A 57,671-nucleotide genomic window follows, 5' to 3' on the forward strand; every position below is an offset into this window, starting at 1 on the left:
CTGATAACGACCTTCGGCCTGTTGCTTGTTCAGCATGCTTCCACCTCTATAAAGCGTTGAATGTCATGTTTATTCGACAAAAAAGCGTGTAGACCTTGTACCTTCGGTACTTTGTCTACACGCTGAGAGGCGAATCTATCGCCTCTTTCTGTTTGTAGGCAAAATGGCCGTTGCGAGGAGAACAGGCTTCCGTCATCCACTCCGTTCTTTACCCACTGAACACAAGCTAATGCTCGCGTCCGGCGGGGCCCAGTCAATGCCCAGCAGGGAAGCACAAACTACACGCTCCGCATCGATTTGCGGGGGATCGCCAAAGCCGCATCGCTACGCAACCGATGCAAAGGTGACGCTCCTTTTTCCCGCAAATCGCTGCTTTGCTCGGTAGGGCTCTCAAGTCGCTCTGCCTGGAAACGTGATTCTCCTTCGGTACAATCAGTTTGTCTTCATTCTGAAAGAGTCAAATTCATCGCCTCTCAGACTGAAGACAAACTGTTTTTTATTGAGTGTCCGCAAGGAAACGATCTTCCATCGTTTCCAGGCCGGAAGGCCTGCACATTCATCAACCGAAGGTGGAGACAAAGTATATGGCATGGTGTGATGGGCCAAGCGAGCTCCTTTGACGACCTGCTCAGCGGAAAAACGAAAGACGCGGGAAAAAACAGGGGGCACAAGTCTCACTTCATCGAACTACCCAGATGTTTGCCCCCTGCCCGCGTCGCGTTTTGAAGCGGACATCATTCACTTCTTTGCTGGTCGTCAAGAGAGCGAGCGAGCCCGATCACCCATGCGCCACGGACTTTGTCTACACACTGAGAGGTTCATGCCTCATTTTCATTGTCCGACCAGTTCGTTCATCAATTCAGCCAGTTGGCGGGCCTGCTCACGCCGTTCGTACGGCTTGACCCTTTCAGCAAAGTCGTCGTCACGTTCCGCCGCGCCGGCCGCTCCCCGCTCCTTCCACTCGCGGTACAGCTTCAGAAACGCCTGCTTGACGGCTTCCTTGTCTTCCGGGTCGGCCACTTGGCCCAGGCGGAATGCCTCAATAATCTGCGTCGCCTCCCCCGCTTTGTTCAGGGCGAGGATCGGCTTGCCAATGCCCATGTACTCGTACAGCTTGCCGGGGATGTACGCTCCGGCGTCTGGCGAAACGTCCCCGATCAGCAGAAGCGCGTCCGCTCCTTTCATCAGGCCGAGCGCCTGTTTGTGCGGCAGGTTGCCGAGCACGCGGACGACGTCGCCCAATTGCAACGCCTCCACACAGTCCCGGTTTTCCGAATAACCCGGATAGTCAAACACGCCGGCAAAACTGAGCTGCAGGTCCTCGCGCGCTACCTCTCCCGCGTCGATCAGTTCGCGGATCGCCCGCAGCAGCAGGCGCGGGTTGCGCTTCTGATACAAAATGCCGGCGTAAACGGCGTGAAACTTGCCGGGCGCGGTATACTCAGGCGTGAGGCCGACGAAATCTGCCTGGTCAAAGCCGTTGTAGATCAGCTCCAGACGGCGAATGCGGCTGCCGTGTTTTTTGCGGAAGTTCTCGGCAAATGTGGCCGTCACCGTGGTGATGGCGTCAGCCTCTGCCATCACACCCGCTTCCATGCGCTCCTCCAGCCGCTCCCGCCAGGCGATCCCCGACGAATGCATGTTTTGCGTCCAGGGATCGCGGAAATCAGCCACCCATTTTACCCCGAACTCGCGGGCGAGTCGGCGGGCGACGAGGTGATTGGTCACGGGGCCGGAGGTGGAAAAGATTACATCGATTTTTTCCCGGCGGATGATCTCCCGTCCCAGCTTCAAAGCGTTGGGCAGCCAAAGGATCTGGTCGTCGGGGATCAGCAGGTACGGTTTCACTTTTTTCAACAAACCGACCGCCTGCTGCTTGAGCGTCGCTGTCAGGGAACGTCGGGCCAAAGCAGCCTCTCCTCCGGCAGCAGGGGCAGCACCCCCGCCCCGTCGCGGCAGCAAGGGCCACTCCTTGGCGCGGTGTATCGTCACGTCGGCCGGCACCTGCGCTAAAAGGGACGGGTCCAATGTAGCGTGGTAGACAGGGTCAACAGTCAGTACGTGCACCTTCCACCCAAACTCGCCCAGGTATTTGGCCATTTTTAACGGCCGCGGCACGCCTCCTCCGCCGATCGGCGGGAATATGTAACAGATGATCAATACACTGCGGGTCTTCATTGGGATACCTTCCTCGTTTTTGTCCATTCTCGTAATGCTCCTTCACCAAGATACCACAAGTCCAGTCTTATTGCGAATCCACCAGTCATCTGCTATAGTGAGAATGGCTTTGTTTTCAAATCAGGAAGAGATGATCTTTCACGTCGCGACGGCAGTGTTGCACGATTGGTTGGAGAGCCCCGCCCGGCGAAGCAAGGGACCCTGCTCGACACAGCGTCAACCATTGAGTGGGGGAAGCGTATGCTATGGCCGGGTGGGTTTTCTTACAGGATCAGCATGCAGGTAACTTCCCGGTGCTGCTGGCTGATCCGGCAGAAATCTACCTCTACCGAAGAACGGACTGATGTGAATGCTTTCGATAGAGGGTTTGTCATAAAGGTTTGGGTGGATTGTCATGAGCAAATTACGAGTCCTCCACGTCATTGGCGGGGGGGAATTTGGCGGAGCGGAACAGCATATTCTCAACCTGGTCACCTCCCTGCCGCAGGAAGCAGTGGACGTGGCGGTCGTTTGCTTTTACAACTCCCTGTTCGCCGACGAGCTGCGCAAGGCCGGCGTCTCCGTCATCCCGCTGGACAGGTTCGGCCGCTTCGACGTGCGCCTGCTGCAGGCGCTGCGCGACACGTTTCGCCGCTATCAACCGGACATTGTACATACCCACGGCGTAAAAGCAAACTTTTTTTCCCGGTTGGCCGTGCGCGGAACCGGCCCTGTACTGGTCACGACCGTACACAGCCACCTCCGCTACGACTACGTCCATCCGCTGGCGTACGCCGCCGTCACGATGATGGAACGGTCCACCCGCCGATGGAACCGACACTTTGTGGCAATCAGCGGCGCACTTGCAGACATTTTGCGGCAAGAGGGAGTGCCTAAAGACCGCATCAGCATCATCTACAACGGCATGGACCTGGCCCCCTACCGGCAGACGCATCGGCGTGTTGAGGACCGGAAGCGGCTGCGCGCGGAGTGGAACATCCCCGAAGAGGCGTTTTTGTTCTCCACAGTCGCCCGGTTCGTCCCGGTAAAAGGGCTTCCACACCTGATCGACGCGTTTGCCCAGCTGACGCGGAATCCCGGCACAGAGGACGTCCGCCTCGTCATGGTGGGGGACGGTCCGGAGCGAGCGCTGCTGGAAACGAAGGTGCGCGAACACCGCCTGGAGGACAAGGTCCGGTTCGCCGGTTTCCGCCAGGACATCCCCGCCTGCCTGCATGCTTGTGACGCGTTTGTCCACTCTTCTCTCTACGAGGGACTGGGTTACACGCTCATCGAAGCGATGGCCTCGGAAGTGCCGGTCATCGCCAGCAACGTCGGGGGCGTCAAGGAGTTTGTCAAGGACAGGGTAACCGGTCTGACGGTGGAACCGGGCGACGTCGAGCGGCTGAGCCGGGCCATGCAGGAGCTGCATCAATCGCCCGAGCTGCGCGAAACACTCGTCGAAAACGCCCTGCGAACGGCAGAAGACACCTTTACCATCGAGCGCATGGCGGAATGCACCCTGGCGCTGTACCAGCGGCTGGTGTAAAGAAACTGGAAACACGGCAACAAACGCCCGAATGCAGACGTTCGGGCGTTTGTTATACTTATTACCGGGACTTGCTGAATTGACTCTATCAAAAGAATCTCCTCTCGTCTCGAAGACTCGGAGGTCTGCTGGCATACTTTGTTGCCTTTGGCAAGACAATCTGCTTTCATAGAAGTGAAATAATTCGGAATCATGCGAGAAAGGATGGGCCCGATGAAACTGTTTCTCTCCGTCGACATGGAAGGCATCTCCGGCATTGTCGACACCAGCTACATCAATCCGAACGCCGGAGTCAACTACCAGCGCGGCCGCCAGTTCATGACGGACGACGCCAATGCTGTCATCGAAGCCGCTCTGGAGTGGGGCGCAACGGAAATCGTGGTGGCGGACAGCCACAATACCATGAACAACATCCTGTGGGAGTCGCTGCATCCCCAGGCGAGACTGTTGGCCGGCTCCCCCCGCAACTTTTCGATGATGCAGGGGTTGGACGATAGCTATGACGCCGCCTTCTTCATCGGCTATCACACGCGGCAGGGGGTACCCGGCGTCCTCAGCCACACGATGTCAGGCTGTGTTCGCAACATGTACATCAACGGCATGGTGGTGGGAGAATTCGGCTTCAACGCCGTCTACGCCGGCTTGTACGGCGTGCCTGTCTGTCTCGTATCGGGGGACAACCTGATCGCAGAAGAGGCGAAGGCGCTCATCCCCGACATCTGTACCGCCGTGGTCAAACAGGCGGTATCCCGCACAGCCGCCCTTTGCCTGTCCCGCGAGGAGGCGACTGCCGAACTGAAGCGGCAGACCAGGCTGGCCCTGTCCAAAGTCGAGCAGATTGCGCCGCTCACCGTCACGACGCCGCTGGAACTGGCCATCGAGTTCACCCATGCCGGTCAGGCAGAGATGGCCGCGATCGTTCCCGGCACCCGGTACGAAATGGAAAGCTGCACGGTATATTACACTGCCGCCGATCAGCACGACCTGTACAAAACCATGCGGGCGATGATCAATCTGGCGGGAACCGCGGAATTTTTCTAAAGGCCGCTGCCCTATTCCCCCAACAGCAAGGCAGGCACGCTTCCTCAGCGCGCCTGCCTGTTTGCCGTTTCACACAATCCGCGCCGTTTCAGAAACCAGCGGATGGAAAACGAGAAGACGGTGACGATAAACAATACGCGAAAGAGCTGAAAGGCCGTCACCAGCAGCGGGTCGGCACCGATCGCCAGGGCAGTCAGACTCATTTCTGCTGCGCCGCCGGCCGCTGTCGCCAGCATGCCGGTAAGCAGGTCGATGCTCGTGGCATACGACAGCAGGAAGGCCAGCGCGAACGTCAGGGTGGTCAGCAGCAAAGACGCGGCCAGCGAAGGCACCAGCAGCCTGCGGTAGGTGCGAATCTCCTCCCGCCTGAATTCAATGCCGATCCCCGCCCCGATCAAAAGCTGGGCGCCTTTCACGACGAGGCCGGACAGGGCCGGCGTGCCCGCACCGGCAGTGCCGCCTGTCATCGAAAGCGCAAAGGACACCAATGACGCCGTCAAAAGCGGACCCAGGAAATACGGCGCCGGGAACTTCAAACGGGCGGCTGCCACCGCTCCCAGCGCTCCGGCGGCCAAAAACACCGCCGCCTGCATCCAGCCGACCGTCTGACTTGCGGGTTGTACCGGCAGCAGGTTGGCCTTGTGGGACAGCGTCATCACGACGAACGGCGTCACGAACACAACCGTGACGATGCGAATGGAGTGGAACAGGGAAATAATCTGCAGGTTACCGCCCTGCTCCCTGCCGATCGTGGACATTTCCGAGAGCCCGCCGGGGATGTTGCTGAAAATGGACGTGATCACGTCCACCTGGTACAGTTTGTGGATCGCCCAGGCCTGCATCAGGCCGAACAGGATCGTCACGAGCGTGGCTGCCAGCATCATCCCGATGTGATCCGCCATGGTCCCCCAAATGTCCCGGGTTATCCGCATGCCCAGCGCGACGCCGACGATCACGAGGCCGATCCGGCGAAACCAGGAAGGCAGCCACAGTCTGTCACACCCCAGCATGACCGAAACGACTGTTGCTGCCAGCGGTCCCAGCAGCCAGGGCAGCGGCAGACGAAGCAGGGTGAAAACGGCGCCACCTGCCGCCGCGATCAGGATGGTGAGAACCGGCCGCAGCGCGATCATCGTTCCGCCATTCCTTTCGCCTTTTTCACGCTTTTGTAGACCCTCTCCGGCCGTCCCACCGCCCCGTAGGAGAGGTCTGCGACCGCCTCCCCAGTGACGACCAGGTATTCCAGGTAGCGGCGTGCCGTCGAACGGCTCGTCCCCGTTGCCCTTCGCACCTGTTCGGTGGTGACTTCCCCCGCCTCGCTGAGACAGGCAGCCACTTTCTCCAGCGTGATCCTGTCGATTCCCTTGACCAGACCGCTATCCCTTCCGCCGTTGGGTCCCGCCGCGCGTATGAGCTCGTCAATTTCTTCCTGATTGATGTGCCCCCGCTCTGTTTTCAAGGCGCGCACCCTCTGCCGGAACTCCCGGTAGTTGGCAAGCGTTTGCTGCAAGCGCTCGAAAATCAACGGCTTTGTGATGAAATCAAACACGCCGCAGCGGATCGCCTCCACCACCGTGTCCACTTCCTTGGAGGCGGTCAGCATGATCACATCCGTCTCCGAACGCCGCTCCTTGATGACCGACAAAAAGTCCAAACCGTTCATGTCGGGAAAGTAGATGTCCAACAGCACCAGATCGGGCTGGAGAATGTCCAGTTGGTCCACGGCCTCCTGCTGGTTCGTGGCAATGCCGATGACCTGATACCCGCTCACCTTTTCCACGAAGCGCCGGTTCACTTCGGCAATCCGCACGTCGTCCTCGATGATCAACACCTGAATCATGGGCTCATCACTCCTCGCTTTCATGGCGTTCCCTTCACCCTCTTTGCTGTGTCGGCTTCTTTTGGAATGACGACGGTAAAAATCGTTCCCCCGTCCGGATTGGGCGTGTGACTGACGTGTCCGTTCAACTGCTCGACAGCCTGTTTGACCAGGGCGAGGCCAAATCCGTGATTTTTCTGCGCTTTTGTGGAAAACCCCAATTCGAACAAGCGGTCTGCGTGTTCGTCGGGAATGCCCGGTCCCCGGTCTTCCACCTCGAACAGCAGCACTTCCCCGATGTCGGTCAGAAAGACGTTGACTTCCCTGGCGAAAGCCCCCGGTGCCAAAACCGCCTCCAGGGCGTTATCGACAAGGTTTCCCATGATGGTAATCAGATGGTGGCGGTCAATCCACGCCGGAATGTCGTGGAAGCTGCTTTCCCGGTCAATCTCCAGCTTCACCTTCAGTTCGTTGGCCCGATTCAGCTTGCCGAGCAGCAGACCGCCGATGATCGGGTCCGGGATCTCCCGCATGATAAACCGGGTGTGATTCACATGGACATCGGTTTCCCGGGTAATAAACTCAATCGCTTCCCGGTACGACTCCAACTGGATCAGGCCGGAAATCAGGTATAGCTTGTTGGAATACTCATGGGTTTGCGCACGGAGCGCTTCCGCGTATTCCTTGACGCGGGACAGCTCTTCGATAACCCGGTACAGTTCTGATTTGTCGCGAAAACTGGCCACAGCGCCGACAATCTGGTCGTGCGTGTCCAAAATGGGCACGCAGTTGACGACCAACACATGACCGGCCATCCAGGTCTCCTGGTCGACGACCGCCCGGCCTGCCTTCAGGACTTCCAGCAGCCGGAAGCTGTCCAGAATCTCGTCCGCCGGTTTGCCCGTGATTTCCTTCGAGCTGTCCAGTCCCAACAGCTGCAGCGCCGTCTGGTTCGCCATGGTAATCGTCCCGTTTGCGTTGACAGCCACGATCCCTTCCCGGATGGATTCCAGGATGGCCTGCTTCTCCTGGTAGAGCTGACCGATCTGGGACGGCTCCAGGCCGAAAATCGCCTGTTTCACGCTGCGGGCGATCCAAAAGGTGCCGATCACGCCCAACGCGAGGGCAATCAACCCGATCGCAACGATCTTATCCCGATAGGAATGGATGGTTTTTTGAACATCTTCCAGCAAAAATCCGACCGAGACTACCCCGATGACCTGTCCTGCCTCGTTGAAAATGGGCGCCTTGCCTCGCAGAGCGGGCCCCAGGGAACCGGTCGTCTCCGAAACGATCGACTGGCCTGCAAAGACGGGCTGATTGTCGCCGCCCTGCATTTTCTGTCCGATCCGCTCCGGGATGGGGTGAGAGTAGCGAATTCCTTCCCGGTTTCCCACTGTCACAAAATCGGCATGGGTTTCCCGGCGAACTTTCTCCGCCAACGGGGCGATCGTCCTGGACGGATCAGAGTCGGAAAAAGCCCGTTTGATCTCCGGCATCGCTGCGACGGTTTCCGCGACATGGAGGGCGCGTGTGCCGATCTCCTTTTTCAGCGCGTTCGCCAGCATGTACTCATAGGAACATCCCAGGATCGCGATCACGCACAACAGCAGCGTGCAGATCACCAGGATCAGTTTGCTTTGAAACCGCACGAAACCACCTCTCCCCTCAGTGTAGCAGATTCCGGCGCAATCTCAGCCGCAAAAACAGTGAAAATAGAGGCCAAGGGGGCCTCTATCCGTTCGTGCGATTCTGTTTTCCCCAAGGGATGAGCTAGAACGACATCACTCCCGTAAGAACAGCGGTCACTATCATCACAAGCGATGTGCCGCAGGCCCACTTCAGGATAAACCGGTGATTTTCTCCGTAATCGACCCCCACCATTCCGAGGAGCAGATACTGGGCCGCATACAGCGGGCTCAAGACGTGCAGCGGCTGGCCCAGGATGGAGGCCCGGCCGATCTCTACAGGATCGACGCCATAGCTGGCTGCCGCTTCGGCCAGGATCGGCACCACGCCGAAGTAGTAGGCATCGTTTGACATGAAATAGGTAAAGGGCAGACTGGTAATTGCTACCAAAAGCGGCATGTGTGTTCCCAGCGACTCGGGAATCAGGGAAACCAGCGTGTTGGACATTGCATCCACCATCTTGGTGCCGGTCAGGATGCCGGTAAAAATTCCGGCGGCAAAGACCATGGAAACGACGGTCAGCGCATTTCCGGCATGGGCGGTGATCCGTTCCTTCTGCTCCTGCAGGTTGGGGTAGTTGATCAGAAGAGCGGCTGCGGTCGCGATCATGAACAGGACCGGAAGCGGCATCCAGTTCATCACCAGGCCGGTCATCAGGGCGCAGGTCAGCAGCAGGTTGATCCACAGCCGTTTTGGACGATTGAGCTGGTCAGCGGCCGCCGCCTGTTCGGACATCGCCATCCGTTCGTCAGCGGTGTACTGAATCTCCGCCACACCCAAACGCTTGCGTTCCCGCATGCCCAGTATACAGGCCACCGCGATCACCCAGATCAGCCCGCCGACCATCGTGGGAATGAGCGGCGTAAACAGTTCCGACGCATCCAGGTGCAGCACGCTCATCGCCCGTGCCGTCGGTCCTCCCCACGGCGTCATGTTCATGACCCCCATCGAGAGCATGGGCGTGACCGCCAGAATCAGCGGGTTCATGCCCAACCGTTTGTACAGCGGCAGCATCGCGGATACCGTAATCATGTAGGTTGTGGTCCCGTCACCGTCCAGTGCCACCAGCATCGACAGGACGGCGGTACCCACTACAATCTTCAGCGGGTCTCCTTTGGCCAGTTTCAGAATTTTCGCGATCAAAGGATCAAACAGACCCGCATCCATCATGATCCCGAAGTACAGGATGGCAAACAGCAGCATGATCCCCGTGGGAGCGATCTTGGCAATGCCCTCCAGCATCATCGCTCCCATCTCCGCCCCGAATCCTCCGATCAGGGCAAAGAATATGGGCACGACGATCAGGGCAACGAGCGCGGACAAGCGCTTTGTCATGATCAGGTACAGGAAGACGGCCATCATCAGGAAGCCGAGCAAAGACAGCATGTTTGTTTCCCCCCAAAAAGAATGCGCTTTCAAGAAAGTGTTTTCATTATAACAACAATATTTTGACGAGAATAGAAAACGGAAATAAACGATATAAGCCGCATAATCCTCATTTTGTTCATTAAATTTACTGACGCGAAACCCGCGTGATCATGCGGTTCACTACAGCAAGAAGGCTCCCGGACCAAACACGTCCCGGGAGCCTCCTTCACTAAGGATCGCCAGCCCAAAACAAAAGTCCCCAGGTTTGGGGACTTTGTCGTTCGTCAGATGCGCACCACGGTCAGCCGGCTGTCCGTGTCCAGTGTGCGCGGAATGCGGTTTTTCGTGTCAAACAGGATCGGCGTCGGCGCCATCAGTTCGGCGGCGTGCTGCCAATCCAATTCGGCAAACTCCTTCTGAACGGCGGTCAACAACAGCGCGTCCGCGCCGCGCAGCGCCTCTTCCAGGCTGTCCGTCTTGTGCCCGTAGCGGCTGGGCACTGCCGGGTCGTAGGAGCGTACCTCTGCGCCTTTGGCCTGCAGCAGCGCGATCAGGTCGTGTACCGGGCTCACCCGGTCGTCGTTGGAGAAGTCCTTCATCGCCAGACCCAGCACGGCGACGCGGCTGCCTGCCAGCGTCTTGCCTTTTTGCCGCAGGGCCTGTTCCAGCATCCCGACCAGGACGGCCGGCACGCCGTCATTCGTGTTGCGGGCCAACTGCAGCAAGGGCAGCGAGACGCCCAGCTCCTTGGCCTTGGGCTGCAGGTAGTACAGCGCGTTGGGCAGACAGAAGCCGCCTACACCCGGCCCCGGAGTCAACAGGTTGACGCGCTTGTGGGTGTTTGCCACTTTGATCAGCTCAAAGGTATCGATCCCGAATGCCTCGGCGAAACGGGCAAATTCCTGCACCATCGCGATGTTCACGTCGCGCTGGATGTTTTCGATCACTTTGGCGGTCTCAATCACGCGAATGTCGGAGACGATGATCTCCGTTTCACTGATGAAGGAGAGCAGTTCCTTGCCTTTGGCGGCGCTCTCCGCGTCAATACCGCCGAGCACGAGCGGCATGTGGATGAACTCTTCAAACGCCCGCCCTTCGGCAATTCGCTCGGAGCAGTAGGTCAGGTAAAAGTCGCTGCCCGCCTTCAACCCGCTGGCTTCCTCCAGGATCGGCAGAATCACTTCTTCCGTCGTGCCGGGAATCACGGTGCTGCGAATCATCACCATGTCTCCCTTTTTCAGCACGCGTCCCAAGGTGTGGGCACAGCTTTTCAGCGGTCCCAGGTCCGGGTCCCCGTTGTGGACAGGCAGACCGACCGTCACGATGTAGTTGTTCACTTCCGCTGCTGCTTCTTCGTAGGATGTCGTCGCCCGGAAGCGGCCCCCAGCGATTTGCTCGCGCAGGATTTCCGGCAGCGTCTTGCCTTGATAGGATTCAAGATGGTGGGAGATGCCGGCGTTGATCTCCTCGACGACGTTCGGCATGACGTCCACACCGACCACGCGGGCTCCTTTCATGGCGTACGTGAGTGCCAGCGGCAATCCGACGAATCCTAATCCGACAACAGCAACGCGTACAGGCTGAGTCATTGCAGATCTCCTCTTTCCCATTATCTGGTAAAGGTCCGCGCGGTCAGCGTGGCCTTTTTGCGTCAATTCGACAGGTACCATACTCCTGCCGCAAGAAACACTACACATAAGACGATGAGGACCTTGTACAAGGTTTCCAAGGTGAAGCCTCCTCATGCAGTGGCACCGTATGCCAAAGCCTTATTATACTCCTCAATGGGCAATGGTTCAACGAACGTTCACGGCCGGGCAGGGGCGGACGCATCCAAATAAACGGTCAAAGGACCGGTCACGTACACCTGACAGCTCAACCGCATCCCTGCCGCCACCGCCGCCTCTCCCAGGCGGTACCGCTCCGTGGAAGAAGGGGGTGCAGCCGAGCCGACCGGAATGTCCATGCGGAGACGACAGGTGGTACATTTTCCCGTCGTGCAGAAAAAGTCAATCGGCAGCCCTGCCTCAACCAGCGCCATGAGCAGGTTCGCTCCCTGCTTCAGGAACAGCTGCTTGCTTTCCCCATCGTGCAGCACCGTCACGACAACAACATCCGTCTGGCTCATCCTGCATCCCCCATATCCTTTAACTTCACATACGCTGGCGGACTACCGGTACGCTGTCAGACCACCGGTCCCATTACCGCATGCCCCCGGGCGATGATGAGCGTGCCGCCCTTCACTGCCCCGGCTTCGTCCGGCAGGGAGCCTGCTCTGTTCACCTGATCAGGCTGGCCCCGATCACGTAGGAAAACCCGACCGACAGCACCATGGCAATAAAGCCGATCGCCCGGTTGTCCGCGGCGATTTCCTCATCAATTTTATAGCTGGGCGTCATGAATTCAAAGATGAAATAGCTGGACAGCAGCAGGAAAAATCCCAGCGTTCCCCAGATCAACGCCTGTCCGATTGAGTCGTGATGCTGGATGGAGTAGCGAAAAATGTTGGCAATGCCAAAGATTTTTCCGCCCGTTGCCATCGCGACGGAGACGTTTCCCCGCTTCAGCTCCTGCCACACACGGTAGCGCGTGACCAGTTCAAACACGGATAAAAACACGATCATCGCCAATCCGGTGACAGTAAAGTATGCAACGGCGGCAAAGTATTTGTTGTGAAGCAAGTGTTCCATGCGGCACCTCCCGCTCTCCTACTTGAGCTCGACGATAGTGGCGCCCACGCCGCCTTCACCCTGGCCGCCCAACCGAAACGACTTGACGTTCCGGTGCTGGCGCAGATACTCGTGAACGCCTTTGCGGAGCACGCCGGTGCCGTGGCCGTGAATAATCGAGACGGAATGCAGGCCGGCCAACAGCGCCTCGTCCAGGTACCGGTCGATCTCCCTGATGCCTTCTTCCACGTTGTAGCCGCGCAGGTCCAACTCCATCTTGACCGTGTTTTTGGCCCGTTTGACCGACGTGTATGCGGCGATGGTCTGCTCCTGTTTGGAAGGCTTCACCACGTGCATGTCGTTTCGCTTTACCTTCATCTTCATGATGCCGATCTGGACCAGGAATTCGTCATCGCCTGCTTTTTCCAGGACGGTTCCCTTTTGGCCGAAGCTGGTTACCATTACTTCGTCACCCGGCTTGACCTGGGTGGCGCGCACGGCTTTGGCCGGCTTTTTCACCTTTTCCTTCTCCAGCTCCAGCACAGCGTCACCCAGGCGCTTCTTGGCCTCAATCAGCCGATGTTCCTTGATTTCCGCGCCTTCCGCCATCATGCGCCTGAGCTCGCGAATGACCGCGTCCGCCTCTTCCTTGGCAAGCTGCACAGCGATCCGCGCTTCTTCTTCTGCCCGTTCCAGCAGCTTGTTTTTCTCTTCGGCGAAGCGGGTCCGCTCTTCTTCAAGCTGCGCTCGCAGCGCTTCCGCTTCGCGCCGCAGCGCCTCGGCCGTCTGCCGCTCTTCTTCCGCCGTCCTGCGGTTTCGCTCCAGCGAGGCAATCATGCTCTCCACCTGATTGTCTTCCTCACTGATCGAAGCGCGCGCCTTTTCAATAATCTCCTCGGGCAGTCCCAGCCGCTTGGCGATGGCGAACGCATTGGAACGGCCGGGGACGCCAATCAGCAGACGGTAGGTCGGGCGGAGCGTTTCCACGTCAAACTCCACGCTGGCATTGATGACCTCCGGCCGGTCGTAGGCGTAGGCTTTCAGCTCGCTGTAGTGGGTCGTGGCAACCAGCCGGGCCCCGCGCCTGATCACGTCGTCGATGATCGCCATTGCCAGCGCCGCCCCTTCGGTGGGGTCGGTTCCCGCTCCCAATTCGTCAAACAGCACGAGGCTGTTCTCATCCATCGCACCGAGGATGTGAATGATATTGGTGAGGTGGCTGGAGAAGGTGGACAGGTTTTGCTCGATGGACTGCTCGTCGCCGATATCGGCAAACACGGAGGAAAAGACGGCTGCTTCACTCTCTTCCTCTGCCGGGATGTGCAGACCGGCCATCGCCATCAACGAAAGCAACCCGATCGTCTTCAGCGAAACGGTTTTTCCCCCGGTGTTGGGGCCAGTCACCACGATTGCCCGGTAGCTGCCCCCCAGCTCCACGTCCACCGGCACGACCTTGTCATGCGGGATCAGCGGATGACGCGCCTTTTTCAGCCGCAGGTAGCCCCGGTCGTTCAGCCGCGGACAGACAGCTTTCATGCTGGCGGCCAACTGAGCCTTGGCGAACATGAAATCCAGCTCCGCCAGCGCGTCGACATTTTCCTTCAGCGCTTCCACCGCGCCGGATACCATCTCCGTCAGGACGAACAGGATCCGCTCCACTTCCTTTTCTTCGCGCAGACGCAGTTCGCGCAGCTTGTTGTTCATCGACACGACTACTTCCGGCTCGATGAACAACGTTGCGCCCGACGCCGACTGGTCGTGCACGATCCCGCCGAAGACGTGACGGTACTCCTGCTTGACGGGAATGACAAAACGGTCGCCGCGAATGGTCACGATGCTGTCCATCAGCATTTTCTGGTACGCCGAAGACCGTGTCATCTGATCCAGCTTTTCCCGGATGCGCGCCTCCAGTTGGCGAATCTCCTGCCGCACCTGACGCAGTTCCGCGCTGGCGCTGTCCAGGATGTCGCCGTTTTCGTCCACACAGCGGCGAATTTCCGCCTCCAGCTCGCGCAGCCCCTCAATCCGCTCGGCCTGAAAGCGCAGCAGCGGCAGTTCCTGCTCCTCGCACAGGTCAAGCAAAAAATTGCGCAGCCGACGTCCCGCCATTACGGTGTCGGCGATATCCAACAGTTCCCTGGGCGCCAGCATTGCATTCAGCCGGGCACGCTGCACGGCGGCGCGGATATCGCGGATGCCGCCCAACGGCACGCTTCCCTTCAACCGCAGCACGGTTGCCGCCTCTGCCGTTCCCTGTTGGGCCGTCTGCACTTCGTCCAAGCGGACAAAGGGCGTCAAGGCGGATGCTTTTTCTTTGCCGTATGCAGATGTCGCTTTCTCCATCAGGAGGGCGACGATCTTGTCGTATTCCAAGGTTTTTAACACCCGTTGTTCCAAAATGGTGCCTCCTTAACGTGGTCAACGCTAACATTCCCCATTATAACATGCAGTCCGCCGCAAGCATAAATTTACACACCCGGTGCGGCATATTTTGTCGAAAAACAAGCCAGAATGAGTAGTGAAACAAACTCCAAAGGAGGATTCTTCATGACGATTTTGCGCCATGTCATTCGTTTCGTGGTCGCGGCAGTCGTGCTTATGTTCGTCGGGTTTCTCGTTCCCGGCTTTTCTGTAAACGGTTTTTGGCCCGCACTAATGGCCGCGGTGGTCATCGCCGTAATTGGTTGGCTTATTGAATTGATGTTCGGCGACCGGATCTCCCCGTACAATCGCGGGATTGTCGGTTTTCTGGTGAGCGCCGTGGTAATCTGGCTGACTCAGTTTGTCGTCTCCGGGTTCCGGGTGACCATCCTGGGTGCCCTGCTCGCCGCGCTGGTGATCGGGATCATTGACCTGTTCATCCCGATCAAGACGCATATGGACCTGCGCAACGGCGACGCCGGCAACAAACAGGAAACCTAATTTCACGTCCGTGAGCGAAGAGCCAACCCCTTGTCGGGTTGGCTCTTTTTATTACGGTTGCAGCGAGGCAGCGGCGATCTGCCGGTGAATCATGCCGGCCAGGTAGCCTGCGCCAAATCCGTTGTCGATGTTTACCACAGCCACGCCGTTGGCGCAAGAGTTGAGCATCGACAGCAGCGGGGCCAGGCCGTTGAAGTGAGCACCGTACCCGACGCTGGTGGGCACGGCGATGACCGGCTTGTCCACCAGTCCGGCAATAACGCTGGCCAGCGCTCCTTCCATGCCGGCGATGCAGATGATCACCGCCGCCTCCCTGATCTCATCCAAGCGCTGGAACAGCCGGTTGATGCCGGCCACCCCCACATCGGCGATCACTCTCGCTTCGCTGCCAAAACAGCGCACCGTCCAGGCCGCCTCCTGAGCGACCGGCCAGTCGGACGTGCCGGCGGTCACCACCGCCACGTATCCGTCCCGCACAGGCGTAAGCGGGCTGCTGGTGCCGATCAACAGTCCCGCTTCTCTCACATACTGCACGTCGGGCCACCGGGTCAGCACGGCCTCCGCCTGCTCGGCCGTCACCCGCGTGGCCAGCACGATTGTTTGATGTTCCCGCAGCCTGCTGAAAATCCCGACCAACTGTTCCGCTGTTTTGCCAGCCGCGTACACCACTTCGGGAAAACCGGTTCGCCGCGCCCGGTCGAGATCAAGCGTGGCATACTCCAGACGGCTCGTGCCCGCAAGCAGCTCTTCCGCCTCTTCCACGCTCAATCTTCCTGCCTGCACCTGACGCAAAATCGCCGCTACATCAACCATGCGCCGCTTTCACATCCTTGTCCAGAACGGCGTTCATGCTGCCCGTCTGGTAGCCGGACAAATCCAGGGTGACATACTGAAAACCAATCTGCCGCAGCGTTCGGGAAATCTCGTCGCTATGCTCCAGCAGACGCGGAAAGTCGGCCGGGTCTACCTCAATGCGGGCGATTGCATCGTGATGGCGCACGCGCACCTGATGAAAGCCGAGACTTATCAGATACCCCTCTGCTCTGTCAATCTGGTCGATCTTTTCCAGGGTGATTGGCGAGCCGTACGGGATGCGCGACGACAGGCAGGCAAACGACGGCTTGTTCCAGGTGGGCAGCCCCATGGCCCGGGACAATTGGCGTATCTCCTCCTTGAACAAGCCGGCTTCCTGCAGCGGGCTGCGGACACCGCGCTGGACGGCGGCCAATCGTCCGGGACGATAGTCGCCCAGGTCATCCATGTTGGCCCCGTCGCAGATGACGGCATTCCATTGATTTTCTTCCGCCAATCGGCCGAGATGCTCGTACAATCCGTCTTTGCAGTAAAAACAGCGGTTGACCGGATTGGCCACGAACTGCGGATTTTCCATTTCGCGGATCTCGGTGGTCACAAAACGGGCACCCAGGCGTTTGGCCAACTGCCTGGCCGCTTCAAACTCCCGCGTCGGGAACGTCTCCGACGCCGCGGTCACGGCGATCGCCTCATCGCCCAGTTCCTGGACGGCGCATGCCAGCAAAAAGGTGCTGTCAACGCCTCCGGAAAACGCGATCAGCACGCGCCCCATATCGCGCAGCAGCCCGCGCAGTTTTTCCTCTTTTTCTGCGAGAGACAGCCGGCGGGCCGCCTCCCGCAGCGCTTCTCTGTCCATCTCCTGACCCATCTTTTGCCCACGCCCCTCTTATTGACAAGCTTTTTCGCGACAATGGGAAAAGAGAGGCATACACTGCCCCTCTTTTTATGTGATTCGTCTATGCTTGGTTCGCGTCGTCATGCAGGATCTTCAACAGTGCCTCGTACTCCTGTCGCAGGCGGAAGTACTCGTCCGCAATGTTGACCGCGGTGAGCACGGCGATTTTGGCCGTGTCCAGGCGATGGTTGCCCTTGGCGATTTCATTCATCTTGTCATCGACGAAACCGGCCACCATGCGGATATGGTTTACGCTTGCCTTTCCGCTCAGCCGGTATTGCTGGCCAAATATATCAACCGTCAACCGATTTTTCCCATCACCTTGCACGAAGGCTTCCTCCTTCAACACTACTCTGCGACTTTTGTACTCCTGTATCTTTTTTAGGTTACTGAAAATGTCAGAATCCGTCAAGGTCCCTTACATGCGCAGTTCCGCGCCCGTTTGCGCCTTCAGTGCGTCCACGACGGCGGCAGTCACCTGCTGGATTTCGTCGTCCTGCAGCGTCCGTTCCGGATGGCGGAAGACGAGGGAGAAGGCGACGCTCTTCTTGTCGGCGGCGATGCGCTCCCCGGTGTAGACGTCAAACAGCGTGAGCGATTCCAGGAGCTCTCCTGCCGCCTGGCGAATCGCCGTTTCGAGAGCGGCCGCCGGCACACTGCGGTCCACTACCAGTGCGAGGTCGCGGGTCACGGCCGGGAACTTGGGCAGCGGCTTGTAATAGCCTGCATCCTCGACTGCTGCTGCCAGCTCCGTCAGGTCGAACTGAAACACGTACGTTTCCGACACGTCGTAGGTTTTTTCCAGTGCCGGGTGAATCTGTCCGAGATAGCCGAGACGCCGCTCGCCGACCCATACCTCCGCCGTGCGGCCGGGGTGCATGCCAGCCAGATCGGATGCAGGCTTGTAGGTCGCACCGACAATTCCCAAGCGGCTCAGGAGTGAGTCAACCAGTCCCTTGACGAGGTAAAAATCAACCGGCTGGTTTGCGCCCATCCAATTCTGCGGCAGCCACTGCCCGGTCAAAGCTGCCGCCACGTAGAGGCGTTCCTCGGGAAGCTGTGTCAGCTTTTCTTCTGTGGTCAGAAAGACACTGCCCAGTTCAAACACGGCCACATCGTGGTTTTGCCTGTTTTTGTTGTAGGCGATCGTCTGCAGAAGGCCAGGGATCAGGCTGGTGCGCAGCACGCTGTGCTCTTCGCTCATCGGCATGGCCAGCGAAATCGGCTTGGCGTCAATGCGGTGCAGACCGGCTACATCCCCCACCCGCTCCGCGTGAACCAGGGAGTAGGTAATCGCCTCGTGCAGTCCCGCGCCAATCAGGTGGTGGCGAATTGTCCGGCGCAGACGCTGGTCGGGGGTAAGCTGCCCCTGTGTGGCCTGGCCGCTCGGCAAGCTGGTCGGAATGTTGTCGTAGCCGTACAGGCGGGCCACTTCCTCCACCAAATCCTCCGGCAGGGTGATGTCACCGCGGCGGGTCGGTACGGTGACCGTCCAGGTGCTGCCGTTCTGCTCATACGAAAAGCCCAGGCGGTCGAAAATTGCGGAGACGTCCGCTGCGGTCAGCGACGTGCCCAGATGCTGGTTGATCTTCTCCAGCGCAACCGTTACGACGGCCGGCTTCACTTCACGGACAACAGCCGACGCCACTCCTTTGGAGACGGCCGCGCCCGACAACTGCTGGATCAGCGCAGCAGCCCGCTCGCCTGCTTCCTGGACGCGCGCCTGATCGACGCCTTTTTCCCAGCGGACGCATCCTTCCGTGCGCATGCCCTGGGTCCGAGCCGTGCGGCGAACCGTCTGCGGCGTAAACCAGGCGGCTTCCAAAATGATTTCCGTCGTCTCGTCGGTGATCTCCGAGTTGGCGCCGCCCATCACGCCGGCGATGGCCAGCCCTTTTTCCCCGTCGGCGATCAGCAGGGTCTGGCTGTCCAGCGTTCGCTCCTGATCGTCCAGCGTGACCAGCTTCTCCCCGTCTTGTGCCAGGCGCACGACGATGGCGCGGTCTTTTACCTTGGTCGCGTCAAACGCGTGCAGGGGTTGGCCGTATTCCAGCATGACGTAGTTGGTCACGTCCACGACGTTGTTAATCGGCCGGATCCCCGCCGCCATCAGGCGGTTTTTCATCCACTGCGGCGAACTGGTGATTTTCGCTCCGGTAAAGTGGCGTCCCACGTAGCGGTAGCAGTGATCGTCCGCTTCGATGCGCACGCTTACCGGATTGTCGCCGCCGTTTTCCGTGACGGCAATCTCCGGCAGCTTGACCTCCCGGCCGAGAATGGCTGCCACTTCGTAAGCGACCCCGATCATGCTGAGGCAATCGGAACGGTTTGGCGTCAAGCCCAGCTCCAGCACGTAGTCGTCAAGCCCCAGGTAAGAGACCGCATCCATGCCCACTTCGGCGTCCTCGGGCAGGACCATAATCCCTTCCTGCTGGTCTTTGGCCAGCAGCTTGTCATTGAGGCCCAGTTCCTTGGCCGAACAGATCATGCCGTGCGACTCCACGCCGCGCAGCTTGGACTTCTTGATGTGCAGGCCGCCCGGCAGTTTCGCTCCGATCAATGCTACGGGCACTTTTTGTCCCTGCGCCACGTTGGGCGCACCGCAGACGATCTGCAGGTCCTCGCCTTGTCCTGCATCCACGATGCAGACGCTCAGGCGGTCGGCGTCCGGATGCTTGCTGCGCTCCTTGACGTACCCGACCACTACGTTGGAGACGCCGGCGTTGCGCGGCTCTACAGTCTCCACTTCAATCCCGCTTCTGGTCAGCTTTTCCGCCAGTTCGTACGGGGTGATATCGTGTAAATCCACGTATTCCGACAACCATTGGTACGATACCTTCATCTCTGAAACGACTCTCCTTTCTAGCCTCGGTTGAACTGCCGCAGGAAGCGCACGTCATTGGTGTAGAAATGGCGAATGTCCTCTACCCCGTACTTCAGCATGGCGATGCGCTCCACGCCCATTCCGAAGGCAAACCCGCTCACTTCCTGCGGATCATAGCCGGCCATTTCCAATACGCGCGGGTGCACCATGCCGGAGCCGAGAATCTCGATCCAGCCCGTCTGCTTGCAGACGCGGCAGCCGTCTCCGCCGCAGCTGAAGCACTGCAGGTCCACTTCCGCGCTCGGTTCGGTGAACGGGAAAAAGCTGGGGCGCAGGCGGATTTGCTGGTTGGCCCCGAACATCTGGCGGGCAAACGTGAGCAGAATCCCTTTCAAGTCGCTCATGCCAATGCCTTTGTCGACGACCAGCCCTTCGATCTGCGTAAACTGGTGGGAGTGGGTGGCATCGTCGTCGTCGCGCCGGTACACCTTGCCCGGAGAGATGATTTTTACCGGCGTCTGGCCGGCCTTTTTCAGCATGGTGCGCGCCTGCACCGGAGACGTCTGGGTGCGGAGCAAAATGTCCTCCGTCAGATAGAACGAATCCTGCATGTCGCGCGCGGGATGATCCTTGGGCAGGTTGAGCATCTCGAAGTTGAAATGATCCGTCTCCACCTCGGGCCCTTCGGCAATTTCAAAGCCCAGACCGATGAAAATGTCCTCGATCTCTTCGATAATGCGGGAAAGCGGGTGCATCGTTCCGGTCGGAACCGGACGGCCGGGCAGTGTAACGTCCAGCGTTTGCGACGCCAGTTTGGCTTCCAGCGCTGCTTGTTCCAGTGCGGCCTGCTTGTCGGCAAACGCCGCTTCCAGCGCCGCGCGCACCTCGTTGACGAGCTGGCCGACGACAGGCCTCTCTTCCGGCGAAAGGCTGCCCATTCCGCGCAGAAGCTCGGTCAGTTCACCTTTTTTCCCCAGATATTTGACGCGCAGGTCTTGCAGCTGACCCGCGTCTGCGGCCTGGCTGATCTGGTCCAGCGCCGCCTGTTTCATCTCCTGTAACCGCGTTTGCACGTTGTATCGCTCCTTTGCTCAAGATTTGCAACCTTCCTGCGGTCCCGTCCGGCTGCGGCTGCCGCGTAAACCGGGAGGGCCCCGAAAAATAGAAAAACCCGCCCCGAAAAGGGACGAGCTGTTACTCGCGGTACCACCCTTGTTAAGCAGAAGGCTTTTCCCCCAACGATGCCTGGGGAACCCAGTCTTCCGCCTCACTTTGACCATGATAACGGGAATGTCCCGGCTGCTCCTACTGGGCTCGTCTCGAGCGGTTCAGAGTGCGGCTCCAGAGTGAATTCGGCAGACATGGCGTTGGGATGCTTTCAGTCTGCGGCATCTCCTCCCTGCAAACGCATGGGGCCTGCGTACTACTCTCTGTCATCGCTTTCCGTTATATTACACACATTCAGGAAAATTATAGCGCAACCCTGGCGAACTTTCAATGATGCAAATCCTGCATGCGGTCAAGCGATTTTCCAACAGGCGCTGTGGCCATGGCTTGGGACGAACGCAAGCGGCTGGCGAAGCGTGTGCAGCGGACAGCAGCCGCTACCTATGCCTGCGTCTGCGCTGCGCCTCGTAGATGAGGATGCCGGCGGCGACCGCCGCATTGAGCGATTCCGCCCGTCCGTACAGCGGGATGTGCACGAACCCGTCAGCCGCTTCGCTCACGGCACGGGAGACCCCCCGCCCCTCATTGCCGATCACGATTGCCGTTTTGCCTGTGTAATCAGCCTCGTCATACCTGAGGCTGTTTTCATTGAGGGAGGACACGATAACCCGCGCGCCTTGCCGTTTCAATTCGGCGGCGGCCTCCAGCAGCGGCCGGGAAAAAACGGGCAGCCGGTACAGCGCCCCCATCGTGGCCCGCACCACTTTGCCGTTGTACGGATCGACGCTGCCTTTGCCGAGAATCACTGCGTCGACACCAGCCGCTTCCGCCGTGCGCAGCATGGTGCCGAGGTTGCCCGGGTCCTGAATCTCGTCCAGCATCAGCAGCAGGTAATCACGTTCTTCCGCCGCCTGCAGCCATGCGTTCCAGTCGTGCTCTGTCTTTTTCACTTCGGCGACAATTCCCTGCGGTGTCTTGGTCTCCGACAGCTTGGCCAATACCGCCGCGGAAGCAGGAACTACTTCGACTTCCCCCGCGCGCCTGTCAATCGCCCGCCGGCAGGCCGGGTCCATCTCCCGGCTGCTGTCGTACAGGACGGTGATCACCTCCGCGCCGCTGTTCAGGGCTTCTTCCACCAAATGGGCCCCTTCGACGAGAAACCGCCCCTGCTCGTCCCGTCCTTTTCGCTCCAGCAGGCGGAACAACCGCTTCACCAAGGGGTTATGCACCGATTGTATGACGTCGTGCTTCATTGTCTACGCCTGCTCCTCAAATGCATTCAGATGTTTGTTGTTGCCGATGACGACCAGCACGTCCCCGTACTGGATCACCTCGTCCGGACTGGGGGCGATGTTGAACTTCTCGCCGCTTTTGATGGCGATGACGTTCACTCCGTATCGGGCGCGGATGTCCAGCTGACGCAGCGTCTTGCCCACCATCCCGGATGAGACCACCACTTCGGCCACGCTGTAATCCTCCGCCAGTTCAATAAAGTCAAGCACATTGGCGGAGATCAGATTGTGGGCGACGCGCACCCCCATGTCCCGCTCGGGAAACACCACCCGATCCGCCCCCACCTTGTACAGCACCTGACCATGCCGCTCGTTCTGCGCTTTGGCGACGATCTTTTTCACGCCCAGTTCCTTGAGGATCAGCACGGTCAAAATGCTGGCCTGAATGTCAGCCCCGATCGCGACGACGACCACGTCGAAGTTGCGAATGCCGATCTCCTTCAGCGCCCGCTCGTCGGTCGAATCGGCGGCGACAGCGTGGGTGACGTACTGGATGTTCTCGTTGATGCGCTCTTCGTTTTCGTCAATGCCCATTACTTCATAATCCATCTCATACAGGGTCCGGGCCACGCTGGAACCAAACCGGCCCATCCCGATGACGGCAAACTGCTTTGACATGCTTTTCCACTCCTTGTGCTGTGGCCACATGACCAAAACGTCCTGCCTGGGCTGCCCCATCCGGAGCACCGGCAGGGCACTTTTAATACCAAGCATTATACCACAACGCTTCCATCGGCTACAAAACGGGTATGAGCCGACGATGCGGGACGAATACTATAGGCGCAGCCATCACGACAAAAGGAGTGGATGTCCGCCATGAACATTGCCGCACTCAATCTGCGCCAGGCGATCATGTACAAAATGCAGGGCTCCAGTGCCAACGACGTGCAGGAGACGATCACGGACGCGATCGCAAGCGGTCAGGAAAAAACCCTGCCCGGTCTGGGCGTGCTGTTTGAAGTCCTGTGGCAAAACAGTGATCAGGCGACTCGGCAGAGCATGGTGCAAACAATCGCCGACCATCTGCCAAAACAGGCACAATCGCCGGTGTAAGGACGCTTGGACCAGCGGGAGAGGCGCTGTCGTCTCTCCCGTTTTACGTGCGTCACAATTACGATTCTGCATCCACCTGTTGGACGAAAACCCCCCCTGCTTAGCAGGAGCGGCTTCTCTCACCAGTTGCCTATTGGTTGAGCAGACAAACCCATATCAGAACGATCTGAACTGCGCAAATGAGCGGCACCCCCGTCATGAACAGCGCATGCCGGGTCTTGTGGCGCCAGGCCAGCATGCCCAACAGCGCGCCCGCTCCGCCGCCCACCAACGCGCTCAACAGCAGGCTCGCCTCCGGAACGCGCGGTCCGCCCCGCCGCGCAGCACGCTTGTCAGCGGCCATCAGACCGGCGGCGTACACGTTCAACACCAACAGTCCCGCTGCGACAAACGGCAGACGCGACAGCCACCAGCCGCACAAAACGAGCAGCCAGCCCGCCACCCATACCGCGTTGCGGCTCTGCCTGTGCCTTGTTACCCATTTATGATGACGCATCTCTTTATTCTCCTTTTGCCCGAAAGGAGCGGCCGGCCAGAAACAAGCGGTGAACCGCCCAGCCCGCAACGAGCAGCGCGATCACGATAAACAGGGCGAAGAAGCCGTAGGTGCGGATCATCGCCACGACCACATCCACGTTTTTTCCGAACACGTAGCCAATCAGATAAAAAAGGATCGTCCACAACAACCCGATCGGATAGGACAGGACCGCGTAGCGCCGATACGTCATCCCGCCCATGGCGACGATGTAGGGAACGACGTGGCGAACGACAGGAAACAGATAGCTGAAGCAGAGGGCAAAGGTCCCGTACTTCTCCACGAGACCGGTGGAGCGCTCTACCGTATGCCTCATCTTCTCACTCTTTGACAACCATGCAAGGATCGGGCGGCCGAAGAACTTCCCCAGTAAAAACCCAATCGTCAATCCCGAGGCCACGCCCAGGTAGCCGGCAAGAAACGCGCAAACAGGGTCCAACAGCGCCAAGGACGCCAGAAACCCGCCGGTAGCGACGACGAGCTCGTCGGGGATCGGCAAACCGACAATGCCCAGCCAGAGCAAAAAGAAGATGGCCGCATATCCATATTGCTCGATAATTGACATCAGCATGTTCATTTCCATGACGCAAAATCCCCTACCCTCGCCACTCAGCGGCATTGTTTCCTGTCCATTTCCGGCATAGTTCCTTTTTCACAACCTGTAAGTAATACGGTTCGGGGCAAAAAAAGTTACGTGTGCACCGTCATTCCGTCCGCAGGCTGCCGCGGCTGCGCCTTCTTTCATCCAGCGATCCGTATCACGTTCTCCAAATTTGTATTCTGCCCCGTTTTTGTCCACTTACGCCAATCCGCTCGCGGCGGCTTCCCGTCTCACCACGACAAAGTCGTTCTCCCGTCCGTCTTCATACGGAAAATATACCACCAGAACATAGTCCCCTTCCACCAGCTCACCCGTCTTGATCCACGTCGCAATGTCAAAGCTGATGTTGGCCAACAGTGTGTGCTTGAAGAAGTCCTTTTGCTGCGCCGCCCGCCGGGCAAAGTCAGGCGGGAGATCATCCAGCCGCTGTTGCACTGCTTCAAAGGCTGCCTGCATCTCCCGTTTGTCCAGCAGATCATCCCACCACAGCTTGCGCGGACGGTGCTTCTGCTTGCGCAGGTAGTCAAATTTCATCAGGCTGATCACGTGGTCGAGGTGCTCCACCTGCCGCGTCTCCAGGAAGCGGCGCAGCCGCACAAACAGGTCTTCCAACTGGTGGCCGATCCGGCTCCAGCCCTGTTCTTCCCAAAAATCGCCGAATGCCTGGAAGAAATCAAATGGCGTCTCAAAACAGCGGGTCACCAGCCATTCCAGTGTGGTATCCATGCGGTGGGCGTTCCAGTATTTTTCCAATACGTCCTCCACCCGCTTGATCCGCTGGATGTCGGCAAACGACAGGACGTTGTTGCCGAGAATCTCATACGGCGCCTCGTCCATGAAAATGTACCCGTGGTTGGCCGCACGCGCGCGGACGCCGGTGCCGCGCAGCATTTTCAAAAAGCCGAGCTGCAGTTCCTCCGGCCGCAGCGCAAAGACGTCGTTGAATGTCTTGCGGAAAGAGTGGTAATCCTCCTCCGGCAGACCGGCGATCAGATCCAGGTGCTGGGCAATTTTTCCCGACTGCTTGATCCGGGTGACGGTGTGGGCCAGACGATCGAAACGCTGAATCCGCTGGACCAGCCGGTTGGTCTCGTCGTTGGTGGACTGGACGCCGATCTCAAAACGGAAAATGCCGGGCGGCGCGTTTTCCGTCAAAAAGTCGAGTACGTCGGCGCGCAGGATGTCGGCGGTAATTTCAAACTGAAAGATCGTGCCGTTGTGGTTGTCGATCAAAAACTGAAAGATTTCCAGCGCGTATTTTTTGTTGATGTTAAACGTGCGATCGACGAACTTGATCGTCTTGACACCGTGCTGAATCAGCCGCAGCAGGTCGGCCTTCACCCGCTCCAGACCGAAATAGCGCACGCCATCCTCAATCGACGACAGGCAGTACTGGCATTTGAACGGACAGCCGCGGGACGCTTCAAAGTAGACGACGCGGTTGTTCAGTTCGTCCAGGTTGTCGGCATACGGAGACGGAATCGTGTCCAGGTTTTCGATCTGCGCCCGGGGAGCGGTGAAGCGCACGTGCTCCCCCTCGCGATAGGCAATCCCGGCTACATCCCGCAGGCGGGGCGGCTCTCCTGTCCGGCGGGATTCGTCGTAGACCTGCAGCAGTTCCAAAAACGTCTGTTCTCCCTCACCGATGACGATCACGTCAATCTCCGGATGCTTCTTCAACCACTCGTCGGCGTCGTAGGTCACTTCCGGCCCGCCCAGCACCACCGGCAGGTCGGGCCGCACCTTTTTCAGGTTGCGGATCACATCGAGCGTCTCGCGGATGTTCCAGATGTAACAGGAAAAGGCGGCAACGTCGGGTTGCCGCTTGTAGACGTCGGCGACAATGTTGAGCGTCACGTCGTTGATCGTGTATTCAACCAGCTCGATGTCGGGAAACGTCGGCCGGGCGTAGCTTCGCAAGTAACGCAGCGCCAGGGATGAGTGAATGTACTTGGCGTTCAGCGTAGACAGTAAAATCTTCATGTGTCTGTCGACTCTCCTTGAAATACGTGCTTGTTCTATCCGTAACCGTAACACAAGCCGCCGGCAGCGGCAAATAATGAAGATCCTGGCTCCGGCGGCCCTGCCCGCCTACTTGTTCAGTTCCCGGACGACGTGCCCCAGTTCTGGCACGATCAGCCGAGTCATCGCCAGCCGCACTGCACCGGTGGAGCCTGGGGTGGAAAAAATCGCTTTTCCCTTCCGGGTGCCGGCAATGGCCCGGCTCAACATTGCCGCCGAACCGATGTCCTCGGTGTAGCTGAGCATGCGAAACAGTTCGCCAAACCCGGGCATTTCCTTCTCCAGCAGTCTGGAGACCGCCTCATACGTGTTGTCGCGCTGAGAAATGCCGGTGCCGCCGTTCAGAAGGATCACCTGTACTTCCGGATGGGCAATCCCGGCTTCGATCGCCGCTTCCACCTCCGCCGGCTCATCCTTGACGATCCGGTACAAGATCGCGGCATGGCCGGCCTCCGCCAAGAGCTCTTTCATCAGCTGTCCGCTCTTGTCCGTCTCCTCGGTGCGCGTGTCGGAAACGGTAATCACCATGCAGCCCACCCGTTTGGGGGCCCCCGCTTTGTGTTCCTGTGTGCTCATTGCCACTCTCTCTCCTGTCTTGGCAGGCTGCTGCCCTCCCCATGGGGAACAACACACCCGCCGCTTTATCGCAAACGACCCTGTCTTGTCTGAAGCCATGATACCATGGAGCGAAAAGTCTATCCAGTCGGCTGCTTGAAGCGGTGGTGATCGACGGCCATCAGGCCCGGGGCACAATGAAAGGCACCGTCCAACCAGTGACGTTGTACGGTGCCCCTGCTGTGTTATTAAAAGCCCCACCAGTACCGGTGCATCCCGTTCGCGTATTGGGTGGCAAGCGTTTGACGGAACGAGCTCTGCGCCAGTTTGGACGCATCGGAGGCGTTGGAAATGAAGCCGGTCTCGCCAAGCGTCGCCGGCATATTGGTATAGGTCAGCACGTAGTACGCATATTCCTTCACCCCTCGGTGACTGGAGAAGGAACTTTTCAATTGATTGTACGTTTCGGTAGCCAATCGCTTGCCGTTTACCGATCCCGGGTACGCGTACGTCTCGATTCCGTTGGCCGAAGTGTTTGTCGCGGAGTTGATGTGCATGGAGACAAAGAAATCGGCATTCCTGGCGTTGGCAAATGAGGTCCGGCTGGACAGGGAAACGGTAGTGTCAGAGCTTCGCGTCATGTACACCGTAGCCGGATAATTGGCCACAATGTAGTTTCTGGTCCGCAGCGCGATGTCCAGCGTCAAGTCCTTCTCTTTCAACCCGTTGCCCGTGGCGCCCGGGTCGTCCCCGCCATGTCCGGGGTCGATGACGATGATTGGATTGGCGGCCATTCGAATCGATTCCTTGTCAAAGACGCGTTTGTCCGCTTCCTCCCGCTTTTTCGGGTCGAAGTTGCGCGGGGCGGGTTCACTGTCCCACGCTGGTTCGTTGGCGATTTCCCTCTCCGCAAACGCGGGAGCGGCAGCCGCCAAGCTGCTCACAATCAGTGTGACAGCCAACATTTTTGACCATTTCATACCCATCTCTCCTTTTTCCTGGTTTTTTTCTATTCGAAACGACGAATCGTCTCGGATAGACTACGCATGCGATTGGAACAACAACTGCAACCGCACAGGCAGGTCACTCCAGAACGCCCAAAAGCGATTGTTTTTTAAATTTTCTGTAAACAAGCAGTACAGATTTGCCCTCTTCTGCTCCTCCAGCCATTTTCCGTACACAATTGATTCTTTCTCCAGATAGAGCGTCCGGTAAATCTTTTCCCTCACTTCCGCAAGGCTTTGCGTTTTGGCCGGCATTATCTCATCCGGCAAAAACCAATACGTCCACTGTTCAGAGACGATCGGACCGACGACCTGCTTTATGGGCGAGCGAAACACGGCCTCAGCAGCCTCCTCGCCGACAGTGGCGGACAGTTCGGCTTGTGAAATCCATTCGTGGAATCCGGCTCGTCCCTCCAGATCGTACTCTTTGAGGAGGGAGGGAAAACGTTCTGCACGGATGGTTTTCAGCTTGTCCATCAACGGCTTGTCAGCTTGTCCAGCCCGGACATAATAGATGGTGCGCAGTTCGGGAATGCGAAACGACTCGAGATGCTCCCGGTAGTAGCTGTTTATTTCTTCCTCGGACACGGTGATCTCCCCGGTTACCCTACGCTTCACTTCAAAACCGATCAGGGCCCGCCGTATGTTCGTGACGCTGTCCGCTTCCGTCATGTTCATCTGCCGCAGCACCTGTTCGCGCTCCTCTTTCGTGCTCCCCAACTGCTTCATGTGCTCGTCGATGATTCGCTCGTCAATCCGGACGCCCATTTGTCTCCCCATGTAGAGAACCAGTTCTTCCAAACTGCGCTGTTCCAGCAGCCTTTCCTCTTCTTCTGGCGTATGCGGCCTCCCGTGAAAATAGATGGGTTTGATTCTCTCCCAGTCATCTTTGCGAAAGATGTGGTCGCCGGCAACAAAGAGAATCGGCTGGTACACCGCCATAGCGTAGATCAGCATCGCTGTCAGCGACAGGCATGCCGCGCACAAAAAGAGCCATTTCTTGCGCGTTTTCATCCAATCACCTGCGTCTCGGTATGGATAATTTTAATAAATATGCAAAAATATACCTATTCCTATAGTAACAGGAATTTACATTTTTGGGTATATATTTTTGAATATTTTTTATTTTCCTTCTTTTGTTTTGACAATAGGGAAACGCACCTTCAAAAGCAGAACATGCAGCCTTTTGCTCATGAAAAGGCTGCATGTTTCAAGAAAAGGTATGGCCCTCCTGCTCAGCCCATCGGCCGAAGCGACGGGGTGTTGCGTGCGATCATGCGGCCGGCCAGCAATGCAGCCGCGCTCCACAGACCGCTCACGTACAGCGGATCGATGCCGGTGAGGGGCAACAGCCACCACGCCCAGACGAGCGCGAGCAACGGTGCTCCCCAGACTGCCACGACCGCCCAATGCCGCTCCACCGGTGATATGTGAAAGAGGTAGAACAGCACCGGAAAGAAGATCGTCACTCCCCTGAGCGTCATGGCCAAAAATGCCCAGTGCAGGATCAACGCGTTTTCGTCCAGGCAGACCACCGCATAGGCAACTGCGATGACGACCAGGATGAGCGCCCGGGACAGGCGCAGCTTGCTCTCCTCTGAACGGAACCGGGCGGTGTAGCGCTGGATCACGTCCCGGTTGAGGATCGTGGCGATGCTCAGCGCCAGAGCCGCTCCGGTCATCACGACGGACAGGAGTATGACGGCATAAGCGGCTCCCGCCAGCCAGGACGGTGCATGGATCAGGAAAAACATCGGGACAGCCTCGCGCGGCGCCAGCTCGGGGTGGGTGTCGTGCATGAACATGCCGATCCAGGCGCTGACCAGCCCGATGAGGATGATGATCAGACCGGCTGCAATCGAACCGCTGCGCGCTTCTCGTTCACTGCGGCTCGCAAAGATAGGCTGCAGATAGGCCTGCGTGGAAAAAATCCCCACAATCATCGACGCTCCCTGCACCCATCCCAGTCCCGCTTCGGGAACCACCAGGGAAAGACGCCCCTGCTGCCACCAGCTGACAATCGTCTCACCGCCCAACGCTCCCCACAGCCAGACACCCGTTCCCAGCAGCAGGAGGATGAGCATAACCGTTTTCAGCGTGCCGACGATACTCGCCCCCATAAATCCCCCGGCCAGCACGTAGGCGAAGATCAGAACAGCGGGAATCAGCGCCAGTAGCGGCAGCGGAGCCTTCCAGAAGACGGAGACAAAGGGCAGGGCGGCCAACAACTGCGCGATCACCTGGATAAACATCCCCAGCGACAGAAACAGGCTGGCTCCAAGCTGGGCTCGTCCGCCGTACTGCGTGCCGATCAGCTCGGGCAGTGTTTCCACCTGCAGCCGGAGGAAGCGAGCGGCACACAATCCGAGCAGGATAACAGCCACCCCGCCTCCCAGCGTAAACCACACTGCGGCCAGTCCATGCCGGAAAGCAAGTTCGCCCGTGCCGACAATCGACGTGCCGCCGACAAATCCGCCGACAAGCGCACCGGCCACCATCCCCGCCGACAGCGAACCGCTGGCGTTGCTAAAGTCACTGCTGCGGCGAACGGATCGCTTGGCGATCAGGCCGGCAGCGATCGTACACGCCAAAATGGCAACAAAACTGAGCAGAAAGCCAAGCGAAGACACGATGACACCTCTTTCGCACGAATCAGGAAATTGCGACTCATTCTATGAATGTTATTAGTATATGACGAGAACCGGTACAGTGACAAGTAAAAACCGTCCATTGGGGACGGAACAGCGTGTAGGCTAAGTCCATGGCGCGCAGTGGCTCCTGATGAAACGGCTATGTCGCCGACCCGGTATGCTGGAAAACGTTTTTGCCAATCGGAAAAACCCTGAGTCTCCGTCCAATCCGTCGGACGAAGACTCAGGGTCTTTTTGCGGTACTCTGCTCTTATCGGGAAATGGCCTGGCTTTGGAGAGCTTCGCGGACCAGTCTGCCCATCTCCGCCGTACCGATCGCCCGGCTGCGGTCGGCAGCGATGTCACCGGTCCGGTGCCCCGCCTCCAACACCGACCAGACCGCACGCTCCACTGCGTCCGCTGCCGCGTCCATCCCGAATGAGTGGCGCAGCATCATCGCCGCAGAGAGAATCGTTGCCAGCGGATTGGCGATGCCTTGGCCGGCGATGTCAGGTGCCGAGCCGTGAACCGGTTCGTACAGCCCAAAGCTGCCTTCCGCCAGGCTGGCCGACGCCAGCATACCGATCGAGCCGGTCAGCATCGCTGCCTGATCGCTCAGGATGTCGCCAAACATGTTTTCCGTAACGATCACATCAAACTGCTTGGGCGCGCGAACGAGCTGCATCGCGCAGGCGTCCACCAGCATGTGGGACAGTTCCACATCAGGGTAGTCGGCTGCCACTCGTTCGGTCACCTTGCGCCACAGGCGGGAGCTTTCCAGGACGTTGGCCTTGTCGACCGAGACGAGGCGCTTCTGCCGCTTGCGGGCAATGTCGAAGGCAACGCGCACGATGCGCTCGATTTCCGCTTCGTGGTAGATGCACTGGTCTTCCGCCACTTCGCCATTGGGCCCGTCATAGCGCTTTTTCTCGCCGAAGTAAATGCCGCCGGTAAGCTCCCGGACAACGATCAGATCGACTCCGGAGACTACTTCCGGTTTGAGCGAGGAGGCCTCCACCAGCGAAGGGTGCATCGTCGCCGGACGGATGTTGGCGAACAGCCCCAACGCCTTGCGGATGCCGAGCAGCCCCGCCTCCGGACGGAGATGGCCCGGATTCTGATCCCACTTGGGACCTCCCACGGCGCCGAGCATCACCGCGTCCGCCTCCTTGGCGATCCTCAACGTCTCTTCCGGCAGCGGCGTGCCGTCCGTGTCGATGGCGATTCCGCCGATCCGTCCGTGCTTGAATTCAAATGTAACTCCTTCCCGTTCCGCCACGAGGGAGAGAACCTTTACTGCTTCCTCCATGATCTCCGGTCCGATTCCATCCCCGGGCAGAACGGCAATGCGAAAGGTTTTCTTCATCGTTTCATCCCGCTTTTCCGTGTATAGTTGTTTCTATTATATAGTGGTTCTGTACGTACTCTTTTCCGAACGTTCCTGGTTTCTCTTCCATCCTATCCTGCCGTCCTCGTCAGTTGGCGGCCACTGTCAGCGTGTTCTTGCGCTCCAGGATCTTGTTGACGGCCCGCACATACGCGATCGCGCTCGCCTCCAGCACGTCGGTGCTGACCCCGCGACCGGTAACGGTAAGGTCTCCCTGCTGCAGGCGGACAAACACTTCCCCGAGCGCGTCCTTGCCGTGCGTGACAGAAAGAATCTTGTAGTCCGTCAGCGTGACTTCCTCGCCTGTCGCCCGGTCAATCGCCTTGTAGATCGAGTCGACGGAACCGTTGCCGCACGCCGCTTCCTCGCACACTGTACCGTCGGCACGCACCAGTCTGACACTTGCCGTCGGCAGGGAGATGTTGCCGTAGGAGAGCTGCACCGACTCCAGCCGGTACATTTCTGTTCCGCGAACCATCTTGGCGTCAACCAGCGCGAGGATGTCGTCGTCGCTGACTTCTTTCTTCTTGTCGCACAAGTCCTTAAAGGCAGCAAACGCTGCGTCGATTTCCTCCTGTTCCAGATGGTAGCCCAGTTCCATCAGTTTCTCCTTGAAGGCGTGACGGCCGGAGTGTTTGCCCAGCACCAGTTTGTTCGACTTGAAGCCGACCGTCTCGGGACGGATGATTTCGTAGGTGGATGCCTCTTTCAGCACGCCGTCCTGGTGAATGCCGGACTCGTGGGCAAACGCGTTGGCCCCTACCACCGCCTTGTTGCCCGGTACGATCATCCCGGTCAGACGGCTGACCAGCTGGCTGGTGCGGGCAATCTCTTTCAGGTTGAGCTTGGTCGTGGCCTGGTAGTAGTCCTTGCGGGTCTCCAACGCCAGTGCCACTTCTTCCAACGCCGCGTTGCCCGCCCGTTCGCCGATGCCGTTGATCGTGCCTTCCACCTGGGTCGCGCCCGCTTCGATCGCCGCCAGGCTGTTGGCCACGGCCATGCCGAGGTCGTCATGACAGTGACAGCTCAAGCGGACTCCTTCGATGCCGGGAACGCGCCGGCGCAGTTCGCGGAAGATGTTGCCGTACTCGTACGGCGTCATGTAGCCGACCGTGTCGGGGATGTTGACAGTGGTGGCGCCCGCCTTGATGACTGCCTCCACCACTTCCGCCAAAAAGTCAATTTCGGTGCGGGCTGCGTCCTCCGCGGAGAACTGGACCTGCGAGAAGTACTTCTTTGCGTAGGTAACCGCCTCCACCGCCCGCGCCAGCACCTGCTCCTTGCTCATCCGCAGTTTGTACTGGCGATGGATCGGCGAAGTTGCGATAAAGACGTGGAGGCAGGCATCCTGCGCGTGGCGCAGCGCCTCGTACGCCTTATCCATGTCGTCCTTGACGGCACGGGCGAGGCTGACGATGGTGGAATTCTTCACCCGCTTTGCCACGTCGGCCACGGACTTTTGATCGCCCGGGGAAGCAGCGGCAAACCCCGCCTCGATTCTCGTTACGCCCAGCTTCTCCAGCTGCAGGGCGATCTCCACCTTTTCGTTCGTGCTGATGTTGACACCGGGAGTCTGCTCCCCGTCGCGCAATGTTGTATCAAAAATCTCTATGGTCCGCATGAACTCTCCACCTCCACTGGGTTCCCATTTCAATCTTTTGTCAGCCATTTTTCAGGCTGTTACTGACCAACCTTTGCTTCTTCTTTTTTTGTCTCGTTGTTCAGCCAGGACATCATGCTGCGGAGCTTCGCCCCTACTTGTTCGATACCATGCTCCGCTTCCAGACGGCGGCGTGCGTTGAATGCCGGACGGTTTGCCTGGTTCTCCAGGATCCAGTTGCGGGCAAAGGTGCCATCCTGGATTTCGGCGAGCACTTTTTTCATTTCCTGACGTGTCTGTTCCGTGATGATGCGGCGTCCGGTGCTGTAATCGCCGTATTCGGCGGTATCACTGATGGAGTAACGCATGCGGGCGAGGCCGCCTTCGTACATCAGGTCGACGATCAGCTTCAGCTCGTGCAGACATTCAAAGTAGGCGATCTCCGGCTTGTAGCCTGCTTCCACCAGGGTGTCAAAACCAGCTTTCACCAGCTCGCTCACACCGCCGCAGAGTACTGCCTGCTCCCCGAACAGGTCGGTTTCGGTCTCTTCGCGGAAAGTCGTTTCGATGACGCCCGCTTTGGTGCAGCCGATGCCGCTCGCGTAGGCCAGCGCCGTCTCTTTTGCCCTGCCCGACGCATCCTGATAGACAGCGATCAGGCCCGGCACGCCAAAGCCTTCTTGGAAGACGCGGCGCACGAGGTGACCCGGGCTCTTCGGCGCCACCATGATTACGTCAACATCGGCCGGCGGCACGATCTGGCCAAAGTGGATGTTAAAGCCATGGGAGAAGCAGAGCGTAGCTCCAGCTTTCAGGTTGGGTGCGATTTCGTCGCGATACACCTGAGCCTGGCGTTCGTCCGGCATGAGGATTTGCACCACGTCGGCGCGGCTGGCTGCTTCAGCAACGGTTACCACCTGGAAGCCGTCCTTAACCGCCTGTTCCCAGGACTTGCCCGGACGCAGGCCGACGATTACCTGATAGCCGCTGTCACGCAGGTTCTGCGCCTGTGCGTGCCCTTGGCTGCCGTAGCCGATGATGGCGATGGTCTTGCCTCGCAATGCCTCTTTATTTACGTCTGCTTCGTAGTACATGTTTACCATTTGTTTAGCCTCCTTAAAAATTTTTAGATGGAATCACTATTCTGAATTTGACTGCTGCTTACACGGTGGCCGGCACCACGCTGCGCGCCATCGCGAGCGTGCCGGTTCGCGTCAGTTCGACGACCCCGTAGTTCTGCAGGAGCACCAGCAGCGCATCGATTTTCTCGGTATCGCCGGTCACCTGCACAATCAGCGAGGTGGGGCCGACATCGACGATCGTCGCCCGGAACGGTTCGACGATCCCGTTCAGCTCCGCAAGCTGGCTCGGCGTGGCGCTCACCTTGATCAGCGCCAGTTCCCGCGACACGAACGGATTCTCGCTCAGGTTGGTCACCGAGATCACGTCGATCAGTTTGGACAACTGTTTCATCAACTGCTCAATTTTCTGTTCGTCACCCCCGGTGGTGATGATCATCCGGGAGAGACCCGGCTCTTCGCTGGCGCCCACCGTAATGCTGTCGATGTTGAAGCCGCGCTGACCAAACAGATTGGCGACACGCATTAACACGCCGGGGTAATCGTTGACGAGTACCGCAATCGTATGTCGCTGCATCTATTCGTCCCCCAATACCATTTGATCTAATGTGTTGCCCGCTGCCACCATCGGGTAGACGTTTTCCTCCTGGGCCACCCGGAAGTCCACGACCACCGGACCGTCATGCCGGAGCGCCTCCGCCCAGACATCTTCCGCCTCTTGCGGCGTGGTTGCCCTCAGTCCTTTGACGCCGTACGCTTCCGCCAGCTTGACGAAGTCGGGGCTGTGGGTCAGGTCAATCTGGCTGTAGCGGTTGTCGTAGAACAGCTGCTGCCACTGACGCACCATGCCGAGGCACTGGTTGTTGATGATTGCCACCTTGACCGGCGTGTTGTACTGGGCGAGAATCGCCAGCTCCTGACTGGTCATCTGGAAACCGCCGTCTCCCACCACCGCGATCACAGTGCGGTCCGGGTGGGCGATTTGCGCCCCGATCGCCGCCGGGAAACCGAATCCCATCGTGCCAAGGCCGCCGGAGGAGATGAGCGAACGGGCGTGCTTGAACTTGTAGTACTGCGCCACCCACATCTGGTGCTGACCGACGTCTGTGGTGACGATCGCTTCCCCGTTGGTGGTGCGGTACAAGAGCTCGATGACTGCCTGCGGCTTCAGCACCTGCTCGTCGCGCTTGTAGCGGTACGGATGCTGCTCCTGCCACTGTTTCAACTGGGCGATCCAGGCTTCCGAGTCGCACGCGGTGACGAGCGGCAGCGCCTTTTGCAGCGTGCTCTTCACGTCGCCTGCCACCTTGACGGCGGTGGCTACGTTTTTGCCCAATTCCGCCGGGTCGATGTCGACGTGGACGATTCGGGCCTTGGGGGCAAACTCTCTGGTGCGTCCCATCGTGATCCGGTCGTCAAAGCGGGCGCCGAGGCCAATCACACAGTCTGCGTTGAGCAGCGCCTGGTTGGCGGTGTAACTGCCGTGCATCCCCGGCATGCCCAGCGCCAATTCGTGTACGCCAGGGAAACCGCCCAGTCCCATGAAGGTGTTGATCACCGGAATCCGCGTCTTTTCCGCGAAAGCGAGCAGTTCCCGATCGGCCCCCGCCGATATGATCCCGCCGCCGGCGAGAATGACCGGACGCTTCGCTTCCCGGATCGCCGCGACGAACGCCTGCACGTCCTCATCGCTCGGCACCTGAGATGCCTGGTAGCCGCGAATTTCCACAGTTTCCGGATAGCTGAACGGCGCCTTGGCGTTGCTCACATCCTTGGGGATGTCGATCAGGACCGGTCCGGGCCGCCCCGTCGTGGCGATGTGGAACGCCTCTTTGACGATGCGCGGCAGGTCGCGGACGTCGCGAACGAAGTAGCTGTGCTTGGTAATCGGAATCGTGATCCCCGTGATGTTGGCCTCCTGGAAGGCGTCGGTGCCGATCAGGTTCTGGGCCACGTTGCCGGTGATGCAGACCAGCGGCACGGAATCCATCTGCGCGGTGGCGATGCCGGTCACCAGGTTGGTCGCCCCCGGGCCAGAGGTGGCGATGACGACGCCCGGCTTTCCGGTCGCCCGCGCATACCCGTCGGCGGCGTGAATCGCGCCCTGCTCGTGACGGGTCAGGATGTGCTTGAAGTAGCTGCCGTACAGGGAGTCGTAAATCGGCAGCACCGCACCGCCCGGATAGCCAAAGATGTACTCCACCTGCTCCAGGATGAGACATCGCAGAAGCGTCTCCGCTCCCGTCAACTCCTCACCGAACCGGACCGGCGGCATGCCGCTTTTTCCCTGCAATTCGGCGATCTGAACACTCATTTTCTCTCCTCCTCCACTCCCCATATTGAAAAAACCTATTGGCTAATAGAAAAACCCTTTCGCCCCGACACGGTTCTGGTTCCATGTCTGCTTGGGGCGAAAGGGTTCGCGGTACCACCCAACTTCATCGGCGCCTCACGGTCAGCCGATCTCAGCCAGTCATTTCGTCGACTGCAACACGCTAACGGGTGTCATCCGGTCTTGCCTACTGATTGACGGACAGGAGCAACGTTCGGCAAGACGGCTCGGAGGTGAGCAGTGCGATCGCATTCTTTACCCATTCTCAGCTCCCTGGGCTCTCTGTAAAAGAAGAGGCGGGCACCATCCTCGTCACAGCCTGTGATTATACCAATATTGCCAATTTTGAAGTTGTCAGAAAATAAAGTGTTATGTCTGATTATAGTCACGCGCCCAAGGGGTGTCAACGAGATCAAAAACATTTTTCCAGACTTTTGTCCGAACGAATGTTCAGTCAAAAACCGCGAAACGGCGCGGTTTTTACGTGTAAGCGGATACATGAAAATCGCTTTCTGTCCCCGCTTTTCTGCCCGGCATAGACCTAAAGCAGGACGAAGAAAAAAGCCCGGGAAAATCCCCGGACCCGCTGCCTCAGAAGATTGGTTTTCTCCTCCGTCACGATTTGGCGCAGCCTGCTTCAGCCAGCCCGGCGATCAGCACCTGGGCCACCTCGGGCCGGGTAATCTCGGGCGGTGGCGTCTGCCCGCTCTTCAGCATTTGCCGCACCTTGGTCCCGGACAGCGCCACGTGCCATTCCGCTCCGTGCGGGCAGGTCTTGGCTGTGGCCATCCCCTGGCAGGCCGTGCAGTAAAAGCTGTGTTCAAAAAAGAGCGGCTGGATGCCCAACTCACCCGGCGAAAATGCGGAGAAAATGCGCTGGGCGTCGTAGGTTCCGTAAAAGTTGCCCACGCCAGCATGATCGCGGCCGACGATAAAATGGGTGCAGCCGTAATTTTTGCGCACGAGCGCGTGGAACACCGCTTCCCGCGGACCGGCGTAGCGCATCGCGGCGGGAAAGGCAGCGAGGAAGACGCGTTCCGGGGGGTAATAATGGCGGAGCAGCACCAGATAACTTTCCATGCGTACGGCGGCCGGCACGTCGTCCGCCTTCGTTTCGCCCATGAGCGGATTGAGGAACAACCCGTCGACGATTTCCAGCGCCGTTTTCTGAATGTACTCATGCGCCCGGTGGATCGGATTGCGCGTCTGAAACCCAACGACAGTCTTCCAGCCTCTTTCCTTGAACGCAGCCCGCGTCTCTGCCGGCGTGCAGTAATAGGCGGCAAACTGCCGGGGGATCGGCCGCTGCATTAGCTCGATGGGACCGCCCAGATAGAGGGCGGGCTTGGCAAAGAGCTTGCTTACGCCGGGATGGGACGGGTCTTCGGTGCCAAAGACGAGCCTCGCCTCCCGCCGTTTGTCTGGACGATACCGGCTTTCGACGGTGAGCACGGCGTATGCCTTTCCGTCTTCTCCGCGCAAGAGCAGGCGCTCACCCTCCCGCACATCCGCGTATTCCTTCTCATCAACGGCAAGCGTAACCGGCAGCGGCCAAACCGTCCCGTCGGCCAATCTCATCGTCTCCACGACGGCGTCGTAATCGCGCTCCCCCAGAAACCCGGTCAGCGGAGAAAACGCCCCGATCGCCAGACAATCGAGATCGGACAACGTCCAGCGGTCGACCGTCACGCTTCGCAGCCGCTCGTCAACGCCATCCTGACAGGCATTTTCCGCGAGCCGATTGACCAGCGTACCGCCGTGCGGCAGGATCGTATGGCTCATGCTCATTCCTCCCTTGACATTCATTTGTGCAGCCCGCACTCAGTCTTGGCGAAGCCCGACCAGCGGCCGGCACGCAGGTCTTCTCCCGGGCGAACAGGCCGCGTGCAGACACGGCAGCCGATGCTGGGATAATTCCGGTCGTGCAGCGGGTTGTACGGCACGTCGTGCTCCCGGATGTACTGCCAAACCTGTTCGTGGCTCCAATCGGCGAGGGGATTGACCTTGACCAACTGAAACTTTTCGTCCCACTCCGCCTTTTTCGCACCGGCCCGCGTCGGCGCCTGCTGCCGGCGAATCCCGGTGATCCAGGCGTCATACCCGGCGAGAAAATCACCCAGCGGTTCCACCTTGCGCAGTTGGCAGCAGAGATTGGGCTCCCTCTCCCACAGGTTGTCGCCGTATTGTTCCGCCTGTTCAGCCAGCGTCAGCTTGGGCAGCACGCGGATAAACTCGATCCCGTACCGTTCCCGGAGACGGTCGCGGACACCGTAGGTTTCTGCAAAGTGAAGTCCGGTATCCAGGTAAAACACGGGAGTGGCGGGTGCCAGCTTGTGCAGCATGTCGATCAACACCACGTCCTCCGCGCCGAAGCTGGAAGCCAGCGCCACGCGGTCGCCAAACTGTTCGACCGCCCACGCCAGTGCGTCCTCAGGCCGCATGTTCTCCAACCGGCTGGCTGTCAGATTCAACTCGTCATCCGTTATCCTGCGGCGATGGTTCATGCTGATTCTCCCTTCTTGCTAGGCGTTACCCCAACATCATATGAGCCGCCGAGGCAAGTGGAGATTCGTCCACGGTGGCGATTGTCGTTACTTTGACGCAAAAAAAGAAGCAGACCTCCCTTGAGCCTGCCAGCCAGGAGGTTCACTGGTTGTACTGAGCCGTCCCTCTGCAGCGATCAAGTCCGTATTTGTGTGTAAAATTCCCTTGATCCCCACCGTTGGCTGAAAAAATCGCTTGTATGGTTTTTGGGAATATAGGCCCAATCACGACCAATGCCCCCAGACTCCGGGCCCCAGGTCGCAGGCCGCATCTCCAGCGCGATCAGCGCATAAAAAAAGCACCCGATTGCTCGGATGCTTTGTCGTGCGCAGCAAAACAGCTTACGCGTTCAGTTTGCTTTTAGCCAGTGCTGCCAGGTCGTTGAATGCAGCCTTGTCGTTAACCGCCAGGTCAGCCAGCATTTTGCGGTTTACTTCCACGCCGGCTACCTTCAGCCCGTGCATCAGACGGCTGTAGGACAGACCGTTCAGGCGAGCTTGCGCGTTGATACGGGTGATCCACAGTTTGCGGAAGTCGCGCTTTTTCTGACGGCGGTCACGATATGCATACAGCAGGGATTTCATTACCTGCGCATTTGCAGTCTTAAACAGGCGGTGTTTGGAACCGAAGTATCCTTTCGCCAGTTTCAGGATTTTCTTGTGACGACGGCGTGTAACAATGCCACCTTTTACTCTTGGCATACGTAATTCCTCCTGGTCATTCCAGCATGGCGGCCCCGCTTACGAGGCGCTTAGGGAGCGCATGCTGCGTAATAGTGTATGGTAGTGCGAAACAATCTTACAGGTACGTAACGAGTTGTTCGATACGTTTTTGGTCGCCTTTGGACACCAGAGAGCTTTTGCGCAGATGGCGTTTTGCCTTGGTGGATTTGTTGGCGAACAAGTGGCTGGTGTAGGCGTGGTCACGCTTCAGTTTTCCGCTACCGGTTTTTTTGAAGCGCTTCGCTGCGCCTTTATGGGTTTTCATTTTCGGCATGGTAGAAATCCTCCTGTCCTAAACGCTGATTACTTATCCGATTTCGGCGCCAGAATCATGATCATGCTGCGTCCTTCGATCTTCGGCTTACGCTCTGCGACAGCGATGTCCTCGCAAAGGGATGCGACACGCTCCAGGACCTGTTGACCGATTTCGGCGTGGGTGATTTCACGTCCGCGGAAACGAATGGAGCACTTCACCTTGTGATGATCCTCCAAAAACTTGCGGACGTTGCGAAGCTTCGTCTGAAAATCGTGTTCCTCAATGTTGGAAGAGAAGCGCACTTCCTTCAGTTCGATGATCTTCTGGTTGCGGCGCGCTTCCTTTTCCTTTTTCGCCTGTTCGTACTTGTACTTGCCGTAGTCCATGATCCGGCAAACAGGCGGCTTGGCTGTAGGAGCGACGTTCACCAGATCCAAATCAGCTTCTTGCGCAATGCGCAGCGCTTCCCTGAGGGGCACGACACCCAACTGGTTTCCGTCCGGTCCGATCAAGCGGACTTCACGGGCACGAATCGCTTCGTTGACTAACAGTTGATCCTTGCTAATACTTGCCACCTCCGTCAATTTCGAGAAGGAACAAAAATGTGCGAACGCTGACGCGCCCGCACATATCTCACCTAGCAAATTCAACAGATCCACAGTTTGCTATTGCGTAAGAGTGACCTGTCAACAGTCACGAAGACGTCGAACCAGGTGAGAAGCTGGGCGCTTCTGCTTGTTTCTCGAAGAATGAAGTTTTGCACTGAACATTATGATACCGTGCAGATTTTGTCCTGTCAAGGATTTCATGACTTTGGGCCTCCAAAGTCACCCGCCGATGTGCGACATCTCCACCTTGGACCGATGGGACAGGCCCGGCGTCTGCTTCAGCCGCTGCTCCGAGTAACGGTCGTCGCGGCGGACCCAGATCGATTGAATGAGCTCCCGAATCTCTTCGTCGCTTTTTCCCTCCCGCAGCGGGCCGCGCAAATCTTCCCCGGACGAGGCGAACAGGCAGTTGTACATTTTCCCTTCCGCCGACAGCCGGGCACGCGTGCAGGTGGAACAGAAGGCCTGCGTAACGGAGGAGATGAAGCCGATCTCTTGATTCGTCCCTGCATACCGGTAGCGCGAAGCCACTTCTCCAAAGTAATTGGGCTCAATTGGCATAAGCGGCATCTCCTTGTGGATCATCTGCACAATTTCGCTGGAGGGTACTACCTGATCTAGTTTCCAGCCGTTGCTGTTGCCCACATCCATGAACTCAATGAAGCGCAGGATGTGCCCTTTTTCGCGGAAATAACGAGCCATCGGCAGGATGTCCTGGTCGTTGACGCCGCGCTGCACGACCATGTTGATCTTGACCAGCATGCCGGTTTCAGCCGCCGCATCAATGCCGCGCAGGATGTCCTGCACCCGATATCCTCTGTCGTTGATCCGGCCGAACCGCTCGTCATCCAGGCTGTCCAGGCTGACGGTCACTCTGTCCAATCCCGCCTGCTTCAGCGCCTTGGCATGTTTGGCCAAAAGCGAACCATTGGTGGTCATGGCGATGTCGCGCACGCCTTCCACCTGGCGAATCATCCGTATCAGTTCGGGCAGGTCTCTTCGCATCAGCGGTTCCCCGCCGGTGATGCGGATTTTTTCCACTCCAAGCGATGTGAAAATTCCGACGAGGCGCGTAATTTCTTCGAACGTCAACAGCTTGTGCCGCGGCAAAAACGGGTAATCCGTGCCGAAAATTTCGGCTGGCATGCAGTATCGACAGCGAAAATTGCACCTGTCCGTCACAGAAATTCGCAAGTCTCGGAGAGGACGTTTGCGTGCATCCAATACTTGTTCAGGCATATCGGATCACTCTCCTGATTCCATACTAGACCTGCAGCCTGCCAAGATCAAGCCGGAACAATGGCAGAAGTGTGACGCGGATATTGAGTGTCCGCAAAGAAACGGTCTTTCATCGTTTCCAGGCAAAAAGGCCTGCGCATTGATCAACCGAAGGTGGAGAAAACGTACGAGGCATGGATCAAGAGAGCGAGCGGGTGCTATCACCCATGCGCAACGGACTTTATCTACACGCTGAGGGCCGTCCCAATCGGGAACGGCCCTTTTGCAGCAGCTTACTTCATCTCGCTGATTTCCTGTTTGATTTTGGCGATGAACTCATCCACCGGAAGCGCCCCTTCGTCGCCTACGCCGCGTTTGCGGACGGACAGGGTGCCCTCCGCCACTTCTTTTTCCCCGATGACCAGCATGTACGGAATCTTTTGCACCTGGGCCTCGCGGATTTTGTAGCCGATTTTTTCGTTGCGGGCGTCCAGTTCCACGCGGATGCCGGCCTGTTCCATTTTCGCGAGCACCTCTTCGGCGTACGGCACGTGCGCGTCACTGATCGTCATCAACCGCACCTGTACCGGCGACAGCCAGGTCGGGAACGCACCCGCGTAGTGCTCGATCAGGATGCCGATGAAGCGCTCCATGGAACCGTACATGGCGCGGTGCAGCACGACCGGACGGTGCTTCTCGTTGTCCTGGCCGATGTAAGACAGGTCAAACTTCTCCGGCATCTGGAAGTCAAGCTGGATGGTGCCGCACTGATGGCGACGTTTCAGCGCGTCGGTGATCTGGAAGTCGATCTTCGGTCCGTAGAACGCGCCGTCCCCTTCCTTGATCTCGTACGGCATGCCGGACTCCTCCAGCACTTTTTTCAGCGAGCTTTCCGCGATCTCCCACAGTTCGTCGGAGCCCATCGAATCCTCCGGACGGGTGGAGAGCGCCACGCTGTACTCGAAGCCGAACACCTTGTAGATGCGGTCGATCAGCTGGATCATGCTTTTGATCTCGCTCTCGATCTGATCCGGACGAACGAAGACGTGCGCGTCGTCCTGGCAGAACGTCCGCACCCGCAGCATCCCGTTCAGCGCACCGGAAAACTCGTGGCGATGCACCTGACCGAATTCGGAGTAGCGGATCGGCAGATCGCGGTAGGAGTGAATCTTGTTTTTGTAAATCAGCATGTGGCCTGGACAGTTCATCGGCTTCAGGGCGTAGGTGGTGTTGTCCACCTCAGAGAAGTACATGTTCTCGTGGTAGTGGTCCCAGTGGCCGGATTGCAGCCAGAGGCGCTGGTTCATGATAAACGGCGTGCGCACCTCGGTGTAATGGGCCAACTGCTGCAAACGACGGGAGAACTGTTCCAGCTCGTTGCGGACAGTAAAGCCCTTCGGCAGGTAGAACGGCATGCCCGGCGCCTCTTCGGAGAACATGAACAGCTCAAGCTCTTTGCCCAGTTTGCGGTGGTCGCGCTTTTTCGCCTCTTCGATGAAATGCAGGTATTCGTCCAGCTCCGCCTTTTTCGGCCACGCGGTACCGTAGACGCGCTGCAGCACCTGGTTTTCCGCTTTGCCGCGCCAGTACGCGCCAGCCACGCTCATCAGTTTGAACGCCTTGATGTAGCCGGTGGACGGCAGGTGCGGCCCGCGGCACAGGTCGAAGAACTCGCCCTGCTCGTAGATGGTGATCACAGCGTCTTCCGGCAGGTCGCGGATCAGCTCCAGTTTCAGATGGTCGTTGATTCCCTGAAAGATCTGAATCGCTTCTTCGCGGCTGACCACCTTGCGGCGAATCGGCAGGTCTTCCTTGATGATCTTTTCCATCTCGGCTTCAATTTTGCCCAGATCGTCAGGGGTGAGCGTTACCGGAATGTCCATGTCGTAATAGAAGCCGTCTTCAATGACGGGACCGATCCCCAGCTTCACCTCTTTTCCGTAGAGGCGCTTGACGGCCTGTGCCAGCAGGTGGGCGGTGCTGTGGCGGTACACTTCCAAACCTTCCGGGCTGTCCAGCGTCACGATCTCGATCGCCGCGTCGTCTTGCACCGGCGTGTACAAATCCACCACCTTGCCGTTCAGCTTGCCGGCGACGGCCTTTTTCTTCAGGCTCGTGCTAATGGAGCCCGCGATGTCCTCGATGGTGATGCCGGATTCGTATTGGCGTACGGCCCCATCCGGGAACGTAATGTTGACTTGTGCCACGATCCATACGTCCTTTCTGCGTAAAATAATAAATAATGGATTTGGAAAAAATAAAAACACCCATCCCCAAAGGGACGAGTGTTTCTTACCCGTGGTACCACCCTCATTTGATTCGGCTTGACAATTGCCGTCGGGACATCCTCCCGACCAATCGGACGAAAGCCGAATCCTTCCTTGCCATAACGGTATGCCCGGCGTGCCGATACTGAAAGCGCGTAGCTTTGTTCCCGGCCGCTACTCGAAGGGGGTAGAGCGATACGCGTTCGCAGCGGGCTTCCAGCCAGCGGCCCGCCTCTCTGCAGCGACGTGGATATCGTCCATGTCCTTCTCATCGTATTTCAACACATCTGCAGTTGTTGTCTGTCATTATAGAGGAGTCGGCTTGTGTCCGTCAAGTGCACGTCTGCCCGCCAGGCAGAGCGGACAGGAATGGCACGACATCACCTTGCCGTCAAAGATGCTGCGGACGGTCTGGAGCAGTGCGGGCCTGTCCTGCGCCAGATGCATCACGATGCGCTCTGGAGCGAGCGTTACCAGCGCGCTCACCAGGTAGTCTTCTTCGCGGCTGTTCTGCTCGCCAATGCTGAATATGGCATCGAGCTGGTCCAGCCGCAGCCGTGTGCCGTGTTTGTCATAGAGCAGGAACGGTTTGTCTACACTAGGAACGACGTGAACCACTTCCTGTTTGGTCTCCTGCGCGGCGATATAGTACCGCAGCAGCTCGACAAATTCCTGGTACTGCTTGTCTTCCAGATAATCGTCCAGGCCGGTTTCCACCAGTTCAAACAGTTCGTTCCAATGATCTTGCAGACGGAAACGGACGAAGCCGAGTACATTCAGCTCCCGCTCCTCTTCCAAATAAGCGAATACTTTGCGGTAGACGGCTGCCTTGCGGGCGGTGGCATGGAGCAGGTCCGTGTCGCCTTCTTGCTGGTCTTGACAAATCCGCTGCACATACGGAAGGATCAACGGCCACTCCTCTTCCAGAGCTTCCGCTGCGAGCAAGTCGGCGGCGATTTCCTCCAGCACTTCCGGTTCCTTGACCCGGAGAATCCATTCAGCCACTGCCAGGGAAACAAACGCACGGGCCCACTCAATCGTCTCCGCGTTGTACTCCTCGGTAGACGTGCTCTGAAAGAGGAACAAACGGTAGTCGCCCTGCTCCTGTTCCCTGTATGTAATGCGCACCGGCTCCATGTTGACCCGCTTCTTCAGCTCGGACACGATGGAGCGAAACGCGTCACAATGTGCAGGGACATTTTCCAGCCAGACGGCAAAACGCTGCATATCCATCCCCCCCATCCGCAGTGTAGTTACAGTATATGTCCCACCTGGGGCGATATACTTTTAAACGGATGGAAACAGGGGAAGCCGCTTGCATAAAACAAACACGAAGCCGTCGCGGCTCCGTGTTTGTTTGTGTCGGATCGGTCAATTCTGCATGACAAAGTCGTGTTCCGCCATCTCGCCTTCGCGGAAGATGCGCAGGATTTCATAGCGGGTATTGCGCTGCGCGGGGATTTTGCCCGCTTCGCGGATGAGTTTCAGGATCAGGTTGGTGTTCACCTTGTAGGTGCATGCGGCAGCGGAGACGACGTTCTCCTCCATCATCGTCGAGCCGAAGTCGTTGCAGCCGTAAGAGAGCGACAGCTTGCCGATCTCCGGTCCCATTGTCACCCAGGACGACTGAAAGTTTGCGATGTTGTCCAGCATCAGGCGGCTGATCGCCAGCGTTTTCAGGTATTCCTCCGGGGTGTTGTTGACCGCCTTCATGTTGGTGTTCTCCGGCTGGAACGTCCAGACGATAAAGGCCGTGAAGCCCTTGGTCTCGTCCTGCGCCTCGCGGATGCGCATCAGCGACAGCACGCGTTCTTCCATCTCCTCGCCAAAGCCGATCACCATCGTCGCCGTCCCCGGCAGGCCGACGCGGTGAGCCGCCTTTTGCGTCTCGATCCAGTCTTTCCAGGAACCCTTGAGGCGGGAAATCTTGCGCCGCGTGCGGTCGTCCAGGATCTCCCCGCCCGCGCCCGGCAGCGAATCGAGCCCGGCTTCCTTCAACTTCTTCAGCACTTCCTCCACAGGCAGACCGGACACCTGCGCCATTTTTTGCACTTCCGCAGTGGAAAACGAGTGCATCGTGATTTGCGGGAAGCGCTGCTTGATGTTTCGCAGCAGATCCAGGTAGTACTCAAACGGCAGGTCCGGGTTGGTGCCGCCCTGCATCAGGATTTCCGTGCCGCCTACATCCACCGTCTCCTGAATTTTTTGGTAGATGACTTCGTTGGGCAGCACGTATCCTTCCGGGGAACCCGGAGGGCGGTAAAAGGCGCAGAACCGGCAGTAGGTGTCGCACACATTGCTGTAGTTGATATTGCGCCCGATGACAAACGTGGTGATCGGCTCCGGATGCCACTTCTTCATGACCAGGTCGGCGTAGTGGCCCATTTTCTCGATCTCGTCACTCGCAAACAGGGTGAGGCCGTCTTCCAGACCGAGGCGTTCACCGGCGAGCGCCCGCTCCAAAATCTTATCGATCAAAAGAATCACTCCTTCTATACTGCGTCCACGATTCATCGTAACACAAAAAAACAACCCTGCCTATTGGCAAGGTTGCGCCAACGCTATTCAAAACCGATTTCCTCGTACACTTCCGGCTCCCAGTAAATGACAGTCTGGGCGAGCGGCAGATTCGTTTCCCGCGCGCCGTTTGGCCTTCCGTTGAAATAGATAATCTCCGTGACGGCCACACGGTCCCCGCGAACGTCGATTTCCCCTTTCAGCTCCAGGGTTGTCCCGTCCGGTGCATAGAAGATGACTTTCCCCGATCCCAGCGTTTTCATCCGGTACCTCCCGTTGTATGGACTGCACCTCTATAGTAGTGGACAATCTTTCCTACCGTCAACGCCCAAACTGGAACTTAATGACCAATTGTCGGATCGGATGGTGCATCCTTTTTGCGCCTTTTTACCTGGCGACCCTCCGTATCACGGGACATTTCTCCCATCAGATCTGCCGTCATCGAAGCGTCCTGACCGGCGATCATCGTCGTTTCTCCTGCCGGTACGCCGCCATGTGCCTGTCGATAGGAGGGGGAGGAAAAAATCTGGCTGGCATTGACCGGCTGGCCCGCTGCTCCGCCTGCTTGCAGGGACGACGACAGCGGCGTCTGCTGGACCGCCCCTCCGGGATTGACCGCATTCGTCAGCGTGCTGTCATTGGACGGCGGCGTCTGCGGCTGACCGGACGCGGCGGGCGGGACCTGTGCGGACATGGCCGTCTGTCCGTTCACGGCAATCGGCTGATAGCCGCGCAGCAGTTGAGCGCTCGTCTCCTGCGGCAGCGTCGCCAGCGGATAGTAGCCTTTCCGCTGCATGTAGCTCCACATGTCGTAGGCCTGTTGGGCACAGTTGACCGCCCCTTGCAGGAGCATGCCGCGCAGATGAGGATGGGCCGACTCCAGCGCTGCGGCCATTTTTGCTTTGGCCCCCGCCTTGTGCAGGCCGAGCACCGCTGACGCTACGTCGTGATCGTCCATCTGATCCGGGCGAGCATTGGGCTGGTGAGATGCAGCCTGCTGTGGAGCTGCCGGCGGTTGGGCAGCGGCGGTAGTAGGCAGGGCGCGCGTCTGCCACACCTGCGTGCTGGGCCGGTACGGCAGGCATTCCCCCACTCCCAGCCCGTGCACGGTATGTACCATGCTGTTGTATTCGTTTTGCATAAACTGCATCTGGTAACCGACCAGCTGGGCCAGTTCCGGGTCGCGGATATAGGGGGTGTACAACTGCATCGTATTCAGTGCGTCAATCGTGCAGGTGAGCGCCTCGTGCAGTTCCATCACTTCATGAGCTGTGTACGAATGAGCTTGCATCATGATGGTTTCCTCCTTTTTTCCAAATCCCTAACAGTATGTCCGAAACGGCCGGCAGATAGAAGCGCGCAGGAAAAAACCCTTGCTTCGTACAAAAAATGGGGGAGAAACCTTTTAACATGTGACGCGTATTACCTTGTCAGAAAAACATCGCTCCACTCCACCAATAATCATTCTGTTTGGCAAGAGCCTGTCATAGGATATCACTACAGAAACCTTTTTGTTTCCGGTATAATGAAGAAAAACGCCGGATGAAGTCCTTTCGCAGAAGCTGGCTCTGCTCAAAGCGACAGACGAGGAAAACCCTCCTGAAGGAGACGCTCATGTTCGATCAAATTACACAAATCTTTATGCAGTACGGTATATGGGGATTGTTTGGCCTCGCCTTTCTGGACTCATTTATTGTCCCTGTCCCGCCCTTTTTTCTGCAAATCGGGATGAGCCTGATCGATCCCACGTCCGCCATGCGGTACGCCACCGTCGCGTTTACCGGTTCCATCCTCGGTGCACCGGTGGGCTACATGCTGGGCAAATGGCTGGGCAAACCGCTCTTGCAAAAGCTGCTTCCTGAGAAGTGGACGGCGATGGCGACAGAGCAATTTGCCAAAAATGGCGATGCCGCCGTACTGATTGGTTCATTTACCCCCATTCCGTTCAAAGTCTTTACCATTTTGAGCGGCGTGTTCAACTACTCGCTGACCAAGCTGATGCTGTTTGCCATCCTGGGACGCGGCATCAAGTTTTACCTCATCGGGTTGTTGTTCCACCTCTACGGCAAACACGCCAAGGAGCTGCTGGACAGCTACCTGGAAGTGACCGTACTCGGAATTGGCGCCCTAGTCGCCATCGTCTGGCTGATCTGGAAAAAGCGAAAAAAATCGGCGTAACGCCGCTATTTCTCATGAAATGAAAGACGCGCCTCGCAGAACTGCTGCGAGGCGTGTTTTTTTTGATGCCGGAGATGGCGGCGCCGACAAAAAATTGGCGGGACATTCACCTACCGGCGTGCCGTCCGTATATTGTAAGTGTGAGTTTTCGGAGGAGGTGAAGCAATGGCCGTTATAAAAGCGAACAGCAGGGATGTAGACATGCTGGCGAGACTGATGCGTGCCGAAGCGGAAGGCGAAGGGGACTTGGGCATGCTGATGGTCGGCAACGTCGGCGTCAACCGCATCCTCGCCAACTGCCTGGACTTTCGCGGCATTCGCACGATGAGACAAATGGTCTTCCAATCGCCGGGCGGCTTTGAAGCGGTGCAAAAGCCGTATTTCTATCAACGCGCCCGCGACAAGGAAAGGCGCTTGGCCAGACGCGTCGTTAACGGCGAACGCCAACACCCTGCTTCAAACGCGCTGTGGTTCTTTCGGCCAGCCGGAAACTGTCCGCCTCAGTGGTATAACCAACGAAATGTAGGTCGCTATAAAGCGCACTGCTTTTTTGTACCCAACCCACAAGATTGTCCACGAGTTTACTAAAGGAGAGAGTTCATCATGAGCCAGCAATTTCCTTATCCGCCTTATGTGAATCCGTACGTCGATCCGTATGCGTCGTCGTCTTATCCGTATCCGGCGGCACAGCAGCCGACGATGCCAATGCCAACGCAAATGCCGATGCCGCCCAGCGGGTCCTTCATCCCCGGAACGCCGTTGGCACCGGGGCAAATAGTGGAGGAGTCCTACATCGAAAACATCCTCCGCTTAAATCTGGGCAAAGTGATCACCGTCTACCAAACGTTTGAGAATAACACCCAATGGAACGCCAAAATCTTCCGGGGCCGCCTGGAAGCGGCGGGACGGGATCACATCATCCTGAGCGATCCGCAAACGGGCCGACGCTATCTGCTGCTGATGGTCAACACGGACTACATCACCACTGACGAAGAGCTGAACTACGTGCCGCCGGCTCTTCCGCCCATGCCTCGGTGACAGCACGACTGCTCCACCGCACAACCTCATCCGCCAGGGATGAGGTTGTGTTCTGTTTACAACTGCTCCTCCCTCAAGCGGACCGCAGCCAAAAACTCTCTTCTGTCCCCCTGCAAAAACGAGCCGGCGGGCAATGCCCCTTTCTGCCTCAGGCGAATGGCCAGGCGATTGACCACCCGGTTGATCTCCCGGTGCATCGCCTCTTCCATCGTCAATTTGACCGCGTACTCGTTGATCCCGACGTCCCACTGCGCACTGCGCACGATATGTCCGTACATTTTCAGGGATTGGGAAAATACGTTCGTCTCAAACTGCAGGACGAGCTGATCGTGGACAGGCAGCTTCAAGTGGGTCAGAAAGCGAAGTCCGCCTCCGCTGATGTCTTCAATCAGCACACTGGTGCTGCCCACTTCCAGCGTCTTTCCCTTGATCATAACGATAGTCATGTCCGCGCACAAAGGCGGGTCCAGTTTCAGGCGAAAATATTCCCGTTGGTGCATAGTGACCAAACGATCCACGAAGTTCACTCCTGTATAACGGTATGAAAGCGATCATGTGAGACTTCCTTTGCCGACGTGCAGGAAAAGAGCGCCGCAAAACCGGCGCTTCAGCGTGTAGACAAAGTCCGTGGCGCATGGGTGATCGGGCCCGCTCGCTCTCTTGACGACCAGCAAAGAAGTTAGCGGCCTCCGCTTCAAAACGCGAAAAGGGCAGGGGCAAACATCTGGGTATTTCAATGAAGTGAGACTTGTGCCCCCTGTATACCCCGCGTCTAGCGTTTTTCCGCTGAGCAGGTCGTCAAAGGAGCTCGCTTGGCCCATCACTCCATGCCATGTCCTTTTTCTCCACCTTCGGTTGATCAATGTGCAGGCCTTTCGGCCTGGAAACGATGAAAGATCGTTTCCATGTGGACACTCGATAAACAAACAGTTTGTCTTCAGTCTGGAGGGCCGAAAAACCGGCGCTTCCTTATTTTTTCTTTGTCGGATAGTGCATGTCCTGCAATGTAACCGAAAACTTATCCCACAGCTGGTCTGTGTCATAGCTGATCGAATCGCTGCGGATAAACCAAAAGAGGAGCTCCACCACACCCCACACGATGAGCATGAAAAAGAAAAACACGTACAACGAAGCCCACACGCTACATTCCCCCTCCCATTTTGTACCACTATATGGGAGAGCGGCAGTAATGATGCCCGGCAGCGCGTGTGCACCAAAAAAGCCTCCCGCAGCATCGATTCCTGCGGGAGGCTTGTAAGGTGTTACGCCACTTTTGTCGTAGCTTCACGGATATACGCTTTTGCTTTGTTTTGGTCAAACTGCCCTTCCCAGCGAGAGATGACGACAGCCGCCAGCGAGTTGCCGATGACATTGACCACCGTGCGGGCCATGTCGAGCAGACGGTCAATACCGGCGATAAAGGCGAGCCCTTCAAGCGGGATGCCCACCGAACCGAGGGTGGCGAGCAGGACCACGAAGGAGACCCCGGGAACACCGGCAATGCCTTTGGAGGTAACCATCAAGACTAGCACCAGGGTAATCTGCGCGCTGATCGGCATGTCGATCCCGTACATCTGGGCGATGAACAGGGCCGCCAGCGCCTGGTACAGCGTGGAGCCGTCCAGGTTGAACGAGTACCCCGTCGGAATCACGAAAGAGGTGATAGCCTTCGGACAGCCGAGGCGCTCCATTTTTTCCATGATTTTCGGGAGAACCGTCTCGGAGCTGGCCGTGGAGTATGCCAGCAGCAGCTCGTCCTTCAAGATTTTGATCAGGTTGAAGATGGAGATGCCGCTCATGCGGGCGATTACGCCCAGCACCACGATCACGAAGAAGAGCATCGTGAAGTGTACGAGAATCATCAGTTTCCCCAGCGGAACAAGCGACGAGAGACCGAATTTGGAAACGGTTACGCCAATCAGGGCAAATACACCAAACGGTGCAAATTTCATAATCGCGTTAACCACCCAGAACATGGCGTCGGCCACACCCTGGAAGAAATTCAGCACCGGTTTGCCTCTCTCTCCGGCTGCCGCTACCCCGAGCCCAAACAGGACGGAGAAGAAGATAATGGCCAGCATGTCCCCTTTGACGATAGCCTCGAAGACGTTTTTCGGCACGATGTTGACAAAGGTCTCAATAAATCCGTGGCTTTGGGAGGTTTCAGCCGTTTCCACGTACTTGTTGATATCGGTCTTGGTCAATTGCGTCATGTCCACCCCGACACCGGGCTGGAACAGGTTTGCCGAGAGCAGACCGACAATAATGGCAATCGTGGTAACGATTTCAAAATACAGAATTGTTTTCCCGCCGATTTTCCCCAACTTCTTCACATCGCCCACACCGGCTACACCCACAATCAGGGTGGCAATAACAATGGGCACGACGATCATTTTGATCAGGCGGATAAACACGTCACCAATCGGCTGCAGGAAAGTCTCCACTGCAGGATTCCCGTAGAACAGAGCACCCACGAGAATACCGAGTACAAGACCAATCACAATTTGAATGGCCAGTCCAAAACGTTTCATCCTGACACCTCGCTATCCTTTCTTCATAATCTATCTGGCACAAAAATTCGACTAAATGTCGAGTTTTGCCGATTAACCATTCCTGATCGTAAGGCACATCTCGACTGCGCAGTGAAATTGGAGCGCTTCATTAAAGCGGTTACGTAGCGCAGTAAGATGTGAACCGTGGATTTTATAGTAACATGAAATTTTTTAAGTGCCCCAAATTTCTATTCTTTTTTATTTTGATACTATTTTTGATTTTGGGGATTGTGTTGAACATTGTCGAATGATCATGTGTGGACTGACCGTTAGACCCGCCTTGCCGGACATGCAAAAGCGGTCTGTTCGGCGCGTGCCGATCAGACCGCTTTGTTCTGGTTTTCTGCCGTGTCCGGCTGTCTATCATTGTAGCCTCACAGCCTCGATGGAAGGGGGCTACCCTTCCGTTTCCGCGTCACGTCGAACGCGCGACAACAAATCGACGAGATGGACTGCCTCCATCCGGTCCTCCAGTCCCGCCTGCTTGATGCCCGCTTTCATCTGCAGGAGGCAGCCGGGATTGGACGTGGCCAAAATGTCGGCTCGCGTCTCAGCCACGTGGCCCATTTTTTCCTCCAGAATCCGTCCTGCCATGTCCGGCTGCACCAGGTTGTAGATGCCGGCAGATCCGCAGCAGCGATCCGCTTCAAACAGCGGAACAAACGTTGCCTCCGGTATGGATTGCAGCAGCTTCACCGGCTCTTCGGTCACCTTCATGCCATTGCGCAGATGACAGGAGGACTGGTAAGTAATGCGTTTGGGCAGCGGCTGCAAAGGGAGTGTCTCCGAAAGCCCGGCCAGCACTTCGCTGATGTCCCGTACGCGCCGGACAAACCACTCCGCATCTGCCTGCCAATGGGGATCATCCTGCAGCAAATGGTGGTACTCCTGCAGCATGGCTCCGCACCCGCCCGCGTTGGAGACAATCAGCTCCACGTCTGCCTGTTTGAATGCAGCGATGTTTTGCCTGGCGAGCTGACGCGCCTGCTCCCGCTCCCCGCTGTGGGCGTGAAGGGCACCGCAGCACGCCTGGCCGGGCGGAATCACCACTTCACATCCGGCGTCCGCCAGCAGAGCGACCGTGTTCACATTGGTCTCGTGAAACAATACGTCCATGATGCAGCCGCGAAACATGCCGACCCGCAGCTTCTTCTCCCCTCTGGCGGGCACGACAGTTCCCACCGCCTCTGTCAATCCCTTTCCTGCCGCTTTGGGGAGAACTGCTTCCATCGTCCGCATCTGCTCGGGCAGGAGGCGAAGCAAGCCCAGCCTGCGAGCCAGCCGCTGCAGGCCTGAGCGCTGGTAGAAGCGGAGCAGCCTGCCGGCAAGGTAGAGGCGTTCCTGCCGCGGAAGGAGCTGGCGAAACGCCAGCCAGCGAAGCAGCCGCACCGGCCACGGATGGACGCGCTTCCGCTCGATCGCTTCCCGCGCCTGCTCGATCAGCCTCCCGTACTTCACCCCGGCCGGACAGACCGGCTCACAGGCGCGGCAGCCCAGGCAGAGACTCATCTGGTCGACGACGTCCTGATCCGGCTCCAGGATGCCGTCGGCCACCGCCTTCATCAAGGCGATCCGGCCGCGCGGCGAGGCTGCTTCGTAGCCGGTCTGCCGAAACGTGGGACAGGCCGGCTGGCAAAAGCCGCAGCGCATGCAGTTGGACAGTTCCTCGTAATCAAGTGCCGCTTTCCAGTCAGCGCTGTGCATGGTTGACCACCACTCTGTTCCGGCGCTCCCGGGCAAACATTTTGCCCGGATTCAGCAGGTTGTTCGGATCAAACGCCCGTTTGATCGCCTTCATCACCTCGACGCCCGCTTCCCCCAACTTCCATTCCAGATAAGGAGCCTTGACAATGCCTACGCCGTGCTCTCCCGTGATGGTGCCGCCCAGTTCGATGGCGACGGCGAAAATCTCTTCAAACGCCCGTTCCACCCGTTCGATCTCGTCGGGATTGCGGGCGTCCGTCATGCAGGTGGGATGCAGGTTGCCGTCCCCGGCATGGCCAAACGTGCAGATGTGTACATTGTGTGCGGCGGCAATCCGCTGAATTGCTTCCACCATCGGCGTGATTGCGGCGCGGGGGACAGTAGCGTCTTCGAGAATCGTCGTCGGCCTGAGCCGGGAGAGTGCGGCCAGCGCACTGCGCCGCGCTGTCATCACCTCGTCCGCCTCCTCGGCATTCGTCGCCACTTTTACCTGAACCGCCCCGTTTTGCCGGCAGATGGAGGCAATCCGCTCCACGTCCCGGTGCACCGTTTCCGGATCTCCGTCCTGGCCGATCAGCAGCATGGCGGCCGCGTCCGTGGGCAGGCCAATCTGCTTGAAGTCCTCCACTACCCGCAGCGTCCCCTGATCCATAAACTCCAGCGTCGCCGGAATGATCCGGCTGGCGATGATGTCGGAGACCGTTCGGGCTGCGTCCGTCAGGTTGGCAAACGTCGCCAGCATGACGCGCTGCATGGCCGGTTTGGGAATCAGCTTGAGAATGGCTTCGGTAATCACTGCCAGCGTGCCCTCGCTGCCGACCAGCAGCTTGGTCAGGTCGTATCCGGCCACGTCTTTCATCAGTTTCCCGCCGGTGCGGATCACCTCGCCGTTTGGCAGCACCGCCTCCAGGCCGAGCACGTAATCCTTGGTCGTCCCGTACTTGAGTCCCCGCAATCCTCCGGAGTTGAGCGCGATGTTCCCCCCGATGGTGGAGACGACCATGCTCCCCGGGTCCGGAGGGTAAAACAGACCGCGTGCTTCCACCGCCTGATGGATGTCGGACGTGCGCACGCCCGGCTGCACGGTTATCGTCAGGTTTTGTTCGTCAATCTCCAAAATGCGGTTCATCCGGTTGAGCACCAGCACGATTCCTCCACCGACCGGAACCGTCGCCGCGCACAAATTGGAACCGGCTCCCCGCGTGACAACGGGGATGCCCGCTTCCGCCGCCAACTTGATCACCTGCTGCACTTCTGCCGTGTCTTTGGGCATCACGACCGCGTCCGGCAGTGCCTGGTGCATCGGCGTGGCGTCATAGGAATAGGCGACGAGCGCTTCCGGTCTGTCGAGGCAGTAGGCCTCCCCGACGATCGCCCGCAGCCGCTCGCGCACATGTTGAGGCAGCATGGCCATCCTCCCTCCCGCTTTTCATCATTGTGAAATCATTGTGCCAACCCGCCGGGAATGGCCCAGCCCATCCAGCACATCCCTGGGCACAATTTCCCGCACCGAGAGTCGATCCAACTGCTGCGTTTCTTCATTCGGCAATTGAGTGGTCAATCCCTCCAGTTCTTCCATCATCTTCTCTGTTCCTCATCAAACGGCTTCCTCTCCTGCTGTCATTTACCCCAGATGGCAGGCGACCAAATGCCCGGGCTCTGCTTCCTTGAGCGGCGGCACGGTCGTCCGGCACACCTCCATGCAGTGGCGGCAGCGCGGATGAAACTGGCAGCCTGCGGGAGGATTGGCCGGACTGGGCAGGTCCCCTTCCAGGAGAATCCGCTTTACCTCCCGGGTGGGATCGGGAACGGGGACGGCGGAGAGCAGCGCCTGCGTGTAGGGATGGATCGGCCGTTCGTACAGAACCGTCTTGTCCGCCACCTCCACCACTTTTCCCAGGTACATGACGGCCACCCGGTCGGAGATGTGGCGCACCACGCTCAGGTCGTGGGAGATAAACAGATAGGTCAGCTGAAACTCCCGCTGCAGGTCTTTCAGCAGATTGAGAATCTGCGCCTGGATGGAAACGTCCAGTGCGGAAACGGGCTCGTCGGCGACGACCAGCTTGGGCCGCAGAATCAGCGCCCGGGCGATGCCGATTCGCTGTCGCTGTCCGCCGGAAAACTCGTGCGGAAAGCGGTGCAGATGCTGTCTGGTCAGCCCGACAATCTCGATCATCTCCTCCACCCGCTTGCGCCGCTCGGCTGGCGTGCCGATGCCGTGAACGATCAGCGGGTCCAGCAGGATTTGGCCGACGGTCTTGCGCGGATTCAACGAGGCGAACGGGTCCTGAAAGACGAGCTGCATGTCGCGCCGGGCTGCGCGCAGCTCGGCGGCGTTCAGCGCGCGGATGTCCCGACCCTGAAACAGAATCTCCCCTTCCGTCGGTTCAATCAGCCGCAGAATGCAGCGGCCGGTCGTCGACTTGCCGCAGCCGGACTCGCCGACGATGCTGAGCGTCTCTCCCGGATAGACGGTCAGATGCACGCCGTCTACGGCACGCACGACCTTTTCCTTGCCCCAGAAACCTGATTTTACCGAAAAATACTTTTTCAGCCCCTTCACTTCCAGCAGCGGCTGACTCACGCTTCTCCCCCCTCCCGGTACAGCCAGCAGCGGCATTTCTGCGTCGCGGAGACGGGGAACAGCTCCGGCACCTGCTCACGGCAGATCGCCATCGCCTTGGGACAGCGCGGCGCAAACCGACAGCCGGCGGGCATTTCGTGCAGCTGCGGCACTGCTCCCGGTATCGCCTGCAGACGTTCCTGTCCGCCGCTGATGCTCGGCATGGAGGCCAACAGGCCAATCGTGTAAGGGTGCCGGGGGTCGGCAAACAGCCGCCGTACGTCCGCTTCCTCCACGATCTGACCGGCGTACATGACGACGACGCGGTGGCACATCTCGGCGACCACCCCCAGGTCGTGGGTAATCAGCAGGATGGCGGTGCCGTGCTCGCGGCGCAGCTTTTTCATCAGCTCCAAAATCTGCGCCTGAATCGTCACGTCCAGCGCCGTGGTCGGCTCGTCGGCGATCAGCAGTTGAGGCTGACAGGCCATCGCCATC

The 57,671-nt window shown here is 58.3% G+C and carries 54 protein-coding genes and 1 other annotated feature (1 of these 55 running past the window's edge); of the genes, 7 read left to right on the forward strand and 47 right to left on the reverse strand.

The genetic code is table 11. From position 1 onward, the window contains the following. Positions 1 to 831: 831 nt before the first annotated feature. On the reverse strand, positions 832 to 2,178 hold the full coding sequence (locus ETC00_RS13670) for a glycosyltransferase family 4 protein (RefSeq protein ID WP_171566630.1): 1,347 nt from the start codon (positions 2,176 to 2,178) through the stop codon (positions 832 to 834). Positions 2,179 to 2,572: 394 nt separating this feature from the next. On the opposite strand from ETC00_RS13670, the gene ETC00_RS13675 reads away from it, so the two are divergent. Further along, a complete protein-coding gene (locus ETC00_RS13675; RefSeq protein WP_171566631.1) occupies positions 2,573 to 3,706 on the forward strand; it encodes a glycosyltransferase in 1,134 nt (377 codons plus the stop codon). A 213-nt stretch (positions 3,707 to 3,919) separates the two neighbouring features. Next, on the forward strand, positions 3,920 to 4,747 hold the full coding sequence (locus ETC00_RS13680; RefSeq protein WP_171566632.1) for a M55 family metallopeptidase: 828 nt from the start codon (positions 3,920 to 3,922) through the stop codon (positions 4,745 to 4,747). A 44-nt stretch (positions 4,748 to 4,791) separates the two neighbouring features. On the opposite strand, the gene ETC00_RS13685 is transcribed toward ETC00_RS13680, so the two are convergent. The 8 genes from ETC00_RS13685 to ETC00_RS13720 form a co-directional block, all read right to left on the reverse strand. Beyond that, positions 4,792 to 5,880: an AbrB family transcriptional regulator gene (locus ETC00_RS13685; RefSeq protein WP_171566633.1), complete on the reverse strand. Its 1,089-nt coding sequence runs from the start codon at positions 5,878 to 5,880 to the stop codon at positions 4,792 to 4,794. Continuing rightward, on the reverse strand, positions 5,877 to 6,587 hold the full coding sequence (locus ETC00_RS13690; RefSeq protein WP_171566634.1) for a DUF977 family protein: 711 nt from the start codon (positions 6,585 to 6,587) through the stop codon (positions 5,877 to 5,879). The genes ETC00_RS13685 and ETC00_RS13690 overlap by 4 nt, the downstream gene beginning before the upstream one ends. Before the next feature lie 20 nt (positions 6,588 to 6,607). After that, positions 6,608 to 8,218, reverse strand: coding sequence for an ATP-binding protein (locus ETC00_RS13695; protein WP_171566635.1), 1,611 nt, complete (start codon positions 8,216 to 8,218; stop codon positions 6,608 to 6,610). Positions 8,219 to 8,339: 121 nt separating this feature from the next. Continuing rightward, on the reverse strand, positions 8,340 to 9,641 hold the full coding sequence (locus ETC00_RS13700; protein ID WP_171566636.1) for a CitMHS family transporter: 1,302 nt from the start codon (positions 9,639 to 9,641) through the stop codon (positions 8,340 to 8,342). Positions 9,642 to 9,907: 266 nt separating this feature from the next. After that, on the reverse strand, positions 9,908 to 11,212 hold the full coding sequence (locus ETC00_RS13705; protein ID WP_171566637.1) for a nucleotide sugar dehydrogenase: 1,305 nt from the start codon (positions 11,210 to 11,212) through the stop codon (positions 9,908 to 9,910). Positions 11,213 to 11,430: 218 nt separating this feature from the next. Further along, a complete protein-coding gene (locus tag ETC00_RS13710; RefSeq protein ID WP_171566638.1) occupies positions 11,431 to 11,751 on the reverse strand; it encodes a 2Fe-2S iron-sulfur cluster-binding protein in 321 nt (106 codons plus the stop codon). Between the two features lie 151 nt (positions 11,752 to 11,902). Beyond that, the gene (locus ETC00_RS13715; protein WP_171566639.1) at positions 11,903 to 12,313 is read right to left on the reverse strand and encodes a DUF350 domain-containing protein; all 411 of its coding nucleotides are present in this window, start codon (positions 12,311 to 12,313) and stop codon (positions 11,903 to 11,905) included. 18 nt (positions 12,314 to 12,331) lie between these two features. Beyond that, positions 12,332 to 14,689, reverse strand: a complete 2,358-nt coding sequence (locus ETC00_RS13720) for an endonuclease MutS2 (protein ID WP_171566640.1) — start codon at positions 14,687 to 14,689, stop codon at positions 12,332 to 12,334. Positions 14,690 to 14,839: 150 nt separating this feature from the next. On the opposite strand from ETC00_RS13720, the gene ETC00_RS13725 reads away from it, so the two are divergent. Then, a complete protein-coding gene (locus ETC00_RS13725) occupies positions 14,840 to 15,214 on the forward strand; it encodes a phage holin family protein (RefSeq protein ID WP_171566641.1) in 375 nt (124 codons plus the stop codon). 51 nt (positions 15,215 to 15,265) lie between these two features. Here ETC00_RS13725 and larB read toward each other — a convergent pair whose 3' ends face one another. The 7 genes from larB to ETC00_RS13760 form a co-directional block, all read right to left on the reverse strand. Further along, positions 15,266 to 16,027, reverse strand: coding sequence for a nickel pincer cofactor biosynthesis protein LarB (larB, locus tag ETC00_RS13730; RefSeq protein WP_171566642.1), 762 nt, complete (start codon positions 16,025 to 16,027; stop codon positions 15,266 to 15,268). Beyond that, the gene (larE, locus tag ETC00_RS13735; protein ID WP_230076649.1) at positions 16,020 to 16,895 is read right to left on the reverse strand and encodes an ATP-dependent sacrificial sulfur transferase LarE; all 876 of its coding nucleotides are present in this window, start codon (positions 16,893 to 16,895) and stop codon (positions 16,020 to 16,022) included. Before larE ends, larB begins: the two co-directional genes overlap by 8 nt. 88 nt (positions 16,896 to 16,983) lie before the next feature. Then, on the reverse strand, positions 16,984 to 17,250 hold the full coding sequence (zapA, locus tag ETC00_RS13740) for a cell division protein ZapA (RefSeq protein ID WP_171566643.1): 267 nt from the start codon (positions 17,248 to 17,250) through the stop codon (positions 16,984 to 16,986). A gap of 90 nt (positions 17,251 to 17,340) precedes the next feature. Further along, a complete protein-coding gene (gene pheT / locus ETC00_RS13745; RefSeq protein ID WP_171566644.1) occupies positions 17,341 to 19,764 on the reverse strand; it encodes a phenylalanine--tRNA ligase subunit beta in 2,424 nt (807 codons plus the stop codon). A gap of 20 nt (positions 19,765 to 19,784) precedes the next feature. After that, positions 19,785 to 20,819, reverse strand: a complete 1,035-nt coding sequence (gene pheS / locus ETC00_RS13750) for a phenylalanine--tRNA ligase subunit alpha (RefSeq protein ID WP_171566645.1) — start codon at positions 20,817 to 20,819, stop codon at positions 19,785 to 19,787. Positions 20,820 to 20,925: 106 nt separating this feature from the next. Further along, positions 20,926 to 21,192 (reverse strand) — a binding site (T-box leader). Positions 21,193 to 21,350: 158 nt separating this feature from the next. Continuing rightward, positions 21,351 to 22,166, reverse strand: coding sequence for a 23S rRNA (guanosine(2251)-2'-O)-methyltransferase RlmB (gene rlmB / locus ETC00_RS13755; protein ID WP_171566646.1), 816 nt, complete (start codon positions 22,164 to 22,166; stop codon positions 21,351 to 21,353). A 3-nt stretch (positions 22,167 to 22,169) separates the two neighbouring features. Beyond that, on the reverse strand, positions 22,170 to 22,823 hold the full coding sequence (locus ETC00_RS13760; protein ID WP_171566647.1) for a potassium channel family protein: 654 nt from the start codon (positions 22,821 to 22,823) through the stop codon (positions 22,170 to 22,172). Positions 22,824 to 23,021: 198 nt separating this feature from the next. Here ETC00_RS13760 and sspI point away from each other — a divergent pair, with 198 nt between their 5' ends. After that, the gene (sspI, locus tag ETC00_RS13765) at positions 23,022 to 23,258 is read left to right on the forward strand and encodes a small acid-soluble spore protein SspI (protein WP_171566648.1); all 237 of its coding nucleotides are present in this window, start codon (positions 23,022 to 23,024) and stop codon (positions 23,256 to 23,258) included. 130 nt (positions 23,259 to 23,388) lie between these two features. On the opposite strand, the gene ETC00_RS13770 is transcribed toward sspI, so the two are convergent. The 23 genes from ETC00_RS13770 to ETC00_RS13880 form a co-directional block, all read right to left on the reverse strand. Further along, positions 23,389 to 23,754 carry a DUF1294 domain-containing protein gene (locus ETC00_RS13770; RefSeq protein WP_171566649.1) on the reverse strand — a complete coding sequence of 122 codons (366 nt, stop codon included), beginning with the start codon at positions 23,752 to 23,754 and terminating at the stop codon, positions 23,389 to 23,391. Positions 23,755 to 23,758: 4 nt separating this feature from the next. After that, on the reverse strand, positions 23,759 to 24,376 hold the full coding sequence (locus tag ETC00_RS13775; RefSeq protein ID WP_171566650.1) for a DedA family protein: 618 nt from the start codon (positions 24,374 to 24,376) through the stop codon (positions 23,759 to 23,761). Between the two features lie 216 nt (positions 24,377 to 24,592). Then, a complete protein-coding gene (locus tag ETC00_RS13780; RefSeq protein WP_171566651.1) occupies positions 24,593 to 26,377 on the reverse strand; it encodes a B12-binding domain-containing radical SAM protein in 1,785 nt (594 codons plus the stop codon). A gap of 108 nt (positions 26,378 to 26,485) precedes the next feature. Further along, positions 26,486 to 26,992 (reverse strand): MogA/MoaB family molybdenum cofactor biosynthesis protein, encoded by a 507-nt coding sequence (locus ETC00_RS13785; RefSeq protein ID WP_171566652.1) that lies wholly within the window; start codon positions 26,990 to 26,992, stop codon positions 26,486 to 26,488. A 227-nt stretch (positions 26,993 to 27,219) separates the two neighbouring features. Next, entirely contained in the window at positions 27,220 to 27,951 is a 732-nt protein-coding gene (locus ETC00_RS13790; protein WP_171566653.1) for an N-acetylmuramoyl-L-alanine amidase family protein, read from the reverse strand. Positions 27,952 to 28,011: 60 nt separating this feature from the next. Then, complete coding sequence (locus tag ETC00_RS13795) at positions 28,012 to 28,989, reverse strand: peptidylprolyl isomerase (protein ID WP_171566654.1); 978 nt, start codon at positions 28,987 to 28,989, stop codon at positions 28,012 to 28,014. 221 nt (positions 28,990 to 29,210) lie between these two features. Further along, positions 29,211 to 30,605 carry a sodium:solute symporter family protein gene (locus ETC00_RS13800; protein ID WP_171566655.1) on the reverse strand — a complete coding sequence of 465 codons (1,395 nt, stop codon included), beginning with the start codon at positions 30,603 to 30,605 and terminating at the stop codon, positions 29,211 to 29,213. Positions 30,606 to 30,876: 271 nt separating this feature from the next. Next, positions 30,877 to 31,971: a 3-isopropylmalate dehydrogenase gene (gene leuB / locus ETC00_RS13805; protein WP_171566656.1), complete on the reverse strand. Its 1,095-nt coding sequence runs from the start codon at positions 31,969 to 31,971 to the stop codon at positions 30,877 to 30,879. A 109-nt stretch (positions 31,972 to 32,080) separates the two neighbouring features. Continuing rightward, positions 32,081 to 33,613 (reverse strand): 2-isopropylmalate synthase, encoded by a 1,533-nt coding sequence (locus ETC00_RS13810; protein WP_171566657.1) that lies wholly within the window; start codon positions 33,611 to 33,613, stop codon positions 32,081 to 32,083. 59 nt (positions 33,614 to 33,672) lie between these two features. Then, positions 33,673 to 34,695 (reverse strand): ketol-acid reductoisomerase, encoded by a 1,023-nt coding sequence (gene ilvC / locus ETC00_RS13815; protein ID WP_171566658.1) that lies wholly within the window; start codon positions 34,693 to 34,695, stop codon positions 33,673 to 33,675. A gap of 58 nt (positions 34,696 to 34,753) precedes the next feature. Continuing rightward, entirely contained in the window at positions 34,754 to 35,248 is a 495-nt protein-coding gene (gene ilvN / locus ETC00_RS13820; protein WP_171566659.1) for an acetolactate synthase small subunit, read from the reverse strand. Next, positions 35,249 to 36,985: a biosynthetic-type acetolactate synthase large subunit gene (gene ilvB, locus ETC00_RS13825; RefSeq protein ID WP_171566660.1), complete on the reverse strand. Its 1,737-nt coding sequence runs from the start codon at positions 36,983 to 36,985 to the stop codon at positions 35,249 to 35,251. A 633-nt stretch (positions 36,986 to 37,618) separates the two neighbouring features. Continuing rightward, positions 37,619 to 38,785 (reverse strand): sulfate adenylyltransferase, encoded by a 1,167-nt coding sequence (gene sat, locus ETC00_RS13830; RefSeq protein WP_171566661.1) that lies wholly within the window; start codon positions 38,783 to 38,785, stop codon positions 37,619 to 37,621. Positions 38,786 to 38,805: 20 nt separating this feature from the next. Then, positions 38,806 to 39,507 (reverse strand): phosphoadenylyl-sulfate reductase, encoded by a 702-nt coding sequence (locus tag ETC00_RS13835; protein WP_171566662.1) that lies wholly within the window; start codon positions 39,505 to 39,507, stop codon positions 38,806 to 38,808. 381 nt (positions 39,508 to 39,888) lie between these two features. After that, positions 39,889 to 40,248, reverse strand: coding sequence for a 50S ribosomal protein L20 (gene rplT / locus ETC00_RS13840; protein WP_171566663.1), 360 nt, complete (start codon positions 40,246 to 40,248; stop codon positions 39,889 to 39,891). A 97-nt stretch (positions 40,249 to 40,345) separates the two neighbouring features. Further along, entirely contained in the window at positions 40,346 to 40,543 is a 198-nt protein-coding gene (rpmI, locus tag ETC00_RS13845) for a 50S ribosomal protein L35 (protein WP_171566664.1), read from the reverse strand. Between the two features lie 29 nt (positions 40,544 to 40,572). Continuing rightward, positions 40,573 to 41,100, reverse strand: a complete 528-nt coding sequence (gene infC / locus ETC00_RS13850) for a translation initiation factor IF-3 (protein ID WP_171566665.1) — start codon at positions 41,098 to 41,100, stop codon at positions 40,573 to 40,575. 252 nt (positions 41,101 to 41,352) lie between these two features. Then, positions 41,353 to 42,372, reverse strand: a complete 1,020-nt coding sequence (gene moaA / locus ETC00_RS13855) for a GTP 3',8-cyclase MoaA (protein WP_171566666.1) — start codon at positions 42,370 to 42,372, stop codon at positions 41,353 to 41,355. Between the two features lie 272 nt (positions 42,373 to 42,644). Continuing rightward, positions 42,645 to 44,558 (reverse strand): threonine--tRNA ligase, encoded by a 1,914-nt coding sequence (gene thrS, locus ETC00_RS13860; RefSeq protein WP_171566667.1) that lies wholly within the window; start codon positions 44,556 to 44,558, stop codon positions 42,645 to 42,647. Positions 44,559 to 44,924: 366 nt separating this feature from the next. Then, positions 44,925 to 45,845, reverse strand: coding sequence for a putative sporulation protein YtxC (ytxC, locus tag ETC00_RS13865; RefSeq protein WP_171566668.1), 921 nt, complete (start codon positions 45,843 to 45,845; stop codon positions 44,925 to 44,927). Between the two features lie 144 nt (positions 45,846 to 45,989). Next, positions 45,990 to 47,096 (reverse strand): cyclic dehypoxanthinyl futalosine synthase, encoded by a 1,107-nt coding sequence (gene mqnC, locus ETC00_RS13870; protein WP_171566669.1) that lies wholly within the window; start codon positions 47,094 to 47,096, stop codon positions 45,990 to 45,992. 83 nt (positions 47,097 to 47,179) lie between these two features. Next, on the reverse strand, positions 47,180 to 47,398 hold the full coding sequence (locus ETC00_RS13875; RefSeq protein WP_171566670.1) for a hypothetical protein: 219 nt from the start codon (positions 47,396 to 47,398) through the stop codon (positions 47,180 to 47,182). A gap of 77 nt (positions 47,399 to 47,475) precedes the next feature. Then, entirely contained in the window at positions 47,476 to 48,429 is a 954-nt protein-coding gene (locus ETC00_RS13880) for a spore coat protein (RefSeq protein ID WP_171566671.1), read from the reverse strand. A gap of 320 nt (positions 48,430 to 48,749) precedes the next feature. Here ETC00_RS13880 and ETC00_RS13885 point away from each other — a divergent pair, with 320 nt between their 5' ends. The 3 genes from ETC00_RS13885 (at position 48,750) to gerQ (ending at position 50,351) form a co-directional block, all read left to right on the forward strand. Further along, a complete protein-coding gene (locus ETC00_RS13885; RefSeq protein ID WP_171566672.1) occupies positions 48,750 to 49,313 on the forward strand; it encodes a YqaA family protein in 564 nt (187 codons plus the stop codon). Positions 49,314 to 49,478: 165 nt separating this feature from the next. Next, on the forward strand, positions 49,479 to 49,901 hold the full coding sequence (locus tag ETC00_RS13890; protein WP_171566673.1) for a cell wall hydrolase: 423 nt from the start codon (positions 49,479 to 49,481) through the stop codon (positions 49,899 to 49,901). 15 nt (positions 49,902 to 49,916) lie between these two features. After that, the gene (gene gerQ / locus ETC00_RS13895; RefSeq protein ID WP_171566674.1) at positions 49,917 to 50,351 is read left to right on the forward strand and encodes a spore coat protein GerQ; all 435 of its coding nucleotides are present in this window, start codon (positions 49,917 to 49,919) and stop codon (positions 50,349 to 50,351) included. 56 nt (positions 50,352 to 50,407) lie between these two features. Here the strand turns inward: gerQ and ETC00_RS13900 are convergent, their stop codons facing one another. The 8 genes from ETC00_RS13900 to ETC00_RS13935 all read right to left on the reverse strand — a co-directional run. Continuing rightward, positions 50,408 to 50,869, reverse strand: a complete 462-nt coding sequence (locus ETC00_RS13900) for a PilZ domain-containing protein (RefSeq protein WP_371808907.1) — start codon at positions 50,867 to 50,869, stop codon at positions 50,408 to 50,410. A 451-nt stretch (positions 50,870 to 51,320) separates the two neighbouring features. Next, entirely contained in the window at positions 51,321 to 51,491 is a 171-nt protein-coding gene (locus tag ETC00_RS13905) for a hypothetical protein (protein WP_171566675.1), read from the reverse strand. 122 nt (positions 51,492 to 51,613) lie between these two features. Continuing rightward, positions 51,614 to 52,882 (reverse strand): glutamate/aspartate:proton symporter GltP, encoded by a 1,269-nt coding sequence (gene gltP, locus ETC00_RS13910; protein WP_171566676.1) that lies wholly within the window; start codon positions 52,880 to 52,882, stop codon positions 51,614 to 51,616. Positions 52,883 to 53,299: 417 nt separating this feature from the next. Further along, complete coding sequence (locus tag ETC00_RS13915) at positions 53,300 to 54,607, reverse strand: (Fe-S)-binding protein (RefSeq protein ID WP_171566677.1); 1,308 nt, start codon at positions 54,605 to 54,607, stop codon at positions 53,300 to 53,302. Then, positions 54,594 to 56,015 (reverse strand): FAD-linked oxidase C-terminal domain-containing protein, encoded by a 1,422-nt coding sequence (locus tag ETC00_RS13920; RefSeq protein ID WP_171566678.1) that lies wholly within the window; start codon positions 56,013 to 56,015, stop codon positions 54,594 to 54,596. The genes ETC00_RS13915 and ETC00_RS13920 overlap by 14 nt, the downstream gene beginning before the upstream one ends. Before the next feature lie 24 nt (positions 56,016 to 56,039). Next, complete coding sequence (locus tag ETC00_RS13925) at positions 56,040 to 56,189, reverse strand: hypothetical protein (protein ID WP_171566679.1); 150 nt, start codon at positions 56,187 to 56,189, stop codon at positions 56,040 to 56,042. Between the two features lie 42 nt (positions 56,190 to 56,231). Beyond that, complete coding sequence (locus ETC00_RS13930; RefSeq protein WP_304414543.1) at positions 56,232 to 57,194, reverse strand: ABC transporter ATP-binding protein; 963 nt, start codon at positions 57,192 to 57,194, stop codon at positions 56,232 to 56,234. Next, a protein-coding gene (locus ETC00_RS13935) for an ABC transporter ATP-binding protein (RefSeq protein ID WP_171566681.1) crosses the window boundary here: on the reverse strand, positions 57,191 to 57,671 show its 3' end. The gene runs 494 nt beyond the window's last position; only the last 481 of its 975 coding nucleotides appear in the window; its start codon lies beyond the right edge, outside the window; the stop codon is at positions 57,191 to 57,193. The genes ETC00_RS13930 and ETC00_RS13935 overlap by 4 nt, the downstream gene beginning before the upstream one ends.

It is taken from the genome of Brevibacillus sp. MCWH, from assembly GCF_013096935.1.
GTDB classification, from domain to species: domain Bacteria; phylum Bacillota; class Bacilli; order Brevibacillales; family Brevibacillaceae; genus Brevibacillus; species Brevibacillus aydinogluensis.

Coding starts and splice junctions, on each gene's coding strand:
- ETC00_RS13670 (WP_171566630.1), bottom strand. CDS start 2,178: ATGAAGACCCGCAGTGTATTGATCATCTGTTACATATTCCCGCCGATC.
- ETC00_RS13675 (WP_171566631.1), top strand. CDS start 2,573: ATGAGCAAATTACGAGTCCTCCACGTCATTGGCGGGGGGGAATTTGGC.
- ETC00_RS13680 (WP_171566632.1), top strand. CDS start 3,920: ATGAAACTGTTTCTCTCCGTCGACATGGAAGGCATCTCCGGCATTGTC.
- ETC00_RS13685 (WP_171566633.1), bottom strand. CDS start 5,880: ATGATCGCGCTGCGGCCGGTTCTCACCATCCTGATCGCGGCGGCAGGT.
- ETC00_RS13690 (WP_171566634.1), bottom strand. CDS start 6,587: ATGATTCAGGTGTTGATCATCGAGGACGACGTGCGGATTGCCGAAGTG.
- ETC00_RS13700 (WP_171566636.1), bottom strand. CDS start 9,641: ATGCTGTCTTTGCTCGGCTTCCTGATGATGGCCGTCTTCCTGTACCTG.
- ETC00_RS13705 (WP_171566637.1), bottom strand. CDS start 11,212: ATGACTCAGCCTGTACGCGTTGCTGTTGTCGGATTAGGATTCGTCGGA.
- ETC00_RS13710 (WP_171566638.1), bottom strand. CDS start 11,751: ATGAGCCAGACGGATGTTGTTGTCGTGACGGTGCTGCACGATGGGGAA.
- ETC00_RS13715 (WP_171566639.1), bottom strand. CDS start 12,313: ATGGAACACTTGCTTCACAACAAATACTTTGCCGCCGTTGCATACTTT.
- ETC00_RS13725 (WP_171566641.1), top strand. CDS start 14,840: ATGACGATTTTGCGCCATGTCATTCGTTTCGTGGTCGCGGCAGTCGTG.
- larB (WP_171566642.1), bottom strand. CDS start 16,027: ATGGTTGATGTAGCGGCGATTTTGCGTCAGGTGCAGGCAGGAAGATTG.
- larE (WP_230076649.1), bottom strand. CDS start 16,895: ATGGGTCAGGAGATGGACAGAGAAGCGCTGCGGGAGGCGGCCCGCCGG.
- pheT (WP_171566644.1), bottom strand. CDS start 19,764: ATGAAGGTATCGTACCAATGGTTGTCGGAATACGTGGATTTACACGAT.
- rlmB (WP_171566646.1), bottom strand. CDS start 22,166: ATGAAGCACGACGTCATACAATCGGTGCATAACCCCTTGGTGAAGCGG.
- ETC00_RS13760 (WP_171566647.1), bottom strand. CDS start 22,823: ATGTCAAAGCAGTTTGCCGTCATCGGGATGGGCCGGTTTGGTTCCAGC.
- sspI (WP_171566648.1), top strand. CDS start 23,022: ATGAACATTGCCGCACTCAATCTGCGCCAGGCGATCATGTACAAAATG.
- ETC00_RS13770 (WP_171566649.1), bottom strand. CDS start 23,754: ATGCGTCATCATAAATGGGTAACAAGGCACAGGCAGAGCCGCAACGCG.
- ETC00_RS13775 (WP_171566650.1), bottom strand. CDS start 24,376: ATGGAAATGAACATGCTGATGTCAATTATCGAGCAATATGGATATGCG.
- ETC00_RS13780 (WP_171566651.1), bottom strand. CDS start 26,377: ATGAAGATTTTACTGTCTACGCTGAACGCCAAGTACATTCACTCATCC.
- ETC00_RS13785 (WP_171566652.1), bottom strand. CDS start 26,992: ATGAGCACACAGGAACACAAAGCGGGGGCCCCCAAACGGGTGGGCTGC.
- ETC00_RS13790 (WP_171566653.1), bottom strand. CDS start 27,951: ATGAAATGGTCAAAAATGTTGGCTGTCACACTGATTGTGAGCAGCTTG.
- ETC00_RS13795 (WP_171566654.1), bottom strand. CDS start 28,989: ATGAAAACGCGCAAGAAATGGCTCTTTTTGTGCGCGGCATGCCTGTCG.
- leuB (WP_171566656.1), bottom strand. CDS start 31,971: ATGAAGAAAACCTTTCGCATTGCCGTTCTGCCCGGGGATGGAATCGGA.
- ETC00_RS13810 (WP_171566657.1), bottom strand. CDS start 33,613: ATGCGGACCATAGAGATTTTTGATACAACATTGCGCGACGGGGAGCAG.
- ilvC (WP_171566658.1), bottom strand. CDS start 34,695: ATGGTAAACATGTACTACGAAGCAGACGTAAATAAAGAGGCATTGCGA.
- ilvN (WP_171566659.1), bottom strand. CDS start 35,248: ATGCAGCGACATACGATTGCGGTACTCGTCAACGATTACCCCGGCGTG.
- ilvB (WP_171566660.1), bottom strand. CDS start 36,985: ATGAGTGTTCAGATCGCCGAATTGCAGGGAAAAAGCGGCATGCCGCCG.
- sat (WP_171566661.1), bottom strand. CDS start 38,785: ATGAGCCATACGATCCTGCCGCACGGCGGTACGCTGGTCAATCGGCTC.
- ETC00_RS13835 (WP_171566662.1), bottom strand. CDS start 39,507: ATGAACCATCGCCGCAGGATAACGGATGACGAGTTGAATCTGACAGCC.
- rplT (WP_171566663.1), bottom strand. CDS start 40,248: ATGCCAAGAGTAAAAGGTGGCATTGTTACACGCCGTCGTCACAAGAAA.
- rpmI (WP_171566664.1), bottom strand. CDS start 40,543: ATGCCGAAAATGAAAACCCATAAAGGCGCAGCGAAGCGCTTCAAAAAA.
- moaA (WP_171566666.1), bottom strand. CDS start 42,372: ATGCCTGAACAAGTATTGGATGCACGCAAACGTCCTCTCCGAGACTTG.
- ytxC (WP_171566668.1), bottom strand. CDS start 45,845: ATGCAGCGTTTTGCCGTCTGGCTGGAAAATGTCCCTGCACATTGTGAC.
- ETC00_RS13875 (WP_171566670.1), bottom strand. CDS start 47,398: ATGAAAACGCTGGGATCGGGGAAAGTCATCTTCTATGCACCGGACGGG.
- ETC00_RS13880 (WP_171566671.1), bottom strand. CDS start 48,429: ATGATGCAAGCTCATTCGTACACAGCTCATGAAGTGATGGAACTGCAC.
- ETC00_RS13885 (WP_171566672.1), top strand. CDS start 48,750: ATGTTCGATCAAATTACACAAATCTTTATGCAGTACGGTATATGGGGA.
- ETC00_RS13890 (WP_171566673.1), top strand. CDS start 49,479: ATGGCCGTTATAAAAGCGAACAGCAGGGATGTAGACATGCTGGCGAGA.
- gerQ (WP_171566674.1), top strand. CDS start 49,917: ATGAGCCAGCAATTTCCTTATCCGCCTTATGTGAATCCGTACGTCGAT.
- gltP (WP_171566676.1), bottom strand. CDS start 52,882: ATGAAACGTTTTGGACTGGCCATTCAAATTGTGATTGGTCTTGTACTC.
- ETC00_RS13915 (WP_171566677.1), bottom strand. CDS start 54,607: ATGCACAGCGCTGACTGGAAAGCGGCACTTGATTACGAGGAACTGTCC.
- ETC00_RS13920 (WP_171566678.1), bottom strand. CDS start 56,015: ATGCTGCCTCAACATGTGCGCGAGCGGCTGCGGGCGATCGTCGGGGAG.
- ETC00_RS13925 (WP_171566679.1), bottom strand. CDS start 56,189: ATGATGGAAGAACTGGAGGGATTGACCACTCAATTGCCGAATGAAGAA.